At 60.6% G+C, this 57671-nt stretch carries 44 protein-coding genes, 1 tRNA gene, 1 pseudogene and 3 riboswitches (1 of these 49 running past the window's edge); of the genes and pseudogenes, 25 read left to right on the forward strand and 21 right to left on the reverse strand.

Features of this window, described 5'->3' with window-relative positions:
* The first annotated feature begins 164 nt into the window (after window positions 1-164).
* Window positions 165-1070, forward strand: coding sequence for a TIGR01777 family oxidoreductase (locus OKC40_RS10950; RefSeq protein WP_270795212.1), 906 nt, complete (start codon window positions 165-167; stop codon window positions 1068-1070).
* Between the two features lie 126 nt (window positions 1071-1196).
* Here the strand turns inward: OKC40_RS10950 and OKC40_RS10955 are convergent, their stop codons facing one another.
* Window positions 1197-3644, reverse strand: coding sequence for an ABC transporter permease (locus OKC40_RS10955; protein WP_270795254.1), 2448 nt, complete (start codon window positions 3642-3644; stop codon window positions 1197-1199).
* Window positions 3645-3680: 36 nt separating this feature from the next.
* A complete protein-coding gene (locus OKC40_RS10960) occupies window positions 3681-4376 on the reverse strand; it encodes an ABC transporter ATP-binding protein (protein WP_270795213.1) in 696 nt (231 codons plus the stop codon).
* Window positions 4377-4432: 56 nt separating this feature from the next.
* On the opposite strand from OKC40_RS10960, the gene OKC40_RS10965 reads away from it, so the two are divergent.
* On the forward strand, window positions 4433-5044 hold the full coding sequence (locus OKC40_RS10965; RefSeq protein WP_270795215.1) for an arylesterase: 612 nt from the start codon (window positions 4433-4435) through the stop codon (window positions 5042-5044).
* 89 nt (window positions 5045-5133) lie between these two features.
* Here the strand turns inward: OKC40_RS10965 and OKC40_RS10970 are convergent, their stop codons facing one another.
* Both OKC40_RS10970 and OKC40_RS10975 read right to left on the reverse strand, forming a co-directional pair.
* Window positions 5134-6078: a chemotaxis protein CheV gene (locus OKC40_RS10970; protein ID WP_042060964.1), complete on the reverse strand. Its 945-nt coding sequence runs from the start codon at window positions 6076-6078 to the stop codon at window positions 5134-5136.
* Window positions 6079-6217: 139 nt separating this feature from the next.
* A complete protein-coding gene (locus OKC40_RS10975; protein ID WP_442865895.1) occupies window positions 6218-9247 on the reverse strand; it encodes a glycosyl hydrolase family 18 protein in 3030 nt (1009 codons plus the stop codon).
* A 115-nt stretch (window positions 9248-9362) separates the two neighbouring features.
* Window positions 9363-9445, reverse strand: a riboswitch (cyclic di-GMP riboswitch).
* Window positions 9446-9739: 294 nt separating this feature from the next.
* Between OKC40_RS10975 and OKC40_RS10980 the strand changes: the two genes are divergently transcribed.
* On the forward strand, window positions 9740-11881 hold the full coding sequence (locus OKC40_RS10980; RefSeq protein ID WP_270795216.1) for an ExeM/NucH family extracellular endonuclease: 2142 nt from the start codon (window positions 9740-9742) through the stop codon (window positions 11879-11881).
* Between the two features lie 169 nt (window positions 11882-12050).
* Here the strand turns inward: OKC40_RS10980 and OKC40_RS10985 are convergent.
* The 3 genes from OKC40_RS10985 to OKC40_RS10995 form a co-directional block, all read right to left on the reverse strand.
* A tRNA-Ala gene (locus OKC40_RS10985) sits at window positions 12051-12126 on the reverse strand.
* Between the two features lie 742 nt (window positions 12127-12868).
* Window positions 12869-14794 carry a glycoside hydrolase family 19 protein gene (locus OKC40_RS10990; protein WP_182938111.1) on the reverse strand — a complete coding sequence of 642 codons (1926 nt, stop codon included), beginning with the start codon at window positions 14792-14794 and terminating at the stop codon, window positions 12869-12871.
* An 81-nt stretch (window positions 14795-14875) separates the two neighbouring features.
* Complete coding sequence (locus tag OKC40_RS10995) at window positions 14876-17488, reverse strand: glycosyl hydrolase family 18 protein (protein WP_182938112.1); 2613 nt, start codon at window positions 17486-17488, stop codon at window positions 14876-14878.
* 98 nt (window positions 17489-17586) lie between these two features.
* Window positions 17587-17674: riboswitch (cyclic di-GMP riboswitch) on the reverse strand.
* A gap of 314 nt (window positions 17675-17988) precedes the next feature.
* Between OKC40_RS10995 and OKC40_RS11000 the strand changes: the two genes are divergently transcribed.
* The gene (locus OKC40_RS11000; protein WP_270693263.1) at window positions 17989-19224 is read left to right on the forward strand and encodes a sensor domain-containing diguanylate cyclase; all 1236 of its coding nucleotides are present in this window, start codon (window positions 17989-17991) and stop codon (window positions 19222-19224) included.
* A 160-nt stretch (window positions 19225-19384) separates the two neighbouring features.
* Here the strand turns inward: OKC40_RS11000 and OKC40_RS11005 are convergent.
* Both OKC40_RS11005 and OKC40_RS11010 read right to left on the reverse strand, forming a co-directional pair.
* A pseudogene (locus OKC40_RS11005) lies at window positions 19385-21980 on the reverse strand (glycosyl hydrolase family 18 protein).
* Between the two features lie 103 nt (window positions 21981-22083).
* Window positions 22084-22172, reverse strand: a riboswitch (cyclic di-GMP riboswitch).
* Window positions 22173-22406: 234 nt separating this feature from the next.
* A complete protein-coding gene (locus tag OKC40_RS11010) occupies window positions 22407-25862 on the reverse strand; it encodes a hybrid sensor histidine kinase/response regulator (RefSeq protein ID WP_182938115.1) in 3456 nt (1151 codons plus the stop codon).
* A gap of 224 nt (window positions 25863-26086) precedes the next feature.
* On the opposite strand from OKC40_RS11010, the gene OKC40_RS11015 reads away from it, so the two are divergent.
* From OKC40_RS11015 to OKC40_RS11025, 3 genes are read left to right on the forward strand one after another with little or no spacing between them, the layout of a single operon-like run.
* Window positions 26087-26710 carry a DUF2975 domain-containing protein gene (locus OKC40_RS11015; protein WP_042656492.1) on the forward strand — a complete coding sequence of 208 codons (624 nt, stop codon included), beginning with the start codon at window positions 26087-26089 and terminating at the stop codon, window positions 26708-26710.
* Between the two features lie 7 nt (window positions 26711-26717).
* Window positions 26718-26927 (forward strand): helix-turn-helix domain-containing protein, encoded by a 210-nt coding sequence (locus OKC40_RS11020; RefSeq protein ID WP_042656491.1) that lies wholly within the window; start codon window positions 26718-26720, stop codon window positions 26925-26927.
* Between the two features lie 7 nt (window positions 26928-26934).
* A complete protein-coding gene (locus OKC40_RS11025) occupies window positions 26935-28152 on the forward strand; it encodes a hypothetical protein (RefSeq protein WP_270795217.1) in 1218 nt (405 codons plus the stop codon).
* A gap of 77 nt (window positions 28153-28229) precedes the next feature.
* Here the strand turns inward: OKC40_RS11025 and OKC40_RS11030 are convergent, their stop codons facing one another.
* Together OKC40_RS11030 and OKC40_RS11035 are read right to left on the reverse strand one after the other, a co-directional pair.
* The gene (locus tag OKC40_RS11030) at window positions 28230-29384 is read right to left on the reverse strand and encodes a 3-phenylpropionate MFS transporter (RefSeq protein ID WP_270795218.1); all 1155 of its coding nucleotides are present in this window, start codon (window positions 29382-29384) and stop codon (window positions 28230-28232) included.
* 290 nt (window positions 29385-29674) lie between these two features.
* A complete protein-coding gene (locus OKC40_RS11035; RefSeq protein ID WP_270795220.1) occupies window positions 29675-31780 on the reverse strand; it encodes a TonB-dependent hemoglobin/transferrin/lactoferrin family receptor in 2106 nt (701 codons plus the stop codon).
* A gap of 194 nt (window positions 31781-31974) precedes the next feature.
* On the opposite strand from OKC40_RS11035, the gene OKC40_RS11040 reads away from it, so the two are divergent.
* Genes OKC40_RS11040 through OKC40_RS11050 form a run of 3 tightly spaced genes read left to right on the forward strand, consistent with a single transcriptional unit; the run spans window position 31975 to window position 33948 of the window.
* Entirely contained in the window at window positions 31975-32946 is a 972-nt protein-coding gene (locus OKC40_RS11040; RefSeq protein ID WP_213392962.1) for a ChaN family lipoprotein, read from the forward strand.
* Between the two features lie 26 nt (window positions 32947-32972).
* Window positions 32973-33527, forward strand: coding sequence for a cysteine hydrolase family protein (locus tag OKC40_RS11045; RefSeq protein ID WP_213392963.1), 555 nt, complete (start codon window positions 32973-32975; stop codon window positions 33525-33527).
* A gap of 37 nt (window positions 33528-33564) precedes the next feature.
* Window positions 33565-33948: a hypothetical protein gene (locus OKC40_RS11050; RefSeq protein WP_139409553.1), complete on the forward strand. Its 384-nt coding sequence runs from the start codon at window positions 33565-33567 to the stop codon at window positions 33946-33948.
* Between the two features lie 87 nt (window positions 33949-34035).
* Here OKC40_RS11050 and hutZ read toward each other — a convergent pair whose 3' ends face one another.
* Together hutZ and hutX are read right to left on the reverse strand one after the other, a co-directional pair.
* The gene (gene hutZ, locus OKC40_RS11055; protein WP_270795224.1) at window positions 34036-34593 is read right to left on the reverse strand and encodes a heme utilization protein HutZ; all 558 of its coding nucleotides are present in this window, start codon (window positions 34591-34593) and stop codon (window positions 34036-34038) included.
* Window positions 34590-35102: a heme utilization cystosolic carrier protein HutX gene (gene hutX, locus OKC40_RS11060; protein ID WP_075114039.1), complete on the reverse strand. Its 513-nt coding sequence runs from the start codon at window positions 35100-35102 to the stop codon at window positions 34590-34592. The genes hutZ and hutX overlap by 4 nt, the downstream gene beginning before the upstream one ends.
* 170 nt (window positions 35103-35272) lie before the next feature.
* Between hutX and OKC40_RS11065 the strand changes: the two genes are divergently transcribed.
* From OKC40_RS11065 to pepE, 8 genes are all read left to right on the forward strand, one after another.
* Complete coding sequence (locus tag OKC40_RS11065) at window positions 35273-36124, forward strand: heme/hemin ABC transporter substrate-binding protein (RefSeq protein WP_270795226.1); 852 nt, start codon at window positions 35273-35275, stop codon at window positions 36122-36124.
* Window positions 36121-37152 carry a FecCD family ABC transporter permease gene (locus OKC40_RS11070; protein WP_005335261.1) on the forward strand — a complete coding sequence of 344 codons (1032 nt, stop codon included), beginning with the start codon at window positions 36121-36123 and terminating at the stop codon, window positions 37150-37152. The genes OKC40_RS11065 and OKC40_RS11070 overlap by 4 nt, the downstream gene beginning before the upstream one ends.
* An 11-nt stretch (window positions 37153-37163) precedes the next feature.
* Window positions 37164-37988 carry a heme ABC transporter ATP-binding protein gene (locus tag OKC40_RS11075; protein WP_270795227.1) on the forward strand — a complete coding sequence of 275 codons (825 nt, stop codon included), beginning with the start codon at window positions 37164-37166 and terminating at the stop codon, window positions 37986-37988.
* A 218-nt stretch (window positions 37989-38206) separates the two neighbouring features.
* A complete protein-coding gene (locus OKC40_RS11080) occupies window positions 38207-39568 on the forward strand; it encodes an endonuclease/exonuclease/phosphatase family protein (RefSeq protein ID WP_270795229.1) in 1362 nt (453 codons plus the stop codon).
* A gap of 246 nt (window positions 39569-39814) precedes the next feature.
* Window positions 39815-41509: a sensor histidine kinase gene (locus OKC40_RS11085; protein WP_270795230.1), complete on the forward strand. Its 1695-nt coding sequence runs from the start codon at window positions 39815-39817 to the stop codon at window positions 41507-41509.
* Window positions 41503-42240: a two-component system response regulator BtsR gene (gene btsR / locus OKC40_RS11090; protein ID WP_270795232.1), complete on the forward strand. Its 738-nt coding sequence runs from the start codon at window positions 41503-41505 to the stop codon at window positions 42238-42240. The genes OKC40_RS11085 and btsR overlap by 7 nt, the downstream gene beginning before the upstream one ends.
* Before the next feature lie 217 nt (window positions 42241-42457).
* The gene (locus OKC40_RS11095) at window positions 42458-44266 is read left to right on the forward strand and encodes a carbon starvation CstA family protein (protein ID WP_033114626.1); all 1809 of its coding nucleotides are present in this window, start codon (window positions 42458-42460) and stop codon (window positions 44264-44266) included.
* A 249-nt stretch (window positions 44267-44515) separates the two neighbouring features.
* The gene (gene pepE, locus OKC40_RS11100; RefSeq protein WP_270795234.1) at window positions 44516-45241 is read left to right on the forward strand and encodes a dipeptidase PepE; all 726 of its coding nucleotides are present in this window, start codon (window positions 44516-44518) and stop codon (window positions 45239-45241) included.
* A gap of 105 nt (window positions 45242-45346) precedes the next feature.
* Here the strand turns inward: pepE and OKC40_RS11105 are convergent, their stop codons facing one another.
* The 3 genes from OKC40_RS11105 to dnaB form a co-directional block, all read right to left on the reverse strand.
* Entirely contained in the window at window positions 45347-45766 is a 420-nt protein-coding gene (locus OKC40_RS11105; RefSeq protein WP_043820871.1) for a secondary thiamine-phosphate synthase enzyme YjbQ, read from the reverse strand.
* The gene (gene alr / locus OKC40_RS11110; protein WP_270795235.1) at window positions 45766-46839 is read right to left on the reverse strand and encodes an alanine racemase; all 1074 of its coding nucleotides are present in this window, start codon (window positions 46837-46839) and stop codon (window positions 45766-45768) included. The genes OKC40_RS11105 and alr overlap by 1 nt, the downstream gene beginning before the upstream one ends.
* Before the next feature lie 196 nt (window positions 46840-47035).
* The gene (gene dnaB / locus OKC40_RS11115; protein WP_033136212.1) at window positions 47036-48430 is read right to left on the reverse strand and encodes a replicative DNA helicase; all 1395 of its coding nucleotides are present in this window, start codon (window positions 48428-48430) and stop codon (window positions 47036-47038) included.
* Window positions 48431-48793: 363 nt separating this feature from the next.
* Between dnaB and OKC40_RS11120 the strand changes: the two genes are divergently transcribed.
* Window positions 48794-49654 carry a Tim44 domain-containing protein gene (locus tag OKC40_RS11120; RefSeq protein WP_270795237.1) on the forward strand — a complete coding sequence of 287 codons (861 nt, stop codon included), beginning with the start codon at window positions 48794-48796 and terminating at the stop codon, window positions 49652-49654.
* A 426-nt stretch (window positions 49655-50080) separates the two neighbouring features.
* Here the strand turns inward: OKC40_RS11120 and slyD are convergent, their stop codons facing one another.
* Together slyD and OKC40_RS11130 are read right to left on the reverse strand one after the other, a co-directional pair.
* On the reverse strand, window positions 50081-50764 hold the full coding sequence (gene slyD, locus OKC40_RS11125) for a peptidylprolyl isomerase (protein WP_270795239.1): 684 nt from the start codon (window positions 50762-50764) through the stop codon (window positions 50081-50083).
* 143 nt (window positions 50765-50907) lie between these two features.
* The gene (locus tag OKC40_RS11130; RefSeq protein ID WP_270795241.1) at window positions 50908-51111 is read right to left on the reverse strand and encodes a YheV family putative zinc ribbon protein; all 204 of its coding nucleotides are present in this window, start codon (window positions 51109-51111) and stop codon (window positions 50908-50910) included.
* Window positions 51112-51150: 39 nt separating this feature from the next.
* Between OKC40_RS11130 and OKC40_RS11135 the strand changes: the two genes are divergently transcribed.
* From OKC40_RS11135 to OKC40_RS11145, 3 genes are all read left to right on the forward strand, one after another.
* Window positions 51151-51810, forward strand: coding sequence for a hypothetical protein (locus OKC40_RS11135; RefSeq protein WP_270795242.1), 660 nt, complete (start codon window positions 51151-51153; stop codon window positions 51808-51810).
* A gap of 153 nt (window positions 51811-51963) precedes the next feature.
* Window positions 51964-52863: a chemotaxis protein gene (locus tag OKC40_RS11140; protein WP_270795245.1), complete on the forward strand. Its 900-nt coding sequence runs from the start codon at window positions 51964-51966 to the stop codon at window positions 52861-52863.
* Window positions 52864-52929: 66 nt separating this feature from the next.
* Window positions 52930-53934 (forward strand): hydrolase, encoded by a 1005-nt coding sequence (locus OKC40_RS11145; protein WP_270795246.1) that lies wholly within the window; start codon window positions 52930-52932, stop codon window positions 53932-53934.
* Here the strand turns inward: OKC40_RS11145 and OKC40_RS11150 are convergent.
* Window positions 53870-55045 carry a GGDEF domain-containing protein gene (locus tag OKC40_RS11150; RefSeq protein ID WP_270795247.1) on the reverse strand — a complete coding sequence of 392 codons (1176 nt, stop codon included), beginning with the start codon at window positions 55043-55045 and terminating at the stop codon, window positions 53870-53872. The genes OKC40_RS11145 and OKC40_RS11150 overlap by 65 nt on opposite strands.
* Window positions 55046-55134: 89 nt before the next feature.
* Here OKC40_RS11150 and OKC40_RS11155 point away from each other — a divergent pair, with 89 nt between their 5' ends.
* Genes OKC40_RS11155 through OKC40_RS11165 form a run of 3 tightly spaced genes read left to right on the forward strand, consistent with a single transcriptional unit; the run spans window position 55135 to window position 56831 of the window.
* Window positions 55135-55359, forward strand: coding sequence for a YheU family protein (locus OKC40_RS11155; protein WP_058052994.1), 225 nt, complete (start codon window positions 55135-55137; stop codon window positions 55357-55359).
* Between the two features lie 52 nt (window positions 55360-55411).
* A complete protein-coding gene (locus OKC40_RS11160; RefSeq protein WP_042658487.1) occupies window positions 55412-56281 on the forward strand; it encodes a phosphoribulokinase in 870 nt (289 codons plus the stop codon).
* 16 nt (window positions 56282-56297) lie between these two features.
* Window positions 56298-56831 carry a DUF4136 domain-containing protein gene (locus OKC40_RS11165; RefSeq protein ID WP_047437062.1) on the forward strand — a complete coding sequence of 178 codons (534 nt, stop codon included), beginning with the start codon at window positions 56298-56300 and terminating at the stop codon, window positions 56829-56831.
* A gap of 141 nt (window positions 56832-56972) precedes the next feature.
* Here OKC40_RS11165 and OKC40_RS11170 read toward each other — a convergent pair whose 3' ends face one another.
* Both OKC40_RS11170 and OKC40_RS11175 read right to left on the reverse strand, forming a co-directional pair.
* Window positions 56973-57269, reverse strand: coding sequence for an MliC family protein (locus tag OKC40_RS11170; RefSeq protein WP_042060888.1), 297 nt, complete (start codon window positions 57267-57269; stop codon window positions 56973-56975).
* A 97-nt stretch (window positions 57270-57366) separates the two neighbouring features.
* On the reverse strand, window positions 57367-57671 hold the 3' portion of the coding sequence (locus tag OKC40_RS11175) for an OsmC family protein (protein WP_058053021.1). It continues 100 nt past the right edge of the window; 305 of the gene's 405 nt are visible here — the last part of the coding sequence; the start codon falls outside the window, past its right edge; the stop codon is at window positions 57367-57369.

The raw sequence follows: 57671 nt of genomic DNA on the forward strand, positions 1-57671 counted from the left end.
ACTACCTGAAGCAACACCGCTTATATACCCGCACACTTGGAATTATTTGAGTCTCTAAAAATGAGGGGATCTCTGAGGGTGACAATATGTTCTCTCGGTATCTCCCTTGTTGAAGCGGGGCAGCGCCATTAGAGTAGAGCAAACGGCAGCAGGAGCGTGCAGCGATGAAGATTCTTATTACCGGAGGAACCGGCTTTATCGGCCGCAAGCTGGTTGCCCATCTCAAGGTCAATCACGAGGTCGTGGTATTGAGCAGGCAGGGGAGCCGGGCCTACACCCTGCTGGGTCACGATATCAAGGTATTGGATAACCTCGACCGGCTCGATGACCTCAATGACGTGGATGCGGTGATCAATCTGGCCGGTGAACCCATCGCCGCCGGACGCTGGAGCGAGTCGCGCAAACAGCTGCTCTGCGATAGCCGCTGGCTGCTGACCGAGCAACTGGTGGATCTCATCAAGCTATCCAGCACACCGCCCAAGGTGCTGATCAACGCCTCCGCCATCGGCTGGTATGGCAGACAGGGCACCGAAACACTCGACGAGCAGTGCCGCTCTCCCTACGACGAGTTCACCCACCAGCTCTGCCAGCAGTGGGAGACCCTGGCGCAGGAGGCCCAGAGCAGCCAGACCCGGGTCTGTATCGTGCGGATCGGGCTGGTGCTTGGCATGGATGGCGGCGCGCTACCCAAAATGCTCCCCCCCTATCGGCTCGGACTCGGCGGCCCCATGGGGTCGGGCAGCCAGATGATGAGCTGGATCCATGTGCAGGATTTGGTGCGCGCCATACTCTTCCTACTGGAGCACGAAGAGTGCCGCGGCATCTTCAACGGAACCGCCCCCCATCCGGTCAGCAACCGGGAGTTCAGCCAGACCCTGGCCGCGACGCTGCACCGCCCGCACCTCTTTTTCGTCCCCGCGCCGTTGCTGCAACTGGTGATGGGGGAAGCGGCAGATCTGCTGCTGACCGGACAAAAGGTGATACCAGCACGGCTGCAACAGGCCGGTTTTCACTTCAGCTATCCCGAGCTGCCGAGCACCCTCACCAATCTGCTGCACGAGCCCCGTTAACTGACGCCAGCTCGCTGCGTTCGCTCGCCAGCACCTCACATAGCAAGCAGCCCGGCCAATGGCCGGGCTGCTTGTTTATGGTGGATGCTCAATTGCACCTTGTGGCATCGACTCGTTCTGGCGAGATTACAACAGCCCCTGACCCAGCCCCCGCAGCCGATCGCTGAGGGTGCCAGCCAGCAGCTGGCGTTGCATCCCCTGCCCCGCCAGCGTCACCAGCAGTGCCCCCAGCGTCGGCAGGCCGAGCCAGATGGCCCAGTGGAACTGCCACAGCCCCTCGAACCACCACCACTGCAGGCCAAAAGAGCATAGCTCCACCACCATGGCGGCACAGAGCCCCGCCAGCGCACCACTGGCCACCAGCTCCCAGCGCAACATCTTTTTCAGCAGGTCGCTGCTGGCCCCCAGGGTGCGCATCAGCAGCAACTCGCGCCGACGCTGGGCCATGCTGGCCTGGGTCTGGGTCAGCAGCACCAGCAGCGCGGCCACCGTCACCAGCCCCAGCATCAGGGCAAGCGCCCGGCTCACCTGCTCCGATACCTGGGTGAGCCGCGCAATCAGATCATCCACATCGATCAGGCTCACCGTGGGATGACGGCGAATAAGCTCCACCTCGGCAGTGCGCCCCGCCTCGGGCAGCCGATAGCTGCCAAGCCAGGTGCTTGAGAAGGGGGCCAGCAGATCCCCGGAGAAGATCATGTAGAAGTTGGGCCGCATATTGTCCCACTTGATGCTGCGCAAACTGGTGACCCTGGCGCCGAAACTGCGCCCCTCGATGGTAAAGGCGAGCATGTCCCCCAGCTTGATATCTAGCCGCTTGGCCAGCTCGCTATCCACCGACACCTCGCCGGGGCCGGCGAGCCATTTCCCTGCCACCAGCTTGTTGTCGGTTGGCAGGGTAGCCGTGGTGGTGAAGTTGAGCTCCCGATCGACCCCTTCACGGCCACTGCTGGCCCCCTCACCGACCGCCTCACCGGCGATATGGGTCAGCCTGCCGCGCACCATGGGATAGAAATCGGAGGTCACGGCCCCCGCCGCCGCCAGCTCGCTCAGGATCCCCTCCCGCTCGTTTTCCGCCACGTTGACCAGAAACCGGTTGGGCGCATCGACGGGCAGACGAGCCGAAAACTCATCCAGCAGATCGACTCGAGCCGCCCAGAGCAAACCAAACAACATCAATGCCAGCGCAAAACCGGCCAGCTGGAACAGGCCGCTGCTGCGCTCGCGCGACAGGTGTGCCAGCGCCAGCCGCAAGGCATGAGGCCCGTTCACTTTTGCTCCCAGCCGCAACATCAGCGCCGCCAGCAGGGCCAACAGCCCCATCAGCAAGCCCATGCCACCGACCAGACCCAGTGCCAGCCGCACATCGGCGGTAAAGCCCCAGACCAGCGCAAACAGCCCGAGCAAACCGACCGGTAGCGCCAGCCAGGGGGGAATGCCCGCCTCCAGCTCGCGGCGCAATACTCGCAGCGGCGGCACTTTCAACAGCCGCAAGAAGGGGACAAAGGCGAGCAGCAGGGTGATAAAGAGCGCCACCGCAACACCAAGGGCAAAGGGGCGCCAGGAGGGGGGCGGCAGATCCGGCGGCAACAGGTCCCCCAGCAGTTGCAAGGTGATCCACTGCATGGCGGTGCCCGCCACCAACCCCAGTAGCGCGCCGATCAGCGTCAACGACAGCAGCAAGGTTCCCATCAGTTGCCAGAGCGAGCGACGGGATGCCCCCAACGTCTTGAGCAGCGCCACCATATTGGTCTGGCGCTCGGCAAAGTGGCGCACCGCGATGCCCATCGCCAGCGCCCCCAACAACACCCCGCTTAGCGAGGCGAGCCGGAAGAAACGTTCGGCATTGGCCAGCGAGCGGCCCACCCGGGATTCGCTGTCATCCGGTTTGATCCACTTCTGTCCGGCCTGCAACTGCGGCAGTAGCCACTGTTCGTAACGGGCCAGCGACTCTCGCGGCCCCTTGAACAGATAGCGCCACTGCTGGCGGCTGCCCGGCAACAGGGCGCCGGTCGCCTCGATATCTGCACTGTGGATCAGCGCCCGCGGCGCCAGCAGGAAGGGGCTGAAGCCCTGATCCGGCTCCTCGCCAAGCAGACCGGCCACCTTGAGCACTGTATTGCCTACCTCCAGCTCATCCCCCGTTTTGGCCTGCAGCAGCTGCATCACCCGGGCGGAGAGCCAGATCTCGCCGGGGGCCGGGGCGCGGGCCGGTTCCAGCTCCAGCTTGCCGTAGAAGGGGAAACCGTCGGGCACCGCCCGAATGGAGGCAAGCTGCAGCGCATCGCCATGAAACAGCATGCTGTTGAAGCTGACGGTGGTCTGCACCGCCAAGCCATCCTGTTTCGCCCGGGCCAGCCAGCCATCCGGCAGAGCAGCGGCAGTGCGCAGCACCCGATCCGCCCCGATAAAATCACGGCCCGACGCCTTGAGTCCGGCATCGAGCCGATCCGCCACCAGCGCCACACTCAAGACGCACGCCACGCTCAGTGCCAGCGCCAGCACAAACCAGCGCAGCTCGCCGCTGAAACCTTCCCGGCGAAGCAGCCGCCATCCCAATCGCCACTGCATCATCCCTTGCATCTCCCGCCTGATCCGCAGCTCACCCCGTTACACCACATCATGGGCCACCTCGCGATCCAGTCTGCCCGCCGTCATGACCAGTTGCCGCTGGCAACGCTCGGCCAGCTGATGATCATGGGTCACTACCACCAGGGTGGTGCCGTGCTTGCGATTGAGTTCAAACAGCAGCTCGATCACCTTCTCGCCGGTCTTGCTGTCGAGGTTGCCGGTCGGCTCGTCCGCCAATAGCAAGCTGGGACGGGTCATAAAGGCGCGGGCGATAGCCACCCGCTGCTGCTCACCGCCGGAGAGCCGTGGCGGCAGATGGTGCAACCGCTCGCCAAGCCCGACTGCGGCCAGCAGTTCGCGGGCTCTTGGCTCGCAATCGCGCTCGCCGCGCAACTCGGCGGGCAGCATCACGTTCTCGAGCGCCGTCATGGTCGGGAGCAACAGAAATGACTGGAAGACAAAGCCAATCTGCTCGGCGCGCAATCGGGCCCGCCCCTCCTCATCCAGCTCCCCCAGGGATTTGCCGAGGATCTCGATATCCCCCTGACTCGGCAGATCGAGCCCGGCCAGCAGCCCCAGCAGGGTGGACTTGCCGGAGCCGGAGGCGCCGACCAGTGCCACCGTCTCGCTGCTATTGACTTGCAGATCGATCCCTTCAAGGATGGTGAGGCTTTCCTGGCCGAGGCGAACCGATTTGCCGAGGCCCTTGACGACAATAATGGGGGTTGAACTCATGCTCTGTATCCTTTGTTCCAATCCCTTGATGGCAATCCATAGCGGGAGTTGAATTGATGGTGCGTATTCTGTTTACCTTGTTGGTTGGCCTTGGCGGCCTGCTCTCGTCGGTTCAGGCACAGACTCTGCTGGTGCTGGGAGACAGTCTGAGCGCCGGCTATCAGATGCAGGTTGAGCAGAGCTGGCCCGCCCTGCTCAACCAGAAATGGCAAGAGGAGGGGGGCAAACACACCCTGCTCAATGCCAGCATCAGCGGTGAAACGACACAAGGGGCGCTGGCCCGTCTGCCCGCTCTGCTGAAGGAGCACAAGCCGGACTGGCTGCTGATCGAACTGGGGGGCAACGATGGCCTGCGCGGCTTCGCACCGACCATTACCCGCCAGAATCTCGCCAGCATGATCGCGCTCGCCAAGGAGCAGCAGACCCGTGTGGTGTTGACCCAGATCCAGCTGCCCCGCAACTACGGTGCCCGCTATCTGCGCCAGTTCGAGCAGATCTTCCCGGAGCTGGCAAAGGCCAACGATCTGCCGCTGCTGCCCTTCTTCATGGATGATATTGCGCTGCGCCCTGAACTTATGATGAACGATGGCATTCATCCCACCCCGGCGGCCCAGCCCCAAATCCGCGATAAAGTGGCCCGCTTTATGGAACCGCTGCTAAGCCAATAGTTCGCCTCTCTGAGCCATATCCCATAAACAAACATCCCGCCGAAGCGGGATGATTTGTTATTGATTGAGAAAAACCGGTTGGCTGCCTCTCAGTTTTCCAGCACCTGGCGCAGCCGCTCCTGCGTGACGCCCACCAGCAGATCGGGCTGGAACTTGGAGATAAAGCGGTCACAACCTACTTTCTTGACCATGGCCTCGTTGAAATTGCCACTGAGTGAAGTATTGAGGGTAATAAAGAGATCGGACATGCGCGGATCACTGCGCACCTCGTGGGTCAGGCGGTAGCCGTCCATCTCCGGCATCTCGGCATCGGTGATCATCAGCAGGATCTCGTCGGTCACCTTCTTGCCGGCATCGCACCACCCCTTGAGCAGGGTCAGCGCCTGCAAACCATCCTGACACTCGATCACCTCAAGCCCAAGCTGGCCCAGGGTCTCGCGCACCAGATTGCGGGCAGTGCTGGAGTCATCGACGATCAGCACTTTGCGGCCATGCATCTCGGGCAAGATCTCCCGATCCAGCACCTCTTCGGAGATCCGGATGTCATAGGTGATGATCTCCGCCAGCACCTTCTCCACGTCGATGATCTCGACGATCTGATCGACCCCCTCTTCCGGGATGCGGGTGATGGCGGTGAGATAGTTGGCGCGCCCGGCCGAACGCGGTGGCGGCAGGATATCCTTCCAGGTCATGTTGACGATGTTGGCCACCTGCCCCACCAGAAAGCCCTGAATGGTGCGGTTGTACTCGGTGATGATGAGGTTGGATTCACTGTCGATGGGCATGGGACGCATGCCGATGGCGCTGCGCAGGTTGATCACCGGGATCGAGGTACCGCGGATATTGGCCACCCCGCTGATATTATGGTGGGAACCCGGCATCTTGCTGAGGTGGGGCAGCTTGACCACTTCCCGCACTTTGAAGACGTTGATGGCGAACATCTGACGGGTGCCGAGACGAAACATCAACAACTCAAGGCGGTTTTCACCCACCAGTTGAGTTCGTTGATCAACGGAATCCAATATACTCGCCATACGCTGATATCCATCTGATTATTAATCGACTCTATTATAGAGGCTGCCTGTCAGGAAAGGCAGACGCATTTTCAACCAGAGCGACCAACCAGACAAAAAAAGTGAGGCCGAAGCCTCACTTATCTCATTGATTTTAAAATCAATAGCTACATACGGATTTCCAGCTGCCATCGGTTGCCTTGGGCTCGCTGCTGGTCCACCAGTTCGCCTGCCACACCACCTTGTTATGGGTAATGCGATCGCCGCCATTGGCATGATCCCCTTGCGGCCAGCTCGGATAGGCCTTGTAGGCCGCCGGATTGACGTTCTGGCTGCTGCAGCTGGTGCCCGGATTCTCACCGCCACCCGAGCCCAGCACGGCCTCCGGCAGGGTCGGGAACTCAGCCTTGAGCCCGATGGTCTGGCTGCCGCTGATGATGCGCATCCCGCTAGGCACACCCGCCGCAGGCAGGTAGTAGGTCATCGCGACTTCAATCTCGGCCCCCGGCGCCAGGGTCTGCCAGCCCGGCAGGTTCATGGCGACCTTGTGGAAGTCCTTCTCGTTGGCTATGCCTTCCGAGTTGTCGTTGCCACCGCTCTCCACCACTTTCAGGCCCATGCCACTCTGATCCGTTATGGTGTCAGAGGTGGAGGTGGGCACCAGAAACTCGATGCGCGCGCCGCCCGGAATGGTCTGGGTCGACTTGTTGACCAGCTTGAGTTTCGGGTTGATCGGGTAGTTGGAGTCCCCTTCCTTGAAGCCGGAGAGGCTGACCTGGATGTCGAGCTGGGCGCTCGGCGCGGCCAGATCGTTTTGCTTGGTGTTGTACGGGGTTGCCTTGGCAAACTTCTCATAAGCCAGGGTGGTCAGGGTACTGCCCATGCCGTACTCGTTCTTGGCCGGATCGAAGGCGTAGTCACCCGCCATCTCCCAGAACATCACGCCACCCAGACCGCGCTTGATGATGTAGTCCAGCTTGTGGCCCATGGACTCTTCATCTTCGGTTGAGAGGAACACCTTCTTCTCTTCGTTCCACAGCCAGGGCGCGTGGGCCTTGTCATCGTAGTAACGCACATACTTGCCCTGTATCACGTGAGCCGGATTGTTGGGATCCAGACCCCAGGCAGTGCCATAACTCGGCAGCGTGGTGATGCCGAGGCTGGCCGCATTCTCCAGGTTCTTGGCATGCCACATGGGCACGGCGCCACCGCCGATCTCCTTGCCGTTCTTGTCGAGATCGTGCCAGATGTTGTCGATGCCGACCGCCCCGTTGCCGCACGGAATCGTGCTGCCACCGGTGCCCGGCTGACAATCACTCTGACTCGGCAAGGCCGCCTTGCCACCCAACCCGTGACTGCCACCGCTCACCCCCTGCCAACCGCGGGTGTAATAGGGCACCCCGACGTTGATCTTGCCGGCCGCCAGCGCACCGCGGAAGTAGTGGGCAGACCAGGCGGCGTTAAGGTAACCGATGCCGCCAAACTGGGCCTGGGTATAGACGCCCCAGTGGGAGAGCTCGGGGTCGGCATTGTTGTCAAACAGCGCCGCGTTGTGACCGACAAAGTGGTTCCAGGCACCGTGGAAGTCATAGGTCATCAGGTTGACGTAATCGAGGTACTGGGTGACCTGGAAGTTCTCCATCCCGCGCAGCAGATAGGCCGATGCCGGTGAGGCGATGGTCAGCATGTACTTGCGACCATCTTCATTACCGGCGTTGTCGAGCCGCGCCCGCAAGGTCTTCATCAGCACCTCGTAGTTGGCAAACAGCTTGGCCCGGCACTGGTTGGAGAGCGGGAAATCGTTGGGGTTGCCCGCATCCTTCATCGAGGTGGGGTATTCGTAGTCGATATCGACCCCGTCAAAGCCGTACTGGCGGATAAAGCTCACCGCCGAGTCAGCCAGGGTGTTGATACCGGCAGTATTGACCGAGCAATTGCCCTTGGTGGTGGCAGTATAGAAGCCGCGCGTATCGGCCCAGCCCCCGACCGAGATGAGGGTCTTCACGTCCGGATACTGCTTCTTGTACTTCGAAAGCAGGTTGAAGTGGCCCTTGTAGGCAAATTCAGGATCCATCTCGGCACCCGGCACACCATCCCAGGTCATCTTGGTGGCAGCGTCGTCCACCTTGACCTGATGGCTCTGCTCATCCACCGCCGCGAAGGCGTAGTTGATGTGGGTGATCTTGTTCCATGGAATATCACTCACCAGATAGGCGGGCAGGCCATTCTTGCCGGTGCGCCAGGAGGTGAAGTAGCCGATGACCCGGCGGGCGTGATCATCCCCCATGCACTCGTAGCCATCCGGACGGTAGATCTGGCGGATATCGCAGGAGAGGTTACCGCCATCTGGCGGCAGCGCGGCCTCCTCGACAGTAACGCTCACCGCCGCCGACTCGCCGCTCAGATTGGTCTTGTCGGTAGCAACCAGCTTGAGGGCAGCACTGCCTTTGGCATCCGGCGTCCAGTTGACCTGCCAGGGGGCAGTGGTATCTTCGCCCACCTTCTTGCCATCGACATAGAGCTCGACTTTGGCCACATCGTTGTTGGCATCGGTGACATTGCCACTCACCGCCACACTGCGACCCAGCGTGACTTTGGCGCCATTGGCCGGACTGCTGATGCTCGCCTTGGGCGCCTCTGGCGCGGCCACGGCGGCGACGCTGAAGCTGGAATCTGCCTCGCTCAGCAGCTTGCCATCTTTATCCAGCGCGCGCGCTTTCAGAGCGTGCGCCCCCACACCAGCGGCACTCCAGCTGGCATTCCAGGGCGAAGCGCTCGCCGTGGCGACCGGCTTGCCATCGACAAGGTATTCCACTTTGACCAGCGCAGTCACCGGGCCGCTCAGGGTCACCGCCAACGCCACGCTGGCGCCTTCATTGAAACTGGCACCGGTAGCCGGTGAGCTGACTGCCACGCCGAGCGCCGGAGGGGGCACTTCGCCGCCATAGAGCTTCCAGGCATCGGCCCAGACCACGCCGACACCCGGCTCATAGTGATAGGGGGATGCTCCGCACCAGCCTGAATAGGGAAATTCCTTGCACTCGTAGAGGGCGCCGACGTTGCTGACGATATCGCCAGCCTTGTAGGCAGTACCGGATTTATAAGCGGGATAAGCGGCCTGAGCCCAGGCGGGCGCAGCCGCAAGGGCGACCAGCATGGCAAGCCTGCTGGGTCTGAAGAGCTGTTGCATATTGTTATCTTCCTTGTTTTGTCTTGGCATGGTTCACCAAGGCAAAGAACAATCGCAACCTGCGTGATGGGCGCAGACAACTGGCAATGGACCTGCCACACAAACCACCCTCACCCAGGGAAACCCCGCTATCTGGATCCATGATCCAGACCGGAGGCATTGCGCCCCGGCATCACTGCCGGTTTGCCCTTTACCTGGGTTCCGTGAGGAACGAGCCCAGTATAGAAAGGCAACACTCCCCCCTCAATCTTTATTCTCAAAGAGAATTATCCCCTGCCACGAAAGCGTCATGAACACAGGGTTGGAATTGATTAATTTATCAAAAAAATCATACTGTTACAGGGATCATAAAAAACGCTTTTCCGCACCTTCCCAGATTCGCTTAATGTGCGTTGGCTCACTGGTACGACATGCCAGAAATGTGACAATGCGCGCCCTTGGTCAACGAGCCAAGGCTATGGAATCACTGGCAAAAATAAAAAAGGAACACCTATGAAAGGTACTCGTACCCTGCTGTCGCTGGCCGTGGGGCTGGCACTTGCATCTCCTTCTGTCTACGCCGCATTTACCTGCCCAGCTGACGGGGCCCTCACTCCCATACCGGTTATTCAAGGTATTGGTGACAAGAGTCCGCTCATTCCAGCCGATAAATTTGAAAGCCCGCAAAGCGTAAATGTCAAAGCTGTTGTCTCGGCACTTGGAGAAAGTCTCAATCAGGGTTTTTATCTGATTGATCCCACTGGAGATGGCAATCCACAAACCTCGGATGGCATTTTTGTCTTCCCGGAAGACAAAAACTTCCTCAATAACAACCCTGATATCAAGCCTGGCGCCCAAGTCTGTCTGGAAGCCAAAGTCGCCGAATATTATGGCCACACCCAGTTGAAGCTAGTCAAAGATGGTACAACGCCAAGGATGGAGGTACTTGCTCAAGGGGTGGCCCCCGCGGCAACCCCCTTCCGGGTACTGGACAATGAAAACTTGGCCCGTGCACTTGAAAGACATGAAGGGATGCGCATCAGGCTCGATGCAGATAGTGCGCTGAAGATCAGCCGTAACTTCAGCTATGACTACGCCGCCAAGCGCAACAACCTTGTCCTATCCCACATGGAACCACTCTTCAAGCCAACACAGCTGTATGCAGCCAACAGCAAAGAAGCCAAGGCATTGGCCAAAAACAATGCCCGCAACAGAGTGTTTCTTGAATCAGATGTCAAAGCCGCTAATGGCAAACTTCCCTGGCTACCTAACTGGGAACCTGAGCTGGGCTACCTGCGAATCGGCGATGCGCCGGTCAATCTGGAAGCTATGGTGAGCTACAGCTACAACGAATACCGGCTGATTGTGCCAAAAGATCAGATGATTACCGTAGGTGACTTATTGCGGACCAGCGACAACGATCGCCAAAATGCCCCTGCCCGAACCGCTGGATCAGATCTGCGGGTCGGCAGCTTCAACGTACTCAACTACTTCACCAGTAATCCTGCTATTGGTGGAGCACTAAATCCCCTGTGTGGCAGCAGCTACAGCGATGCATGTAACCGGGGCGCCAAAAATCTGGAGGACTTCCAGCAACAGCGAACCAAAATCGTCAACGCGATCACCGAGATGGATGCTGACGTGCTTGGCCTGATGGAACTGGAAAATAACGGTTTTGATGATCATTCCGCCATCAACGATCTGGTGCAAAGTCTCAATGCCAAGCAAAAAGATTCAGGCAAGCAGTACAACTTCGTAACTGTGCCAAAATCACTGCTCGATCAGGAGCGCTTCTTCGGTAGCGATGCCATTATGGTGGCGATGATTTATCGGCCAGCCAAGCTGACCCCACAGGGTGATGCCAACATCATCACACTACCGGTACAAAAATATCAGGATGCGAAAGGTGCCGAGAAGCAGGCTTCACAGCGCGACTCTCTGGTGCAGACCTTTACCGTCAAGGGCAGCAAGGAACCACTGACGTTGGTGGTCAACCACCTCAAGTCCAAGGGGTCAGGCTGTCTGGAAAATCTGGATGGCAAAGAGCCTGCCGACCTGCAAGGCAAATGCACAGAGTTTCGGGTTTCCGCCGCCAAGGTGCTGGGTGAAGCGGTCAGCAAACTGCCGGGCCAGGTAATGCTGGTAGGTGATTTCAACTCCTACGCCAAAGAAGACGCGATTAGAGTGTTGACCGACTATGTGCCAACCGATAGCCAGCGCAAGATCGTTTCGGCGGCCAAAACCTTCCTCGGCGACAAAGTCTATGAACAAACCGGCAGCGAAGTCACCAAAAGCTACGGTCTGATCGACCTGAATGTCAAATTCAACAAAGAGAAGGCCATCTCCTACAGCTATGAGGCTGAGCTCGGCACCCTAGACTACGCCCTCGCCAACCCGGCGCTGGCCACTAAGGTAGTGGCGGTCGCAGACTGGCATATCAACTCATACGAAAGCAACCTGTTCGAATACGTACGGGACTTCACCGGCGACATGATCAAGTCTGACAACCCCTTTAGCGCCTCCGACCATGATCCCATCATCGTCGACCTGCGACTGGAGAGCGATGCCACCAAACCGGACACCTCATCCGGTGGCGGTGCGCTGGGACTCGGCCTGCTGGCCCTGCTGCCGCTGGCCTGGCGCCGTCGCCGTTAACCACGGCGCATCTGAATAGTGCAACCAAAGCCCGCGAGACCCGCGGGCTTTTTCGTTGGAGCAATGGATTTACACATAAAAAGCGCAGAAGTATGGGGAAAAGGAATGCGGGAGCAAACAAAAAGGCCACCGCGATGCGGTGGCCTTTTTGCTTCTTGTAACAAGAATTTGGTGGAGCTACGCGGGATCGAACCGCGGACCTCTTGCATGCCATGCAAGCGCTCTCCCAGCTGAGCTATAACCCCAACTCACCTCGGCGCTGACGAAGTTATCTCCGGCAACGGAGGCGCATGATAGGCATCACCCGCTTTGCTGTCAACCCTAAAATAACCGCGATTGATTCGTTTAGTCAAAATTGCAGCAGTTCGCTGTTTTTACCAGCAAGGAGCACGCTATCTCTCTGTTTTATGTCATAAATCGGCTCAAACCCCGATAACGCGCAGGTCATCAGGCATGCTCCCTTCTCTATATAAGATTCTCGCTCACAGGCCTCTTTTGCTGGCTGGCAAGCAGGTTCTCCCCCGTCACCCCGGGAAAGCCTTTCCATAAAGAGCTTTGCATTTGAAAACCCTTTCCATGATTTTGGTAAATTTACAACACAAAAAGTTGATCCAGCTCACAAATGGCCATAGGATCAAACCGTGACACAGGTCACACACCATAACCATAAATGACAGAGCGATGAGGTAAACCATGTTTGAGAATCTGGCAGTCCTGTTCCGCCTCAAGGGCGCAACCACCAAGAGCGGCATTGTAGAGAAAGATGCCTATGCACCGTCCACCCGTGAATACTACTTCCGCTACGGCAAATGAGCCGTGAAAGTATTTCACCAATAATAGTAATAAAACTACATCACACATCCTGTCGCAGCGCCATCAGGTGCTGTCCTGTCCAGGCCAGAGCATTACCTCGGCCACACCTGAACTCCACCAAACAACAATGGGGCCCGCAGGCCCCATCTTTTATTGCATCGGCTTATTGCCGGATCACAGCTTGATCCAGGCATCGCTCCATGCGGTTCCCTTGCCGGGCTCATAGGCCCAGGCTGCACCGGAACACCAGCCGGTGTAGGGGTGCGGTTTGCACTCGTAGCTGGCGTCGCCATTACTGACGCGCTCGCCCGCTTTGTAGGGGGTGCCAGCCTTGTAGGCCGGGTAGTCACCATCCGGCGGCGTCACGCCCCCCTCTTCCCCTTTGACCAGCAGGGCATGGCTGGCGCTACGGCTCAGGCTCCCTTCATCGGTCACCGTCAGTTTGATATCCAGTTTGGTATCGCTGGCCGGCTTGGGCAGAGTCAGCTCCAGGGTCACCTGATCCAGCGCTGGGGCCGCGGCGCCGGCCGGAATGGTCCAGGCATAGCTCAGCGGCTTGCCTTCCGGATCGCTGGAGTGCTGGGCGGAGAGGATCACCTTGCTGCCACCTTCGGCCTGCGCCGGGCCGGTGATAGTGGCCACCGGTGGCAGGTTGGTGCCGCCACCATTGTCTTCAATCACCAGCTCGGGATAGAAGTGCTGGACGCAGCGGCTGTAGTCACCCTCCTTGAAGGCGCTGAAGCGGGTCTGGTAGCCCACCAGCTTGCACGCATAGCTTTTGCCGCCGTTGGGGTTCTCGGCCACATAGCTCCAGTCCTGCTCCCAGTAGATGGGCAGGGCACCGGAGCCCTGATTGTCAAAGTACTTCATGTTCTTGCAACCGAGCACTTCGTCAGCGGGCACTGCCACGGCCAGATAGTTGGCAAATTCGCGATAGTAGTTGATGCGGTTCTGGGACTGGGCGTGTTCGGCACTGCCACCACACTCCACTCCGCCGTTGATGATCTGGGTGGTCACCCCGAAACCGGGTACCAGACCGTTCTGCTTGTCGTGCTCGTTCGGCTGCCAGGTGCCGTCGATGACATGGAGCATGGAGGGCTTGGGCGGCTGCGGATAGGTGTAGAAGAACACCGCGCTGGCGAGGTTCAACCAGCTGTCGGCCACCAGCTCAGGCTGGTCGAGCAGGGTGCGCACCGTGCCGAACATCGCCTCGGAGAAGGGGCCATAGTTGTAGTTGTAAGAGAGCTGCTTGGCACCGCGACCGAAATAGCTCTTGAACTCGCCATTGTCGAAGGTGCCGCATGGCCACTGCTGACCCTGCCATACGCTGGGACTGCACTCGGCGTTGTAACCACCGCGCATCGCTTCGGTCCAACCCATTTCACGGACATAGACCAGCGCCTGACGCCACTCGGCCTCCGGACGCCAGCTCTCGTGGCCGCCGGTCTCCTGCGCGAAGTGGGCGAACATGGTCGCCAGGGTCTTGCGACAGATGGCCTCGGCATCGCGACCATCGCTGTAGTTGCTGCACAGGGCCGGGAACTTGGCGGCCGCCTGCAACAGGCCGCGATAGGTATACTCCGGAGCACGCAGCGGGAACAGGTAGCTGAACTGGCTTTCGCTCAGCAGGCTCTCTACCAGCTTGACGTTGTCCGGGTTGTCGGCTCGGCCCGGTTGCACCGCTTCCACCACCAGATTGTCACGGGTAGCAATGGAGGCCTTGACCGCTTCCATCGCCGGGAAATCGGTCAGCGCCTGCTCTTTGGCATCCAGCTCGGCCTGGCTCATGTAGACAGGGGTGGTGCTGCCATCCGGCGGGGTGGGAGTCGGCGGCGTGGGCTTGTCATCGCCATCGCCATTGTCCGGCGGAGTCACTTCCCCTTCGCCGATCAGTTTCCACGGGGTATCCCACTCGTTGGCCACCGCCATGCCGGGAGTCTGACCCGGATTGACCCACCACTTGGCCTCGAACACCTGGCCGTTGTAGTTGACCTGGCTGCCGCCCGGATAGGATTTGTTGATGTCATATGCCTCGGCCGCCCACAGGTGGCCGCTCAGCATCAAGCTGGCAAGCAGAAGGGTGATGCGATTTTTTTTCATTATTGTTGCTCTCTGGCTAAATTTTTCAGCAGGAAAAGACGGGGTCAGAACAGACCCCGTTACCATCATAACGATCTCGACTTAACGGCAGCTTGCCGCCCCGACATCCAGCCAGACATCGTGCTTGCCCGGCTCGTTGCCCTGAGTCCACCATTTGGCCTTCCACTGACGACCGTTGTGGTTGGTCAGGTCACCGCCGTTGTAGGCAACGGCCGCGTTCCAACCCAGATCAACCTGACTCAGCAGCGCCCACTGATCGGCGGAACGGCTCGGCTCATTGCCCTGAGTCCAGTACTTGGCACGCCATACCAGCTGGTTGTGGCTCACCTTGTCACCGCCGTTATAGACCTTGCTGACCTGCCATGCAGGGACGTTGGCTGCTTCCGGGTCGGTGGTGTTGCAGGAGCCACCCTCACCGCCTTCGTTGATCGGGGTAACGGTGAGGCGGGTTGCCGCGTTGGCGTCGAGCGCACCATCAGAGACAGTCACGGAGAGGTCATAACCGGTTTCGGCATCGACCGCCGGGCCGGTGACCACCAGAGTGGCGCTGCTCTGGCCGGTCGCCGTGATACCGGCAGGCACTTGCCATTGGTAGATCAGCTCGTCGCCATTGGGGTCGGATGCCTTGGCAGTGATGCTCACCTGTTTGCCCGCTTCCACCTTGACGCTGGCGGGCAGGGTGACCACCGGAGGCAGGTTGGGTTGCGGCGCCTTGTTGGTCACCACCACCTGATCCCTGGCGGTCAGTTGATGGTCATCGGCCACGGTCAGCTCGAACACCAGCGCGGCATCGGCGCTCACGGCATTCACATCGACCCGCACCTTGGCCTGAGTGGCATCACCCAGCACGGCTGGTGGGCCGGAGAGCTGCTTCCAGCTGTAGGTCAGGGCGCCTTTTTCCGGATCGTGAGAAGCGGAGCCATCCAGCGTCAGGGAGGCCGGACCGGTCACGGTCACATCGCTACCCGCGTTGGCAACCGGCGGCTTGTTGACTGGCGGGGTGATCCCCTCGCCATGGCCGAGCCCTTCGTGCATGGCGTTGAGGATGTCGCCGTTGTCGGCATCGATCTCCCAGGAGAAGAGACCACCCAGCTTGTGAGTCAGTACATACTGGCCTTTCGCCTTGACCGAGCGCTCATCGTCATAGGTGATCAGCTCACCGGTGGAGGGCTTGAACAGGGTGGCCGCTTCGGCGGTCTCGTCGTAGTTGTACTCCCAACCCGCGCCCATGTGGCCGTTGACGATGTGGCGATAGTCCAGCACACCATCTTCCCAGGTGCCCTTGATCTTGCCGGTGGCGGTGCCGGTGAAGGGATCGTTGCCCTGATAGCCGCTCACCCCTTTCCAGCCACGGCCATACATGGCGGCACCAATAACCAGCTTCTCGGAATCAACACCTTGAGCCAGCAGCAGATTAACCGCTTCATTGGTGTTGTAGCGCTTGTTGGCCGAGCCGTTGGTGGCCTGATAGAGGTTGGCCTGATGGCCCAGAGAGGTGTTGCTCCAGCCACCGTTGTAGTCGTAACTCATCACGAAGAGATGATCCATGTACTGCTGGGCAGCCTTGTAGTCCACATCCTCAATCTTGTCGTAACCGGCACCGATGGCAGAGGTGAGCTGATAGGTGCGACCGGTCTCTGCTTCCAGCTCGTCGAGCATGGCGCGCAGATCCTTCATGATCAGCACATAGGTTTCACCATCCTTGCTCTTGTCACCCAGGTTGGGGTTGGCACCGTCGCCACCCGGATACTCGAAATCGATGTCTACACCGTCGAAGAACTTCCAGGTCTGCAGGAACTCTTTGACCGAGGCGACGAACACGTCGCGCTTGGCCTTGTCATGCATAAAGAAGAAGGGATCGGAGAGGGTCCAGCCACCGACGGAGGGGAGGATCTTCAGGTCAGGATAGGCCTGTTTGAGGGCCATCAGGTTGCCGAAGTTGCCCTTGTAGGGCTCGTCCCAGGCGACCAGCGAACCCTGCCCTTTTTGCAGTGCCGCCCAGGGGTCGTGAATGGCGACCTGGAAATCCTTGCGACCGGCACAGGAGCGCTGCAGCGCCTGGAAGCTGCCGGAGATCTCCTTGAGGCTGTCGTTGAGGCCATCACCGCCGCAGATCGGGGTGAAGCCATAGAGGATATGGGTCAGGTTCTGGGCGGGCAGCTTGTCCACGCTGAAGTTGCGATCGTAGACGCCCCACTCCACATAGTAGGTACCGACCACCTTGCCGGACTTGTTGACATAGGGTTTGTTATTCTCCTGCAGGGCAGGCTTGAGCGGTACGAGGTGGCTGCCATCGGTATCGGCGACCACGATCTCCTTGGCATCGGACAGGGTGCAGCCATCGCCGTTGCACAGCGCGACCTGCATCTGATAACGGCCCCCCTTGTGCACCTTGAAGGTAGCGGTGCCCGCCGCCGAAGAGGGACCCGACCAGACTTCCTTGCCATCCAGCAGCACCTTGGCACTCTGACCGATATCGCCGCTCCAGATGTTCCAGGTGACGGTCACATCGGCGCCATCCTTGACCTTGACCAGCTCGTTATAGGCGGTTGCAGACTGATTGACTTCGACGATGGCAAACTTGGTGGGGCCCCAACCGATGGCGGGTTTGCCCGGTGCGGCAGCATGAGCGGCAGATGAAGCGAGCAGAGTACCGACCATCATGGCCAGCAATGCGGGTTTTGGACTTAGCATATTGCTTTCCTTTACGTTATGGAAAAACGAAAGGGCAACGCAACACGACAGGTAACACAAAAATAGCCACCCCTTGGCAAAGGCAGCCTGCATAACTCTGTGGTGGCCCCGCTATCCTAGGTCGATATGTCCCTTAGACCGGAAGCTTTGCGTCCCGACTTTTCAATCGGTTTGCCCTTGTCACAACTTTATTCTTGGCGATAAATAATCGCGGATTAACTTTAGGGTAATTCGGATAGCTAAGCAAATCCGACCATTGCCAGCCAAGCTGTTGCCAAGCTCACATTTCACTCACTTTTTTAGAATTAACGCTTAATAAACAGACTCATGCATGAAAGGAATGTCATCATCCCCAACCGAAGGCGGCGCGCCATTTATTGATCCAAATCACATCAACACGATAAAAATCAATCAGTAAGCGTATTTCACATCAAAAGACCCATCTGCATCGCAATGTATGAATATATAATCGCCGTTTTGCATGACCATCAGGTGCCTTCATGCCCAGCGATCTCCCCTCACGCACCCGGCTATCCAGATACGACAAATTTGTTCGCCTGACGGTCTACACACTGCCACTGGCGGGGATAATCCTGCTGCTCAACAGCCTCAACGGCTGGCAGAAGGCACCGCTTGCCTGCACCTTGCTGCTCCAGAGCTACCTTATCTGCACCATCTGGCTCTATCGCCACTACCGCTACCATCTGCAGCGCCAGTGGCAGCATCTCAGTGAGGCGCTCCGGATCAACGAAATCACCGCCGAGCTGGCCCGCAACTCGGCGCAATACCAGACCGAAGAGGCCTTTCTGGAGGATCTGCTCAGACGGGCCGTGATGTTGATCCCGGGGGCCGAGATGGGCTGCCTGATCAAGCTGCTGCCGGGCACAGGGATGTTGAGATATGAAGCGGCCATCGGCATGGATCTGGTGAAACTGCGGCGGATCAATTTACCGCTTGAGCACACCTTTCAGTACAAGCTGACTCAGGGGCGCTGCAACAAAACGCTGCTGATCAACGACCTGTCGAAGATCAATGCCACCATGCCCCTGTCCGAACAGGACAAGGAGCTGCTGGTCAACTGCAGCGACCTGCCCATCCGGGCCACCCTGGCGACCCCAATCCATATCGATGGTCAGCTCTACGGCATGATCAATATGGACAGCAGCAAACGTCATGCTTTTACCCGCTACGACAGCCACCTGATGGCAATTCTGGCGCGGGATATTCGCCACGCCATCACCATCTATCAGCAGTCCCGCCGCATCTATCAGCTGGCCAATACCGACCAGCTGACCGGCCTCGCCAATCGCCAGCAATTCGAACTCGCTCTGCAGGCACAGCCGGAAGGCACCCTGCTGCTGATCGACATGGACAATCTCAAGCAGCTCAATGACAGCTGCGGCCATCTGGCGGGTGATCAGGCCCTGCGCCTGATCGCGGATGGCATACGCCAGCACTTCGGTCAGGGGGTGATTGCCGCCCGTTTTGGCGGGGATGAATTTGTGCTGCTCACCACTCTGGCACCGCCCACGCTGCAACAGACAATGACTATGCTGGCGACCATGCTGGCCAGCGCCTCCCCCACTATCTCGTGCAGCATGGGGATGGCCCCCTATCGCGGCGACTTTGCAGCCGCATTTGCCAGGGCCGATGCAGCCATGTATCAACACAAGCGGCGCCGCAAGGAGCAGCAGGCGGCACAGATGCCAGCTATCGGGGAGAGCATCAATCACTAGCCCGCAAGGGCCGCAGTCGTCGAGCAAGAGACAAGAAGGGAAGGGAAGGGAAGGGAAGGGAAGGGAAGCGAAGCGAAGCAAGTTGGCAGGCCTGCCAGCATTTAATTGTGCGGGGAGAAAAAACGGGGCATGACTGGCATGCCCCGCCACTATTCCACGCTTATTTACAGCTGGCGGCCCCCACATCCTGCCAGACATCGTGTTTACCGGGCTCATTGCCCTTGGTCCAGTACTGCGCCTTCCACTGACGACCGTTATGGGTGGTGATCTCGCCACCGTTGTAGGCCACATTGGCATCCCAACCCAGTTGCACCTTGCTCACCAGCAGCCACTGATCCGCGGTGCGGCTCGGCTCGTTGCCCTGAGTCCAGTACTTGGCCTGCCACACCAGCTGGTTGTGGCTCACCTTGTCGCCGCTGTTATAGGTGCTTGCCGCTTTCCAGACTGGCCAATTGATCGCATCCGGATCAGTCGCCGTGCAACCACCGCCACTGCTGGCCGGTTTGACCGTCAGACGGGTTGCCGCACTGGCATCCAGCCCGCCGTCGGAGACGGTGACGCTCAGGTCATAGCCGGTGTCGCTGGTCACGCTCGGGCCGGTGACCACCAGAGTGGCGCTGTTCTGACCCGTTGCGGTGATGCCTGCCGGCACGCTCCACTGATAGGTCAGGGGATCGCCATTCGGATCGGAGGCGGTCGCCTTGAGGGTCACCTGCTTGCCCGCCTCCACAGAGGCCGTGGCAGGTACACTCACCACCGGCGCCAGGTTGACTTGCGGCGCCTTGTTGGTCACCACCACCTGATCACGGGCAGTAAGGTTGTGGTCATCGGTCACCGTCAGCTCGAACACCAGATTGATGTCGGCAGCCACCGCGTCCAGCACCACACGGGCCTTGGCCTGAGTGGCATCGAGCAAACCAGCCTGCGGCCCGGAGATCTGCTTCCAGCTATAGCCGAGTGCGCTGTTCTCTGGATCGTGGGAGGCCGAACCATCCAGCGTCACCTCGGTCGGGCCGGTCACCTTAAGGTCACTGCCCGCATTGGCCAGCGGCGGCTTGTTGGCCGGTGGCGTGACGCCACTGCCGTGACCCAGCCCCTCGTGCATGGCGTTAAGGATGTCGCCGTTGTCGGCATCGATCTCCCAGGAGAAGAGGCCACCGAGCTGATTGGATAGCACATACTGCCCCTTGGCCTTGACCGAACGCTCGTTGTCATAGGTGATGAGATCGCCGGTCGCCGCCTTGAACAGATAGGGCCCCTCGGCCACCTCGTCATAGCCCTGCTCCCAGCCCGCCCCCATCCGGTTGTTGACGATGTCGCGGTAATCCACCACCCCGTCCTCCCAGGTTCCCTTCACCTTGTCAGTTGCCGTACCGGTGAAGGGGTTGTTGCCCTGATAACCGCTCACCCCGGTCCAGCCACGACCATACATGGCGGCCCCGACCACCAGCTTGCCGGGCTCAACACCCTGCACCAGCAACTGCCTGACCGCCTTGTCGGTGGTGTACTTGGTATCGGGATCCCAGCTCGCCGCATAGAGGTTGGTCTGGTGACCCAGCTCGGTCTTGCTCCAGCCACCGTTGTAGTCGTAGGTCATCATGAAGATGTGATCCATGTAGGGCTGGGCCGCCTTGTAGTCCACATCCTGGATCTTGTCGCCCCCCGCCCCGATGGCCGAGGTGAGCTCATACTGGCGCCCGGTCTCGACCTCCAGCTCGTCGAGCATGGCGCGCAGCTCCTTCATCAGTACCACATAGGTGGCACCATCGCTCGGGCTGCCCAGTTTCGGGTTGGCACCCTGACCACCCGGATACTCCCAGTCGATATCCACGCCATCGAAGAACTTCCAGGTCTGCAGGAACTCTTTTACCGAGCCGACGAACACATCGCGCTTGGTTTTATCACCGAGGAAGTAGAAGGGGTCGGATAGGGTCCAGCCGCCGACCGAGGGGAGGATCTTGAGGTTCGGATAGGCCTGCTTGAGCGCCATCAGGGCGCCAAAGTTGCCCTTGTAGGGCTCGTCATGGGCGGTGAGGCTGCCTTGCGGCATCTGGATGGCGGCCCAGGGATCGTGCATCGCCACCTTGAAGTCGGCGCGACCGGCACACGCCCGCTGCAGCGCCGGGAAGCTCCCTTCGATCTCCTTGAGGCTGTCGTTGAGGCCATCCCCGCCGCAGATGGGGGTGAAACCATAGAGGATATGGGTCAGGTTCTGGGCAGGGATCTTGTCGACCGTAAACTTGCGGCCATAGACGCCCCACTCCACATAGTAAGTCCCCACCACCTTGCCGGACTTGTTGGCGTAAGGCTTGTTGTTCTCCTGCAGCGGCGCCTTGAGTGGCGCCAGATGGCTGCCGTCAGTATCGGCGACCACGATCTCCTTGGCGTCAGAGAGGGTGCAGCCATCGGCGTTGCACAGCGCCACCTGCATCTGATAGCGCCCCCCCCTTCTTCACCTTGAATGTGGCGCTGCCCGCCGCGGCGGAAGGGCCGGACCACACCTCCTGACCATTGAGCAGCACCTTGGCACTCTGGCCCAGATCGCCGCTCCAGAGGTTCCAGTTCACCTCCACATCGGCGCCATCCTTTACCTTGACCAGATTGTTGTAGGCAGTGGCCGCCTGATCGACTTCGACGATGGAAAACTTGGTGGGGCCCCATCCGATGGTCGGCTTGCCGGGCGCAGCAGCATAAGCAGACGAGGCACAGCAGAGACCGACCGCGAGGGCCAGCATGGTAGGCTTTGGACTTAGCATTTTTTATATTTCCCTATTTCGTTATGTTGGCAACGAAAAGGGCTACGCCCTGACAGGTAACGCAGACAGCAGTGCAACCTCTTGGCAAAGGTGCACAACAACCTGTGGTGGCCCCGCTATCTCAAGTACGGCTCATTCCCTGGACCGGAAGCTTTGCGTCCCGACCTTGCGATCGGTTTGCCCTTCGGTTACTTCATTCGCGATGAAAATAATCGCATCCCGACTATAGAGTGAGCCGATCCGGTCCGCTACTGTCGGCGTTTACCGACAATGACAAACCAATGCAGCAATGGATTGCCATCACGCAAGAATGTGAAGGCATCTTCGCCGATAAAACTCTGTTCTCGGCATTCATCCATGACCACGGCCCGCGCAACCATTGCGTGGTTTTGTGAGCCTGTTCACGGCTTGCCGTCCCGGATGCGGCTATCGCAGCAGCAGACTGTTCATCAGGGCCCGCAGTTTGAGCGGTTTGACCGGCTTGCTGATGTAGCCATACCCTCCTTCGCGGATCTGCGCCTGCAACTCGCTCTTGCGATCGGCGCTGATGATGATGCCGCCCAGCTCATCACCACACACCCGTTGTAGCGCGGCCAGCGCCTCCAGCCCGGTCTTGCCGTCGTCGAGGTGATAGTCAGAGAGCACCAGCCTCGGCACAAACCCGTCTGCTACCAGCGCCTCGGCTTCGGCCAGATCGACGGCGCAGCGCACCTCACAGCCCCAACGGCCGAGCAGGGTGCTCATGGCGGTCAGAATGTCCCGCTCGTTATCGATGCAGAGCACGGTCACCCCCTCCAGCTGGCTGTCGCGCACTACCGGCGCCGCCAGCTGATGAACCGTGACCGGCCGGGTCGCCAGATTGAGGGTCACCGCAAAGACCGACCCCTTGCCCGGCCAGCTCTGCAGGGTGAGCTGATGACCGAGCACCTGCGAGATGCCGCGGGCGATGGCGAGCCCCAGACCCAGCCCCTGCTCCTTGGCGGTGCGGGAGTGATCGAGGCGGGAGAACTCGTCGAAGATCGCCTCCTGTTTGTCCTGCGGAATGCCGGGGCCGTTGTCCCACACCTCGATGCGGATCTTCTCCCCAAACCGACGACAACCGAGCAGCACCCGACCGCCCGGGTTGTAGCGAAACGCATTGGTCAGGAAGTTCTGCAGCACCCGGCGCAGCAGCCGCACATCGCTGTGCACCGCATGCTTGCTCTCCACCACCGAGAAGTTGATCCCCCCCGCCTGCGCCAGCACGCCAAACTCCGCCTTGAGGTTGTCAAACAGGTCGCGCAGGGCGAAGTCGAGCTTCTTGGCCTTGAACTTGCCCGCTTCGAGTCGCGAAATATCGAGCAGATCGGTAATGAGATCCTCGGTCGCCCCCAACGCATCATCGATATGGCGGGCGATACGGGCCTGCTCGCCAGCAGCGGGCAGCATCTCCAGCAAGGAGGAGGTAAACAGCTTGGCGGCATTGAGGGGCTGGGTCAGATCGTGGCTGACCGCCGCCAGAAAACGGCTCTTGGAATGGTTGGCCCGCTCCACCTGCTGGTTCACCAGCAGCAGCTGGCGGTTGAGTTCGGAGAGCTCGTGGGTGCGTTCGGCCACTCGCGCCTCCAGATGTTCGTTCGCTTCGCGCAGCACCCGCTCCGCATCGCGAAACGGCGTAATGTCGGTAAAGGTCATGACGAAGCCGCCGGCGGGCATGGGGTTGCCCTGCATCTCGATCACCCGCCCGTCCGGGCGCTCCCGCGCCGAGATATGGGCGCTGCCGCGCTTCATAAAGGCGACCCGCCGCGCCACGTGATCCTCGATATCACCGGGGCCACAGAGCCCCTGCTGGGCGTTATAGCGGATGATCTCCTCGATGGAGCGCCCCGCCTGAATAAGACCCGGCGGATAGTGGAACAGCTCGATGTAACGGCGGTTCCAGGCTACCAGCCGAAGCTCCCTGTCCACCACCGAGATCCCCTGCCCAATATGTTCGATCGCCCCCTGCAGCAGGCCGCGGTTGAAGCGAAACACGTCGGAGGCCTCATCAACTATGGTGGCGATCTCCTCGAGCTGCATGTTGCGCCCCTGCAGGGCCGAGGCGAGCACCAGCCGCGCCGATGAGGTACCAAATACCCCTGCCAGCAGCCGCTCGGTGTGGGCAATCAGCTCGGCCGAAGCCTGCATTTGCGGAGCAAGCGTGCCGCCCCGCTCACCGGCGAAGCGGCCAAAGGCGCGCTTGACCCGGCTTGAGCCGACAAAGCGGGCCGCCAGCATCTCCAGCTCCTTGACCGAAACCCGCGCCTGATAGAGGGCGGCGGTATCGCGGCTCGGCTTGCCGACAAAGTTGGCGGCCTGCAGCCGCTCGCTCACCGCAGGGCGCGATAACAGGGAACCGGCCACATAGCCAAGCAGGTTGAAGAGCAGGCTCAGGAAGATGCACCAGGCCCCGAGGCTCAGCTCGCGAAACGCGGGCCAGTCCGGCGGCGCCAGCAGCTCGGCCAAGGGCGAGCCCGCCAGCAAGCCACTCTCTACCAGCAGGGTCACGAACCAGAGACTCACCCCGAGGCTCAACCCAAGATAGACCCCCTTGCGATTGCCGTGACGCCAGTAGAGACCGAGCAGCAGGGCCGGTGCAAACTGGGCCACCGCGCCAAAGGAGAGGTAACCGATGCGCGACAAGCTGGTGAGATCGCCGAGCCAGAGGTAGAGCCCCCAAGCCGCCAGCAAAATCAGCAGGATGGCGCCACGGCGCACCTGCAACAGCAGCCGCACCAGTCGCTCGTCGCGCCCCTGCCGCCAGAAGCGGCGCAGCAGCACCGGCAGCACCAGATCGTTGCTCACCATAATCGCCAGCGCGATGGTGCAGACGATCACCATGCCGGTGGCCGCCGAGGTGCCGCCGAGAAACGCCAGCATCGCCATGCCATCGAACCCGAGGGCCATCGGCAGACTGATCACATAGGTGTCGGAGGCCATATCAGCCCCCACCCACTGCTTGCCCGCCAGCGCCAGCGGCCAGATAAAGAGCCCCATCACGAACAGGTAGAGCGGGAAGATCCAGCGCGCCCAGTGCAGATCCTGCCCCTGATTGTTCTCCACCACAGTCACATGAAACTGGCGCGGCAGGCAGATAACGGCGCACATCGCCAGCACCGTGTAGATGGCAAGCTCCAGCAGGTTGCCTGGGCTCACCGCTACCACCTGTGCAAAGAAGTCGCGGGTCACCTGCTCGTGAGCCTCGCCGGGTTTGCTCAGGATCAACCAGAGGGCGAAGCCCCCCACCGCGATAAAGGCCAGCAATTTGACCACCGACTCGAAGGCGATGGCCACCACCATTCCCCTGTGATGTTCGGTGGCATCAAGATGGCGGGTGCCGAACAGGATGCTGAACAGCGCCAGCAGCAGGGTGACCCCGAGCGCCAACTCGCTGGTATTGCTGGTCGGGCTGATGCCACCGCTGTTGACCATCAGCAGATCCAGCCCGGTGACTATGGCTTTCAGTTGCAACACCAGATAGGGGAGGATCCCCATGATGGCGATAAGAGAGATCACCATGGCGAGCCGCTGGGACTTGCCGTAACGGGCGGCGATAAAGTCGGCGATGGAGGTGATGTGCTCACGCTTGGCCACCAGAATGAGGCGGGCCAGCAGCCGCCAGCCAAACAGGAAGACCAGCATGGGGCCAAGGTAGATGGGCACCGGTGACCAGGGGGATTCACTCGCCTGCCCGACGGTGCCGAAGAAGGTCCAGGAGGTGCAGTAGACCGCTAGCGACAGACTGTAGAGCAGCGGTTGCCCCTTGAGACGGTGCCGTTTGTGCTTGTCTGCCACGAAGGCGATCAGAAACAGCAGCCCTAGATAGGTGAGCGACAATCCGATCAGCAGCCATCCCTGGTGCATCGATAACTCCTTGTCCATGTTGAGTTTTTGTATACAACCTCGCCAGTCTAGAGAGGCGGCAGCCAAAAGTCATCCCCTTCGGACAGATTGAAATTATCGTTTTTCAATAAGTTTTGCCTTGACTGAATATCGTAAAACGATAAACATTCGCCCATCCGCATATTGATAAACAATAAACTTCAAGCCATTTCGCCAGCGGGATGGCACCCACCATGAGGTTCATGATGAGAACGACCAAACTCGAACGCCTGAGTGTTCTGATCGAGTGGCTGCTGCTGTTTGCCCTGCTCGCTACCCCCACCATTACCCTGATGGAGACCTGGTCCCACCTGTTTGGCGGCAATGACCTGCTGCAAGAGGAGCTCAACCAGGTCATTCACAGCAGCGGCTCGCACATTCTCAATGGCGTGCCGCTGGCCCATAGTGAAACGCCGTCTCTCGACCTCTTGCCAGAGCCCCCGCTTACCATGGCCGACTATCCGCTGCGCACCGCCAACCGGCTGCTCGGCACCCTGGTGCAGTTGCTGCCGGATCTGGTCTTCATGCTGATGCTGTGGCAACTGCGCCAGCTGTTTCGCGGCTACCGCCACGGCCTGCTGTTCACCTTCGAGCAGATCCGCCGCTACCGGCAGATCGGAGTGCTGCTCTGCGTCTCCTTCCTGGTCGAGCTGATCCAGACCCCCTTGCTCGATACCGTCCTCACCATGAGCGGCCCCGAGATACATGGCTCCGTCTCCATCAGCTCGTCCGATTTCCGGCTGCTGCTGGCGGGCCTCATCGTGCTGGCGCTGGCACTGGTGATGCGCGAGGCCAAACTGCTGGCCGACGAACAGCAACTGACGGTGTGAGGATCTTATGCCCATTATCATCCGGCTCGATGCCCTGCTGGCCGACCGCAAGATGACCGCTCGCGAGCTGGCGCAGCGCATCGACATCACCGAGGCCAACCTCTCGATCCTCAAGAATGGCCACGCCAAGGCGGTGCGCTTCTCCACCCTGGAGGCCATCTGCCGTGAACTCAAATGCCAGCCCGGCGATCTGCTGGGCTACGAGCAGGAGCGCTAACCCCCTTATGAGTCGTCATATCACCCTGTTTGCCCTGTGGCTGCTGCCACTGTGGGCCTGCGCCGCCGATGGCGCGAACGGCCCCCGCTACCTTATCGAGCAGGGCGCCAGCGCCAATGTGCTGCAAATACGCCTCACCATGCAGGGCGAGCCCCCCTTTACCCTGCTCCCCGCCCGCCAGTTGCCGGGCAGTGCCGCGCCGGTTTCCCCCGCGCTGGTCTGCCTTGCAGACAACCAGCCGGTTGCCCTCAACCAGCCCTTCTCCTGCAAAGAGGTTGGCTGGCAGATCACCCTCACACCGGCTCCGGCACTGGGAGCGGATGCCTCGGCCCAACAGTCGCTGCTGTTTGCCCCCGACCAGTGGCTATTGACCGAATGGGGCAATCTGGTGCGCCAGCTTGGGAGCCGCCAAGGGAAGGTGTGTCTGCCAGATGGCAGCTGCCAACCGCTGCCGGATGTCAACCAGCCGCCGCTGATCCTGCCGTTTGGTCTGGACACTGTGCCCGTCACCAAGCCGGATCCGCGGCTGGTGCTGAGCCATGACGAGACCGCCAATCAGCTCGATCTGCCGGCCTTGCAGCAGCAACTGAATGAGATCATCGACTATCTGGCCTTCCAGCTCGATGTGGATCCGCCCACTCCCCCATGGCAACTGGTGTGGCTGGGGCGGGATGTAGCGACCCGCTCCCTCGGCGGTGCCGCCGGGGATCAGGTATTTGTCGCCAACTACCCCACCGAGGCTGGCAAACCGACGCCACAGGCCCCCTTGCGCCTGCTGCGCACCTCGGCCCACGAGGCGGTACACATCCTCAGCTCTCGCCGCTCCGAGCCGCAACCCACCTGGGTCAACGAGAGCCTCGCCGAGTACCTCGCCATCAAGGCGCTGCGCCGCTTCCGGCTGCATCAGGTCACGGCGGTCAACGAGCTGGCCGAGCGGGGCAAACAGCTGCCCCATAACAAGAGCGGCCTCTATCGGGCGGCCAGCGAGGTGCTGGCGGGCGATCGCTCCTACTACCCGCTCTTTTACGTCAAGGGGAGCGCCTTCTGGGAAGCGCTGGAGCGGGAGCTGCAACACAATGACGTGACGCTTGCCCGACTGCTGCCCCAACTGGGCTGGCTGCCGGATGGCCGCTTTGATGCCGCCGCCAATGAGCTGCTTGCTGGCACCATCGGCTCGGATACCTGGCGCCGTCTCAGTCGCCGCTATCTTGGCGAGCAACAATAACGCCGCAAACCGCAGCAACGAAAAAGGGAGAGCCGTGGCTCTCCCTTTTTCCAGGTGATGATTCAGACAGAGCTGTATCAGGCCGGAGCACTCTCCTGCGCAGAGGGCGCAAAGGGGCGCAGCCGCAGGAAGAACACCGGCAACACCACCAACACCATCAGGAAGAAGATGCCGCCGCCGAGGGGCTCGAACAGCACGCCACAAATCGCCATCAGGGCCGCCACTGTCATACCGAGGCCAAGGGCCGCATAGAGCGCCTGGGTCGGGATCAACTGCTCGGCAGGCAGCTGGCGAGTCATGAACCGCACCGCCCCCAGATGGCTCATGCCGAACGTGACCGAGTGGAGCAGCTGCCCCAGTACCAGTACCCACAACTCGGTCGAGGCCCCCAGCAATACCCAGCGCACCACACAACCGATGGCACCGGCGATAAAGAGGCTCTGGGCGCCAAAGCGCTGCAAGAAGCGCTTGTCGGCGGCGAACATGCAGATCTCCGCCACCACCCCGAGCGCCCAGAGATAGCCGATGATGGTGCCGCTATACCCTTGCGCCTTCCAGTAGATGGCGCTGAAACCGTAATAGGCGGCGTGGCTCCCCTGAAGCAGGGCGGTCAGCAGCAGGAAACGGCGCACCGGCGCGCTGCGCAGGGTTGCCAGCAAGGACGCCTTGGCGCGCTCGCCTTTGCTATCTTGCGGCGCCGGATAGAGCGGCAGCCAGCTGAGCAGCAGCATCAGCACCAACCCAGCCACCATAGTGTGCAAAATCCACTCGCTACCGAAGTTGCCCACCAACGCCCCCACCAGCGTCGAGGCGACGATAAAGGCAAAGGAACCGCACAGCCGCACCTTGCCGTAATCGAGGTGGGCCTGCACCACCATGCGGGTCGCCAGCGCCTCCCCCACCGGCATCAGGGTCGGATAGATAAAGTTCGCCAGCAGGGTCAAGCCCACCAGCCACCAGAGGTTATGGCTGAGGTAAAAGCCGAGAAAGGCCAGCAGACTGAGCAGGGAGAGCAGTCGGGTAACCGGCAGCAGATGGCCCGCCCCCTTGATCTGCCCCATCACCATCAGGTTGCCGGCAAAGCGGATCGCCATCCCCGCTCCCAGCAGCAGACCAATCATCTCGGCGCTGACGCCCACCCCCTCCAGCCAGAGCGACCAGAACGGCAAGTAAGCGCCGTAGACAAAATAGAAGGCGCCGAAAAAGAGCGCTAACCAGGAAAACGCGGGCATAGATCCTCTGCAACCGGATGACGGGAGCAGAATGATAACCCATCCGCCCCCACAGATCCCGATGGAAACCCCACGAAGAAAACGAAAAAACTTCAATAAAATTGAACCATTACCGAAGAAGCGGGGTCTACCTGATAACACCTCCTCCTGGTTAGTGTTGCAATCCTTCCACCCGCCCATGGCGGGTTTCTTTTTTTAGGCAAACATCTGCTCTGCGCCATCGTCGCAACATAGCTGCCGCAAAAAAGGGGCCGAAGCCCCTTTGATCATCTGCGTCTGTTGTTTGCTCTTTAGAATACGTATTTGACCCGTGCGCTCAGGTTGCGGCCCGGTTCGGTCATCAGGCTGTTATCGGAGCCCTCGGCACGACCGGCGATGCGCTCGTAGCTGGTGTACTCCTTGTCAAACAGGTTGAAGACCCCGACGTTGAGCTGCAGGTCGGTCATCGGGTTGAACTGGGCGTACATATCCACCACACCCCAACCGGCGCTCTTCACGTAATCGTTGCCTTTGGCATCCTTGCGCACCTTGTCCATGTCGTCGGCAAAGCGCAGCGCGGTGTTGAAGTTCCACTGGGACTGTTCCAGACGCACACCGACCGAGCCGTTGAGCGGGCTCAGGCTGTTGATGTAGTTGCCATCCCCATCCTTGCCTTCAATGTAAGCCAGGTTGCCCCAGACATTGACGATGTCGTTGAGCCAGTAATCCGCCTTGGCCTCAACCCCTTTGGTAGTCGCCTTGCTCAGGTTCTGGTACTGGTAGACGGCGGTGCGCCCTTGTTGACCCACTTCCACCATCTCGATGAAATCATCGAACTTGTTGTAGAAGCTGGCCACTTCGTAGCTAAAGCCGTGGCTGTTGCCACGCACGCCGAGATCGATGCCGTCGCTGCTCTCAGGATTGAGGTTCGGGTTGGGCTCGATGCGATAGCCGTAAGCCTGATGGTTCAGGGTGGAGAAGGCGCTGTCATACATGGGGGCCTTGAAGCCGTGGCTGTACTGGGCGAACAGGTTGGCCGCCTCGTGCGCCTTGAACACCAGACCCAGCTTGGGTGACAACTCCCCTTCGGAGAACTTGTGCAGCTGATCGCCTGTGTAGGCGGGATCGTTGTCCGGGGTCATCCGGTAGTAGTCATAACGGGCACCCGGGGTCAACACCCAGCGCTCGCCAAACTTGATCTCGTCAAAGGCCCACAGGGCGCTGCGTTCGCTGGTGGTCGCCGGGAAGCTCAGCTCGTTGTAGCCGACAAAATCACCGGGAGTGGTCGGCCCCTTGTAACGGGTACGTTCGTTGTCGGTATGCTCGTATTCAGCGCCCCAGGCCAGACGGTGATTCGCGACCGCCTTGTGGAACTGCAACTGGGCGCCGATGTTCTTCTGATCGAACACATTGTGATCCAGCGAGTTTTTGGTCACATAGGGGTTGCCGGGGCTGACCGGATACTTGGACGAGGCGTACTGATCCAGCGTCTGCTTGGTGCGACCGAAGTAGACCTTGGTATCCATCCGATCGGCCCAGCCTTGATTCAGTGCGATACCGTGATCCAGCACCAGCGAGAGGTTGTCGGTCTGCTTGTCGGTGATGGGCTGATCAAAGACACGGGCAGTGCCGGTCCCCACCTTGTTGAGCTTGACCGCATCCGGCTCCTCGCCATCGGTCAGGTAGTCAACGGTCAGCTTAAGGAACTGCTCATCGGAGAGGTTCCACTTGCTCTTGAGCAGCAGGGCGTGGGTACCGATGTCGAAGTCGTTCTTGCTGGAGTCGTAATTCTGGGTCACCCCGCCATCACGCCAAGTGTAGCGCAGCAGGTTCTCCACCTCGCCGGTGCGCAGGGCGCCGGTAAAGCCCGCCATCTTCTGGTGGCTGCTGGAGGCGTAACCGCTGGTCACATCCAGATAGCTATCCTTGCCCTTGAGGAAGTCGCTGGCATCCTTGGTGGTGATGGCAATCACGCCACCCAGCGCATCGGAGCCGTAGGCCGCAGACGCAGGCCCCTTGGCCACTTCCACCTGCTTGATCATGTCGGTATCAAAGTAGCTCTGGCCGACACCACCCTTGCTGTAGGCATCGTTCTGGCGCACGCCGTCGCGCACCACCTTGACCCGGTTTTCACCCATGCCGCGGATGACGAAGGTCTGGGCATCACCCTGACCGCCGAGCACAGTCACACCGGGCTCGTAGCGGAACAGGTCGGCGACATTGGTGACGACCTGCTCTTCAATCTGCTTGGCGGTGATCACCGAGATGGGGCCGGAGACATCTTCCAGTTTTTGCTCCATCCGTGAGCCGCTGACGACCACGACTTCATCCGCCTTCTGGGGGGCAGCAAAGACCTGGGAAGAGAGACCGGCTGCCACGGCGAGGGCAACCAGAGAGAGTGCGTTATGATGGGTCACAGCGAATCCTTATTGAGAACTGTTATCAAACAGGCCGCATATTACCCAGCTCTCGACAAAGATCAACAAGAAACGAAATCATTCTCATTTTGCTTTGAACCAAATTGGTTTTACACTGTCGCCACGTGTTGCCCTTATTCTGTGTTAGCCCCCCGAGATGCACCGGCATCCGGGCATATCTGCCGTGAGATCCCATGATGAGACGACTTCCCCTGCTCGCTCTGCCGCTGCTGTTGGCAGCCTGTGCCACCCCCACCCAGCCGACCGTGTCATCACAGTTGCAGACGCTCTATGACTACCAGCTGAGCAGCGAAGGAGCCGCAGACCTGACGCTGGAGCAGGCGATCGCGCGCATTGCCGACGCTGACATCATTCTGGTGGGCGAGCTGCACAGCCATCCCGCCGTGCATCTGCTGCAATCGCGCCTGCTGAGCGGGCTCTACACCGCCGGTCAGCAGCACGGGCGGCCATTGGCCCTCTCCATGGAGCAGTTCAGCCGCGCCGACCAGAAGACGCTGGATGCCTATCTGGCGAACCAGATTGGTGAAGCGGCCTTGATCCGCGAAGGCAACGCCTGGCCCAACTATCCTAGCGACTACCGCCCGCTGGTAGAGTTTGCCAAGGCTCACCAGATGCCGGTGATCGCCGCCAACGCCCCCAAGCCGCTGGTGAGCTGTGTCGGTCAGGAGGGGGTTGAGTGGCTCGACAAGTTGCCCGCGTCGCGCCGCAGCCAGCTGGCTCGCCAGCTGACGCTGGGGGATGATCCCTATCGCCAGAAGTTTATGGCCTCCATGCACCACGGCGATGCCGACAGCAACGCCCGCCGCTTCGCCGCCCAGACCAGCTGGGACGACACCATGGCCGAGAGCATGGTGGATTATCTCGCCAAGCACCCGGGCCAGCAGATCATGCATATCGCCGGCAATTTTCACGTCGAGGGGGGGCTTGGGCTAGCCAGTCGCATCGCCAGCCGCAATCCGGCACTCAAGGTGGCGCTGGTCGTGCCCCGTACAGATGAGACCTCTGTTGCAGATCGCGCAGCCGATGTGCAGGTAACCATCATGCCGCTGCCTAAGCGCTGGCAAAACAGTGACGAGATGAAGCAAGATATGGGCGCGCTGCATCAATCCCGCAGTCGTGACTGCAGCCAGTGGCTGCAACCCTAATCTTCAAGGAAACGGCGGGTAAGAAAATGGATGTGTTACTGATCATCGATGTGCAGCAAGGCTTGTTCAACGAGCCCCGTTACCGCCAGGAACAAATGCTGGCCAATATCAACCGGGCGGCGGCCCATGTCAGGCAGCAACAGGGACGGGTCATCTATATCCAGCATGACTCGCCCCCCGGTACCGAACTGGAACCGGGCACCCCGGGTTGGCAGTTGCACAGTGCGCTGCAACCGGCCAAGGGAGAAAGCCGGGTACGCAAGACGGCCTGTGACAGCTTTCTCGACACCGAGCTCGCTTTCCTGCTGGCCGAGCAACCGGTCGATCGGCTCATTATCTGTGGCTGTGCCACCGATTTTTGCGTCGACACCACGGTGCGCAGTGCCGCTTCTCATGGCTTCGAGGTGCTGGTGCTGAGCGATGGCCACACCACCGCCGACCGCCCGCACCTGAACGCGCCCCAGATCATCGAGCACCATCACTGGATGTGGCGCCACCTCAGCCTGCCGGAGGGGCGCAGTGTCACCCTGCTCACCACCGACGAACTGCTGGCAGTAACACCCGCCCTGCAGCCGTGCTAATCTGCGAGCCTCGCCTCGTTTCTCACCGGAGTCTGTCGTGCGCCAGTTGTCTGCCACCCTGTTGTTGATTGTTCCCCTGCTGTCGGCCTGCTCCAGCTTGCCCGGCCAGAAGTATGACGGGCCGGAACCCCTGTTTCGGACCCACATCAACGAGGAGGGGAGCAAGCGGTTCACCTTTGAAGCCGCGCCCAACGACACCTTGCCGCGCGGCCTCTCGGCGGCCCAGAGCCAGCGGCTGCTGGAGCAGCGGGAGGCGTTGCAGGAGAATCTGCTGACCGAGACCCTGGCGACCAAGCAGTATTGCCGTCAGGGCTACATAGTGCTGAGCCAGACCTCCTGGAAGGTGCGGGGAGAGTGCAACGAAACGGCCACCGACGCCGATCGTCGCGCTTTTCCCAACAAGGCCTCCTGGCAGGATTGAACAGGCCGGATGAGATAACGCAATAAAAACGGGCAGCCCAGTGGCTGCCCGTTTTGTTATGACGGCTGTCGTAGCAGACAGGGAGCGTCAGACCGGCGCATCGGCCGGGCTGGTGAGCTCGGCACCGGTGTCGATGCGCTTGTGCCCTTCCACCAGATGGACGAAATCCACCAGCTCGTCACTGGAGACCGCGAACGCCTGGCCGAAACCCTTGACGAACAGCCCCTGCTCCGGCTTGAGGCGGAACAGTTTGAAATCCTTGAGGTTGGAGAGACCCTTGATGATCTCGCCAAAACGCCCCTCCAGCGCCGCGACCGCCTTGCTCCAGCGGGCGTCGTCACGGGCCACCACTTCGGCCACCGCATCGAAGGTCAAGCGCTTGCGGGCAAACAGCTCGCGGGCACCGCTCTCATCCTCGATCAGCATCAGGGATACCCGGGGCACCTGTTGCAGGTTACGGGCGTGGCGGGCGATCTCGGAGATCAGCACATAGTAGCCATCTTCCTGCAGCACGAACGGGGCATAGCTGGCATTGGGATTGCCTTCGCCATCGACGGTGGCGAGCTGCAGGGTGCGGCAGCTGTCGCGAAACTCGCGGATCTCCGGTTGCAGGCGGTTCTGCAGACGCTCCTGACGTTCACTCATGCTTTGACTTCCTCTTGAGAGTTGTGGCGCAGCGCCATGAAACGGGTGACCTGATCGGCCAGCAGCTGGCGTTTCTCGTCGCGACCCAGATAGACCTTGAACATGCAGCGGCCGGAGTGAGCGAAGAACTGGAAGGAGTGCCCCTCCTTGCCCATGAACAGCTTGCTGACCAGCGCAATCCCCGCCACGTTGTCGAGCTTGAGGTGACCATGCAGCTCACCATCGCGGCCCATCAGGTTGTAGTAGCCGCGTGCGTCCTTGCCTTTCGGGAAGGGGGCTTTTACCTCGAAGATGGAACCTTCTGATTCAACGATGGTGGTCACCGGGCCCCAGTCGGCCAAGTCCTCCAGCAAACCTTGCGCGCGGTCAGCGGGCAACAGGGTCACCAGCTCGGCGGGCAGATGGCGAACCACCTCCCATTCGCTGATGGCAAGCTGGGCCGCCAGGGTGGACGGATGAGCGCCGGGATCCTGCTCCAGCAGCGCGTGAATGCGTTGTGCAATGCTCATGTTTTCTCCCTCTGCGGGACCATGTTGTCCCGCTGTTTATCATGGCGGCTACTCTAATAAAGCACCGAAACCAATGCAATTGATAATTGCTATCATTATCAGTGCATTTTTTTCAAAGCCTTGATATTCTCGGCGGCACACCCGTTTCATTCACCCCTTCGGAGGTTAGCATGGGCCGTCGTCTTGCCCTCGCCATCACCCTGCTCTGCAGTTCACTGCCCCCCTTCTCTGCCGTTGCCGCCGACGGACAGCAAGAGCGTATCGTCAGTATCGGCCCCGCCACCACAGAGCTCATTCTGGCCCTTGGTGGTGAATCGAGCCTGATCGCCACCGATGTCAGCAGCCCCTTGCCAAAAGGGCTGCCCAAGGTGGGCTATCACCGGGCACTGGCCGCCGAAGGGATCCTGAGCCTCTCCCCCACCCGACTGGTGGGCAGCGACGAGATGGGCCCGGCCCCGACCCTGGATCAGCTGCGCCGCGCCGGGGTCAAGGTGGAGGTGCTGGCTACCGCACCGACCCTCGCCAACCTCAACCAGCGTATCGACACCCTCGCCAGCCTGCTGGGCGACAAAGCCGCTGGCGATCGCCTGAAGGCGGAGATCCAGGCCCAGACCGATCAGCTGGCGGCGCAAGCCAAACAGAACAAACCGCTCAAGGTCGCCTTCCTGCTGCTGCACAAGGGGCAACCCACCAGCATTGCCGGAGGTGACACCACCGCCAGCGCGCTGGTCTCGCTGGCAGGTGGTATCAATCCGGTCGCCGAATTGCGCAACTACAAGCCGGTATCCGCCGAATCCCTCATCGAGATGCAGCCCGACCTGGTGCTGGTTAGCGGTCGTGACTGGCAGCAATATGCCGATCCGGCCAAGGTGCTGGCCGAAGTGCCCGCACTGGCCGCCACCCCGGCTGGCAAGCGCAACGCCATTCACGCCATCGACGGTCACGCCCTGCAAGGGGGCCTGAGCCTCAACTCCCTGCAACAGGCGAACCAGATCGCCCAGTGGATCAAGCAGGGGTCATGATGCGGTTACCCCTCTCCTGGCTGCTGGCCTTTACCACGGCCGCACTGGCACTGTTGCTGCTCGGTTCGCTGGCAACCGGCCCCATGACCCTCACCTTGGGCGAGAGTCTGCGGGCGCTGTTTGCCGGACAGGAGAGCGGGATTGAGTCGCACAAGCTGCTGATCGTGCAGGAAATTCGCCTGCCGCGTACCCTGCTCTGTATCGCCGTGGGCGGGATCCTCGGGCTCTGTGGCGCCGTGATGCAGGGGCTGTTTCGCAACCCCCTGGCCGACCCCGGCATCATAGGTGTCTCCGGCGGTGCGGCGCTCGGCGCGGCACTCGCCATCGTGCTGCTGGCCCCCCTCGGCCAGCAGTTGCAAGCCACCATAGGGGTTGGTCTGCTGCCGCTGCTCGCCTTTCTCGGCGGCGCACTCACCACCACCCTGGTCTATCTGCTCGGCACCCGCGAGGGGGGCACCTCGGTCACCGTCATGCTGCTGGCCGGGGTCGCCATCACGGCGCTCTCCGGCGCGGTGATCGGCCTGCTCACCTATCTGGCGGACGATCAGATGCTGCGCAACCTGAGCCTGTGGCAGATGGGAACGCTGGCAGCAGGCAAACCGGCCGATGTGGCGCTTGCCCTGCTCACCCTGGCGGCCCTGCTGTGGCTCTTTATGCGCGATGCCAATCCCCTCAATGCCCTGCTGCTGGGTGAAGGGGAGGCCCGTCATCTGGGGGTCAATGTGCAATCCCTCAAACGCCGCCTGATTCTGCTCACCGCAGCGGGCGTCGGGGTGGCGGTGGCGGTATCGGGGATGATCGGCTTCGTCGGGCTGGTGGTGCCCCATCTGGTGCGCCTGCTGGCAGGCCCCAACCACGTCAGGTTGCTGCCACTCTCAGCCCTGCTTGGCGCCGCCCTGCTGCTGGCAGCCGATATGCTGGCTCGCACCCTGCTGGCCCCGGCCGAGCTGCCGGTGGGCATCATCACCGCCCTGCTCGGCGCCCCCTTCTTCATCTGGCTGCTGGTAAAAGGCCGCCGCGCCCTGTGATACGGACTGTTATGCAACCACTCTCATCCGCACTCTCATCCTCACTCTCCTCCCCCCTGTTGAGCTGCAGCCGGCTCAGCCTGCGCCGTGGCCAGCGCCAGATCCTGGATGGGCTCGATCTTAGTCTTGAGAGCGGCACCCTCACCGCCCTGCTCGGCCCCAACGGGGCGGGCAAGAGCTCGCTGCTCAAGTGCCTGACCGGCGAGCTGGAATATGAGGGTTCCATCACCCTGTTTGGAGCGGATCGCCAGCAGTGGGACAGCGGCCAGCTGGCCCACCGGCTCGGGGTATTGCCGCAAAGCTCCTCCCTCAACTTCCCCTTTCTCTGCGAAGAGGTGGTGGCCATGGGGCGCTTGCCCCACAGTGAACCGGCGGCGCGACGTAACGAGATTGTGGCGGCGGCCATGACCCATGCCGGAGTCGAGCATCTGGCCAAACGACTCTATCCTGGGCTCTCTGGTGGCGAGCGGCAGCGGGTGCAGTTTGCCCGGGTGCTGGCGCAGATCTGGCAGGCTCCCTCCCCGACCGAGCAGGCCGAGCAACCCCGCCTGCTGCTGCTCGACGAGCCCACCTCGGCGCTGGATCTGAAATACCAGCATCAGCTGCTCACCATGGCGCGCGCCCTGGCCAGCCGCAATACTGCGGTGCTGGTGGTGCTGCACGATCTCAATCTGGCGGCACGCTATGCCGATCGGCTGGTGATGCTGGAGCGGGGCAAGCTGATGGCCGATGGCACACCTGCCGAGGTACTCACCCCTGAGCTGATCGCCCGTCTCTATGACTATCCGGCGCAGGTGATCCACCACCCCGAGAGCGGCCTGCCGATGGTGGTGTGAAGGAGGGGCCGCCAGACGCGAAGACAAACGCTTTCATTTGCCTGCGTCTATTTGCCTGCGTCCCGCCCCGCAAACTGCATTAAAATTCATCATCGCCAGATATGTGGTGTGAATATCCTCACACTTTGCTCAGGCAAAATCCCCGCAGCATCGCCGTCTACTTATAATGGCGCCGCCTCACAGAAGGCATAACTCATTGATGCTACGGAACAATTACAATGAAAAATATCAACAAAACCCTACTGGCTGCCGCCATCTCCCTCGGGATGCTGGCTGGCTGCAACAGCGACAACGACTCAAAGGCAGCTGATCCCATGGTTCGTTTTGCCACCTTCAACCTCTCTTTTGACCGCACTGCCGCCGGTATGCTGACCGGTGAGCTGGCACTGACCCGCACCGAGCAGGATGCCCTGCTGACCCGCCTCGCCGAAGGGAGCCTGAGCGGCGCTACTGAAACCAAAGCCAAGAACGTGCAGCAGATCCGCAACGTGGCGGAGATCATCCAGCGCACCCGCCCGGATGTATTCCTGCTCAACGAGTTCGACAACGACGGCAAAGGCGAGAGCACCGCCGATCTGAAAGCCTTCAACGACAACTATCTGGCCCACGCCCAGCACGCGGAGGTGACGGCCATCAGCTATCCGGTGATGCAGAACTTCGCCACCAACACCGGCCTGATGAGCGGTTATGACCTCAATCTGGATGGCAATATCAACAACGGCCCCGACGATGCCTGGGGCTTTGGCAACTATCACGGCCAGTACGCCTTTGCGGTGATGTCCAAATATCCCATCGACACCAAGCAGATCCGTACCTTCCAGAACTTCAAGTGGAAGGATATGCCGGGCGAGAAGAACCCCATCATCGATGACTGCAACAATCCCAAGGTCAAGATCCCGGCCAGCCGCCAGTGTGGCGATGCCTGGTATTCAGATGCAGCCTGGCAGCAGTACCCGCTCTCCTCCAAGAATCACGCCGATGTGCCGGTACGGATCAAGACCGAGAAGGGGGAAGAGGTGATCCACTTCCTGATCTCCCACCCGACCCCGCCCATCTTTGCCAACGCGGCACGCCATACCGTCAAGCACAACCGTGCCGAGATCGCCTTCTGGAACGACTACGTCAAGGGTCTCAACTACATGACCGATGACCAGGGCACCAAGGGTGGGCTGGCCAAAAACGCCAAGTTCGTTATCGCCGGGGATCTCAACGCCGATCCGCAAACCGGCGACGGTGACCTGACCGCCATTCAGGCGCTGCTGGACAATGCCCTGATGAATCAAGCCATCACCAATGGCACCCTGATCCCTATCAGCGAAGGGGGCCCGGAGTGTGTCAGCAAGGGGGCCGACTGCAAGCGCAACCTTGATCGCCCCAACCCGGAGCGGATCACCAACAGCAGCGTGCTGCAGCTGGATCACGTCATCCCCTCCGCCAACCTCAATGCGGTCAAGAGCGGCGTCTTCTGGCCTGCCAGCTTCGAGGCCGGTTATCACCTGGTCTATGATGCGAAACTCGGCATCGCCAAGGGAGTCAGTTCGGATCACCGCATGGTCTGGGTCGATCTCAAACTCGATTGAGCCACCCACTGACCGTCAATTCGGGGGCCTCTTGGCCCCTTTTTTGTTGCCGCAATATCGCCACGTCTGTCGCAGGCTCAAGCACCATGCTGAGTAACCAAACAGTTACCGCCCGCCACGGTGGCAGACGATTCGGCAAATCGTGCGCTACGCCACTATTCCGATAACCCTGCCTTGCAAGGGGGTATGGGCTTTGCTAATACTCCGCGTCCATTAAATGACCAACCATTACCGGGGCAACGAGCCGTGGCGTTTGAACAATTCACTCTGGTGATCTCGCTGTTCCAGCAGCTCTGCGTCTATCTGGTGATCGCCTGGCTGCTCTCCAAGACGCCGCTGTTCATGCCGCTGACTCAGGTGACCCTGAGCTGGCCCCACAAGATCCTCTGCTACCTCATCTTCTCCGGCTTCTGCGTCATGGGTACCTACTTTGGCCTGAGGGTCGAGGACTCCATCGCCAATACCCGCGCCATCGGCGCCGTACTGGGGGGCATCGTCGGCGGCCCGGCCGTGGGACTGCTGGTGGGGCTGACCGGCGGCATCCATCGCTATTCGCTGGGGGGCTTTACCGCGCTCGCCTGCACCTTCTCCACCATCGCCGAAGGGCTGCTCGGCGGGCTGGTACACCGCCACTTCGTCGCCCGCCACCGGCTCGATCTGCTGTTCAGCCCCTGGGTGGTTGGGTCGGTGGCCCTGGTCGCCGAGCTGATGCAGATGGGGATCATATTGCTGGTGGCCCGCCCGTATGACGACGCCGTCCACCTTATCGAGAACATCATAGCCCCCATGCTGGTGGCCAATACGCTGGGGGCCGCCATGTTCATGCGGATGATCCTGGATCACCGCGCCATGCTGGAGAAGTACTCGGTTGCCTTCTCCGCCCGCGCCCTCAAGATCGCCGAGCGGGCGATGCGGGTGCTGGACAAGGGCTTCACCCAGGAGGCGTGCCAGCAGATGGCACGCATTCTCTACGAGGAGACAGGGGTGGGTGCGGTGGCCATCACCGATCGGGAGAAGCTGCTCGCCTTTATCGGCATCGGCGAGGATCACCACCTGCCGGGCACCGCCATCAACTCTCAGCACACCTTCAAGGCGATCCAGCACAACGAGGTGGTTTATGCCGACGGCAACCTCATCCCCTACAGCTGCACCCTTCACCCCGGCTGCAAGCTCGGCTCCTCGCTGGTCATTCCGCTGCGGGGGGAAGAGGGCTCGGTGGTGGGCACCATCAAGCTCTACGAGCCCAAGCGCAAGTTCTTCTCCTCCATCAACCGCACCCTGGGAGAGGGGATCGCCCGGTTGCTCTCCGGCCAGATCCTGGCGGGCAAATACAACGAGCAGAAGCGGCTGCTGGCCCAGTCGGAGATCAAGCTGTTGCAGGCGCATATCAACCCGCACTTTCTGTTCAACGCCCTCAACACTCTGTCGGCGGTGATCCGGCGCGATCCCGAGAGCGCCCGCACCCTGGTACATAACCTCTCCACCTTCTTTCGCAAGAACCTCAAGCGCCAAGGGGACGAGGTGACCCTGGCCGACGAGCTGGAGCATGTGAACGCCTATCTGCACATCGAGCAGGCCCGTTTCGCCGAGCACCTGAGCGTGCAGATCGACATTCCCGAGCCGCTGCTGGAGTACCGGCTGCCCACCTTCTCCCTGCAACCCATCGTCGAGAACGCGGTCAAGCACGGCATCTCCCAGATGTTCGAACCCGGCCTGCTGACCCTGACCGCCCGGGTTGAGGCCCAGCGGGTGGTGCTGGAGGTGTGCGACAACGCCGGGCTCTATCAGACGAAGCAGGAGGGGAGCGGCCTTGGCATGCACATAGTGGATCGGCGCATCAAGGCCCGTTACGGCGCCGAATACGGGGTCGCCATCGACTGCGTCCCCCATCAATCAACACGGGTGAGGATCACCCTTCCCCTGCAGGAGAGCCCATGCTGACCGCCCTGATCGTTGACGATGAACCCCTCGCCCGCGAGGAACTGCGCCTGCTGCTGGAGCAGGCGGGCAATATTCGCCTGCTGGGAGAGTGTGCCCACGCCATGGAGGCGCTGCCCGCCATCCATCGCCTCAAACCCGACCTGCTGTTTCTCGACATCCAGATGCCGCGCATCAATGGGCTGGAGCTGGTGAGCATGCTGGACCCGGACTTGCGCCCCCACATCGTCTTCATCACCGCCTATGACGAGTTTGCCCTGCGCGCGTTTGAGGAGAACGCCCTCGACTACCTGCTCAAACCGGTCACTGCAGAGCGGATGAACAAGGCGCTGGAGCGCATCCAGCGGCTACTGTCGCCAAAAGGTGAGCTGGCGGGCCAACCGCTGCCGGATCCGACCCGCATCGCCCACCCCTTGCGCAGCATCCCCTGCACCGGCCATAACCGCATTCTGTTGCTGCCCCTTGGCGAGGTGGAGTTCATCCACAGCGATCTCACCGGCAACCGGGTGATCAGCGGCCAGCAGCAGGGCACCACCGAGCTGACCCTGCGCACCCTGGAAGAGAAAACCGGCTTCGTGCGCTGTCACCGCCAGTACCTGCTCAACCCGGGGCAGATCCGCGAAATCCTGCTGCTGGAGGGCGGGTTGGCGGAGGTGGTGACCCAGGGCGGCCACAAGGTGCCGGTGAGCCGCCGCTACCTCAAACCTCTCAAGGAGCTGCTCGATATTCCCTGATGGTGCGGGCCACTCATCCCGCACCAGCTCTACCAGCGACCACTCACCCGCTGACCACGGCCGTCGGCCCCCCCCGCCAAACCACTCGGGGTCGCTTTTCTGCCACTCGCGGGCAGAACCCGGCCACTGACCTTTTCTTCGCTCCCCTTTCCCCACCGCATGAGTAGAGTGCAGCCTGAGCCCGGCCAGACTGGCCACAGGAAAAGGAAACTCCCCCATGCAACACGCAATCACTTTTGTCATTGCGGCCCTCTGCATCCTCGCCATTGCATATCGCCTCTACGGCGTGTTCTTTGTGCGCAAGGTGCTGCAGGCTGACGACAAACTGGTCACCCCCTCCCACCAGCTGGAAGATGGCAAAAACTATGTGCCGACCAACAAGTGGGTCAACTTCGGTCAACACTTTGCCGCCATCGCCGCCGCCGGCCCGCTGGTTGGCCCGGTTCTGGCGGCCCAGTACGGCTACCTGCCTAGCTTTCTCTGGCTGCTGATCGGCTGCGTCATCGGCGGCGCGGTGCACGACACAGTCGTGCTGTTCGCCTCCATGAAGCATCAGGGCAAGTCCCTCTCCGAGGTGGCCAAGGCCGAACTCGGTCCCATCGCCGGCTGGTGCACGGGCCTGGCGATGCTGTTCATCATCACCATCACCATGGCGGGTCTCTCCATGGTGGTGGTGCACGCGCTGGAGCGTAACGCCTGGGGCGTGTTCGCCGTCTTCATGACCATCCCCATCTCCATGGTGGTGGGAATTTGGCACAAGCTGACCGGCAACCTGCAAGCCGCCTCCTGGGTCGGGTTTGCCGCAGTGCTGGCCTGCGTCTTCTTCGGCCCCTACGTGCAGGAGAGCGCCTTCGGTGCCTGGCTGACCCTGCGTGCCGAGACCATAAGTCTGGCGCTGCCGATCTACGCCTTCTTCGCCACTGCGCTGCCGGTCTGGCTGCTGCTCACCCCGCGCGGCTACATCTCCAGCTTTATGAAGATCGGCGTGTTTGGCGCGCTGGTGATCGGCGTGATCTGCATCAACCCCGAGATCCAGTTCCCCGCCATGACCCAGTTTGTCCACGGCGGCGGCCCGGTACTGGGTGGTCCGGTCTGGCCCTTCATCTCCATCACTATCGCCTGTGGCGCCATCTCCGGCTTCCACGCCTTTATCGGCTCCGGCACCACCCCGAAACTGGTGGACAAGTGGAACGACATCCTGCCGGTCGCCTTCGGTGCCATGCTGGCCGAGTGCGTAGTGGGCGTGATGGCGCTGATCGCCGCCACAGCCCTGCACCCGGCGGACTACTTCGCCATCAACGCCACCCCGGAAGCTTTCGCCAAACTGGGGATGCAGGTGGTGGATCTGCCCTTCCTCTCCCAGGAGATCGGCATGGATCTGAACGGCCGCACCGGTGGCGCCGTCACCCTGGCGGTGGGCATGTCCTACATCTTCACCAAGGTGCCCTGGTTCAGTAACCTCGCCTCCTACTTCTTCCAGTTCGTGGTGATGTTTGAAGCGGTCTTTATCCTGACTGCCGTCGACTCCGGCACCCGGGTCTCCCGCTACCTCATTCAGGACTTCTTCGGCGAGTTCTACCCACCCCTCAAGCGCATCGACTGGATGCCGGGCGCCATCGGGGCCAGCGTGCTCGCCTGCGTCATGTGGGGCTATCTGCTGATGTCCGGCGATATCGGCTCGGTGTGGGCGCTGTTCGGGGTCTCGAACCAGCTGATGGCCTCGGTGGGCCTGATTATCGGTGCCACCATCATCTTGCGACTGGCCAGCAAGCGCCGCTACATGCTGACCTGCCTGATCCCGCTGGCCTACCTGTTCGTCACCGTCAACTACGCCGGTTACTGGATGATGAGCAACGTCTACTTCAACGCCGCGGCCAAGGGTTACAACCCGATGAACGGCATCATCTCCCTCATCATGCTGGTGCTGGGGATGCTGATCCTGCTCTCCGCACTGCGCAAGTGGAGCGAACTGTGGAAGCTGCGCCAGCAGCCCTCCTACAAGGTGGTGGAAGCGACCGCCTCCTGATGGGCTAGTTGCTTTACCCCTGATATGACCCCGCTGCGGCGGGGTCTTTTATTGGCGATGGGTGACGCGTTGGCCACGGCTCATTAATCCACCGTTTGGCATTGAGTTATCCATCCATAGCCGTTGAATGGACCCCCCGATCACAGAACCGCCGCGCCAATGGTGGTAGCATGCCTCCTCTTGCCATCCGGCCGCACGGCGGATCCGGTGGCCCTCCCTCCTCCGCTTTCACTTTTTGAGGACGTATTGATGGAACTGCTTCTGCTTAGCAATGGTAAAGCCAACGAATTTCCGGGGCTGCTCGGCTGGGCCCGCGACCGGGTGCAGAGCCTGCTGGCCCGCAAACCGGTCAAGCGCATTCTGCTCATCCCCTATGCGGTGATCCGCAGCGACTGGGATGCCCGCGCCAACGATCTCACCGAGAGCCTCGGGATCGAGACCATCAGCATTCACCACTTCGACGATCCGGTCGATGCCGTCAATCAGGCCGACGCCATCTTTATCAGCGGCGGCAACACCTGGCGCCTGAATCAGCTGCTGCACGAAAATGGCCTGATCGTGCCGATCCAGCGTGCCGTGCGCGAACGGGGCGTTCCCTATGTGGGCTGGAGCGCCGGTTGCAACGTGGCGACCCCGAGCATCCGCACCACCAACGACATGCCGGTCTGCAACGCCGCCGTGCTGCCAGCGCTGGGCCTGTTCCCGCTGCAGATCAACCCCCACTATCTGGACGCCAGCATCAGCGGCCACATGGGCGAGACCCGCGACGAGCGTCTGGCCGAGTTCTGCGCCATCAACCAGAGCGAATACGTGGTGGCCCTGCGTGAAGCGAGCCTGTTGCAGATCAGCGGCGACACCGTTGAGTACTGGAGCGCCCGCGGTCAGGACTTCAAGATCTTCAAACATGGCCAGGAGCCGCAAGCCTTTATGGACGCGAGCCCCTTGGCCGAGCTGACTCCATTCAAGGTGCGCTGAGCGCCACCGGCAAACGGGTCACTCACTACACCGTAGAAACGAAAGAGGGATGGCTCGGCGCCATCCCTCTTTTTTATCCTTTTCTTTCAGCTGGTTGCAGCCTGATTACTCACCCTGCAGGGTTACCAGCACCTTGCGGGCTCCGCCATCGACGCGATGTTCGCCAAGCCAGATCCCCTGCCAGGTACCGAGCGCCAGCTGACCATCGCGAACTGGTAGTAGCAGGCTCACCCCGAGCAGGGAGGATTTGATGTGAGCGGGCATGTCGTCCGGCCCCTCATAGGTATGGCGATAGTAGGGGGCATCCTCCGGCGCCAACCGGTGCAGATGGGCTTCCATATCGCTGCGCACGCTGGGGTCGCAATTCTCGTTGAGGGTGAGCGAGGCGGAGGTGTGTTGCAGCAGCAAGTGCGCCATGCCGACTCGGTAATCCGCCAGCATCGGCAGCTTGGCCACCAGCTCGTCCGTCACCAGATGAAAGCCCCGCGAACGGGGCTTCAAGGTCAGCAGGCACTGCTGCCACATCAGACGTATTCCATAAAGACGCGGGAGGTGAGCTTGGTGATGAGCTCGTAGGGGATGGTGCCAATCTCGTCGGCCACCCGCTCTACCGGCAGCCCCTCGCCCCACAGCACCGCCTCGTCGCCGGGCTTGTCGGTCGCGCCCGGGCCCAGATCGACCGTGCTCATATCCATGGAGACACGCCCCACCAGCGGCACGATGCGGCCGTTGATCAGCACGGAAGTGCCATTGGGCGCCATGCGCGGATAGCCGTCACCGTAACCGATGGCGATCACCCCGAGCCGGGTATCGCGATCAGACACCCAGTTGGCGCCGTAGCCCACCGGCTCGCCCGCCTTGTGATCCCGCACCGCAATCAGCTGGGTCTTCAAGGTCATCACCGGCTGCAGGTCGTAATCGGCCGCCACCGTGTTGGGGAAGGGCGAGACGCCATAGAGGATGACACCGGGGCGAACCCAGTCGCAGTGGGAGTCCGGCCAGGCCAGAATGCCCGCCGAGTTGGCCATGGCCCGCTCGCCTGCCAGCGGTGCCGTAAGACGGCTGAAGAGATCGATCTGCTCGCGGGTGGTGGGCTGCTCCAGCTCATCTGAGCGGCTGAAGTGGGTCATGATGTTGAACGGCTGCACCACGTTTTTGCACTTGCCGAGTCGATCGATAAAGGCGGGCATCTCGTCGGCACGTACCCCGAGGCGGTGCATGCCGGTGTCGAGCTTGAGCCAGGCCACCACAGGGGCAGGCAGTTCGACCTGCTCCAGCGCTTCGAGCTGCTCCCAGGTGTGAACCGCCGTCTGCAGGTTGTTGGCCGCCAGCACCGGCAGATCGTCGGCAGAGAAGAAGCCCTCCAGCAGCACGATGGGCTTGACCACGGCGCAGGAGCGCAGCATCAGCGCCTCTTCGATGCGGGCCACCGCATAGGCATCCGCATCCACCAGGGTGCGGGCGACCGGCAGCAGTCCGTGGCCATAGGCGTTGGCCTTGACCACAGCGATGATCTTGCAAGCGGGAGCGTGGCGCTTGACCACGGCGAGGTTGTGGCGCAAGGCCGCAGTGTTGATTTGGGCAGTAGCCGCTTTCATGGTTTTCCCTTACGAGGGCACAAATGGTCTCCCCCTCATCGGGCCGAAGACCGCCACTCACTTATCGTCGTCGAAGGCCGGACCGGCATAATTGTCGAACCGGGAAAACAGGCCCTGACGGTTGGCCGCTGTCTGCTTGGGCTATCGGTCAGGGCAGTTGTGGTGATGGCTAATCCCCCATCACCCTGGGTTTACATCAATAGTCGTCATCAAACGCCGGACCGGCATAGTTGTCGAACCGGGAGAACTGACCCTGGAAGGTGAGCCGCACTCTTCCTATCGGGCCATTACGCTGCTTGCCGATGATGATCTCGGCAATCCCCTTGTCCGGGCTGTCATCGTGATAAACCTCATCACGATAGATAAACATGATCAAGTCCGCGTCCTGCTCGATGGAACCCGATTCACGAAGATCCGAGTTGACCGGGCGCTTGTCGGCCCGCTGTTCCAGGCTTCGGTTCAACTGGGAGAGCGCCACCACCGGGCACTGCAACTCTTTCGCCAGCGCCTTGAGGGAGCGGGAAATTTCACCGATCTCCAGGGTACGGTTGTCGGAGAGCGCCGGCACCCGCATCAACTGCAGGTAGTCGATCATGATCATCGAGAGGCCACCGTGCTCACGGGCGATGCGGCGAGCGCGGGAGCGCACGTCGGTCGGGGTAAGGCCGGAGGCGTCATCGATATACATCTTGCCCTTCTCGAGCAGCAGACCCATGGTGGAAGAGAGACGGGCCCAATCCTCGTCGTCGAGCTGACCGGTACGCACCTTGGTCTGGTCGATACGACCGACCGAGGCGAGCATACGCATGATGATCTGCTCGGAGGGCATCTCCAGCGAGAAGATGAGCACCGGCTTGTCGGCGGTGAGGGCCGCGTGCTCGCAGAGGTTCATGGCAAAGGTGGTCTTGCCCATGGAGGGACGGGCCGCCACGATGATCAAGTCCGAACGCTGCAAACCGGCGGTCATCTTGTCGAGATCGCCATAACCGCTCGACACCCCGGTCACCCCGTTATGCGGGGTCTTGAACAGCTCTTCAATCTTGTCGACCGTCTGCTCGAGGATCAGCTTGAGGGGCTGGGGGCCCTCGTTGGCGCTGCTGCGCTGCTCGGCAATCTTGAATACCTTGCTCTCGGCCAGATCGAGCAGATCGCCGGAGGTACGGCCCTGCGGCTCGTAGCCCGCTTCGACTATCTCGTTGGCGACCGAGATCATCTCCCGCACCACCGCCCGCTCGCGCACGATTTCGGCGTAGGCGTTGATGTTGGCAGCACTCGGGGTGTTCTTGGCGATCTCCACCAGATAGGCGAAGCCACCGGACTCCTCCAACTGCTCGGAGCGTTCCAGCTCCTCCTGCAGGGTAATGAGGTCGATGGGGTTGCCCGCGTTGGAGAGGCGGGTCATGGCTTGGAAGATCAGCCGGTGTGGACGGCTGTAGAAATCCTGATCGATCACCCGCTCGGCAACCCGATCCCAGGCATCGTTATCCAGCATCAGGCCGCCCAGTACGGACTGTTCGGCCTCAAAAGAGTGGGGAGGAACTTTCAGCTGTTGTGTCTTGGCGTCTTTTTTCGCCGTCACTTGCTCTGCCATACACATAAAAACCGCAGCGGGAAGGGGACGGGAATTTTACAAAAGAAAGCCAACTACGGCGAGCCCTATCTGGCGGCTCATACCATCATAAAGGGCCAGACCAGGGTCGGCTCACTCTTGTTGCTTTTGATTTTGCTACGCATTTTGCGCTCCTTGCGACTCAATCGTCTGCTTTTCATGCTGTGTACTCCTGCTCTTGACGTCTGATGACCAGACAACTCGTTCATGAATAATTCATGCCAACAGTGATATTGATGAATACAAGCTGCGACACATTTAGGGACAGGCAGCCTGCCATGCGCCTTGCTGAGCTTGCCAAAGCGGAGCATGCCCCACCCACAGACGAGAGTGAAAAGAGTCAAAATGAAAAAGATGCTGACCCTGTTTGCCGTGATCCTGGCCATTGGCCTGGGGGCACCTCACGCCGAAGCCAAGAAGTTTGGCGGCGGCAAATCCTTTGGTAAAAGTTACAAAACTGCGCCGGCCCAGCCTGCGGCCAAACCGGTCGACACCAAGAACCCGGCACTGGGTGCCCAGACTGCGCCGAAAAAGAGCGGCATGATGGGTGGCCTGCTGGGCGGCCTGCTGGCCGGTGGCCTGTTTGCCTACCTGCTGGGCAGCGGTGCCTTTGAAGGCCTGCAAGGAATGGACTTCCTGCTGATCGCCCTGCTGGCGCTGGGTGCCGTCTTCCTGCTGCGTGCCATGCGCCGGGGCAAGGTCGCGACGCCACAGCCACAACAGGCGGCCTATGCGGGCTATCAGCCACCGCAATCCGCTGCCCCGCAGCAGTTCGAACAGAGCCACAGCGCACCGCAAGCCACCGGCTTTGCCGACAGCGACGTGCCGTTCCGCCTGCCGCCAGGCTTTGACATGAACAGCTTCCTGGCCGGTGCCCGCGATCACTATCGCACCCTGCAAGATGCGTGGAACAAGAACGATCTGGAAAAGGTGCGCGAGTACGTCAGCCCGGAACTGTTCGAACAGCTCAAAGCCGAGCGTGCCGAACTGACTGGCGACCAGCACACCGAAGTGATGTACGTCGATACCCAGCTGGTACGCGCCGACTACGGCAGCGACTGGGCTCAGGTGAGCGTACGCTTCAGCGGCCGCTATATGGACCGCCAGGAGCAGGTCGAAGAAGATATCAAAGAGGTGTGGCACCTCGAGCGCGATCTGGCCAAGAACAATGCCCCTTGGCATATCGTCGGTATCGAGCAACTGTAAGGCTTCACGCCAATCAGTGAATCACTAGGCAATAGCCAGTCAGTTAAGTCTGACTGGCTATTTTTTTATAGGGCACAACGAGACCAAATAGAGGCTGGCGCTGGCTCGTCATAACTGTTGGGGCGTGAAGTAACATTGTCATATTGTGCTGATGATGACACCGATTTGGTAACCCGTTTACAGATGACGTTTGCACATAGAGCCAAAAACACATCGCGGAACCGAGAGGGAATAATGTTGAGCATTAAGCAAAAATAAGCAGCCCTGTTAGCTTGGGAAAAGCCGCGAGCCTATTTGACAGACATAAAAAATCCGAAGCCAGAACAACCGGCTTCGGATTTTATCATCCAAGGAGGAGCAATTAATGAGCATTAATTGCTCGGTATGACTCCTATGGCAGATTTTTTATCATCGGCATGGCCGTGATCAGTGGTGATGGCCCTTGCCACCACAACCGCCGCCACCGCAGCAGCCGCCTTTACCCTGACCATCAGCATGGTCGTCAGCGTGGTCGTGGCCATGATCGTGACCGTGGCCAGCACCACCACAGCAACCGCCCTGGTCGTGATCGTCATCATGGTCGTGACCATGACCGCCACAGCAACCGCCGTGATCGTGGTCATGACCGTGGTCGTGACCGCAACCACCTGCACCGTGAACGTGGCCGTGAGCCAGCTCTTCGGCAGTGGCAGCGCGCACGTCCTTGATCTCGACCTTGAAGCCCAGGGTCACGCCAGCCAGCGGATGGTTGCCATCCACTTTGACGAACTCCTCGGACACTTCAACCACGGTCACCGGACGGTGGCCATCGTCGGTCTCAGCCACAAAAGTATCCCCTTCGGAGACTTCCATGCCGTCGAACAGCTCGCCCGGTACTTCTTGCACCAGCGTCTCGTCATATTCGCCGTAGGCCTGGCTCGGCGCCAGTGTCACTTCGAAGGCTTCACCTACCGCGCGACCTTCCAGCTCGGCTTCCAGGCCAGAGACCAGGTAACGGGTGCCGTGCAGATAGACCAGCGGCTCTTTGCCGACAGTGCTGTCGATGACTTCACCGTGCTCGTCGGTGACTGTGTATTCCAGCGTAACCACGCTCAGAGGAGCTACTTTCATGTCAGGATCCTGCGGATAGAAAAAAACGGGCTCAGAATACCCTAAAAAGCGGGCCGCGCATATGCCGTGCGGCGCCACCGGGTGACGAAAAAAACGGCAACAGCGTCAGCGAGGAGACCCGCATCGCACCAGCCATTGACTCATCAGGGACGAAACACCCCGATCACCTCTTCCGTCTCGCGAGTCTGCTTGTCGACCTCGGCAGGCGTTTGCACCTGGGTGTCGCCACAGGCGACGCAGGTCACCTTCTCGACTCCATGCTCCAGATACAGCATCATGTTGTCCAATTTGCCGCACGCTGGGCAGACAGCACCGGCAATGAAGCGTTTTTTACGTCTGGTTTCCATATTTGTTACCTCCAGGCAGCATCATATCAGGGTTTTTACATGCATCACGCCATCGAGTATCACCATTTTTCCTGCCAGGGCCTGCACGCCGGCAACCGCAAACGGACCCCGGTCGGGCAGCTGTTGCGGATCACCCGGGGCGCCGCGCTGCTGAGACTGGGCCAGCATGAGCTGTTATTGCCTGCAGGCAGCAGCTTCTGGCTCTGCGCCGATGCCCTCGCAGCCTTCAGCCCCCTCAGCGGTTGCGATTACGATCAGCTGAATGTCTCCCTGCGCCTTGATCAGCCGCAGCAGGCTGGCTGGCTAGAGGCCACGCCGCTGCTCGATGCCCTGCTCGATTCGCAGGCCCGGTGGCAGCGACCACAAGAGTGGCAAGGGGTTTACGGTCAGCGACTGCAGGTAATCCTGGATGAATTGCAAGAGTGCGCCATCAGCCAGCAGGGATACCGTGATCTGCAAACTCGCTGGCAAGCCCTGGCCAGTGGCCAGCCAGAGTCTCTGCAACAGTGGGCACAACAGGCCGAACCGCCTGTAGAAGGCCTTGCTCTGCAACAGCAGTGGCAACTGCTGCAGGCGCTCAGATTGCTGAAGGGCGGCAGCAAACCCGTACAGGTGGCCAGCAAGCTGGGCTATGCCAATGAGGCCGCGCTGCAAGCTGCATGTCAGCAGTGGGGCGTTAGCGGGGATGATGGCCTGTAGCCGATTGTCAGCGTGATAACGCCAAGAAAGTCGGTGAAACGAGTCCAGTTTTTTGCCAGATGGTCGCTAACAAGGGAGGGCCATTCCCCCCGTAATCCTTTATGCTAGAGGCCTGAAGTGACTGCCAACGTTTCGACCAACAGGACATCTGCCATGACGAGCAAAGCCAATCAATCCCAAGGCATGTTGCTGTTTCACCTTTCAGCCAAACAATCCTTTGCCATCGGCACCCTCAAGGTGAAGGAGATAGTGCCCTACACCCAGCTGACGGCAATGCCGCACTCGCACCCGACCGTGCTGGGAGCCGCCAATATGCGCGGTTCCACCATTCCGGTGATCGACATGGCGATGGCGGTGGGCTATCGCCCCATCAGCAAGGAGGAGATGCCCCACTGCTTCATCATCATCACCGACTGCCGCCGTACTCTGGTGGGTTTTCTGGTGCGGGGCATCGACAAGATCACCGAATGCAACTGGCGCGATATCGAGTCACCGCCCGCCGCCCTCGGCCAAAATGTTTTCGTCACCGGTGTGACCCGGGTCAATGACCAGTTGATCCAGCTGCTGGATGTGGAGCTGATCCTCTCCCGGGTCTATCCGGATGACCCGAGCCACCTCTATCCGGTACTGACCGATGTGCAGCGCGAACGGATCAAGCCGATGCGGATCCTGCTGGTCGATGACTCCTCGGTCGCCCGCCGTCAGCTGATGGCGGCGCTGGACTACATCAATATCCCCTATGAAGTCCGCTCCAACGGCAAGGATGCATTGGCCCTGATGCAGGAGCGGGCGAGCCAGAAGACCCCTATCGACATTCTGGTGAGCGATATCGAGATGCCGGGGCTCGATGGCTACGAGCTGGCCTTCGAGGTGCAGAGCGACAGCAAACTGGCGGGGGCCTACATCATCCTGCACACCTCGCTCTCCAGCGAGATCAGCGTGGAGCGGGCCCATCAGGTGGGTGCCCACGAGGCACTGACCAAGTTCGAGGCCAACGAGCTGATCCAGGCCATGCTGCGCGGTGCCGAACATCACGATCGCCTGCTGAAATAAGCCAATGACTGGCGGGAGGTGCACACCTCCCACCCTCCTTATCTTCGACCCAGACCGACTGACCCCATGCTGACCGAGAGCCACTTTCACGCCCCCTGGTGGGCCCGCAATCCTCATCTGCAGACCATATTGCCCAAATGGCTGCGCCGCACCCCTGCCCGCTTTGTGGCGGAGCGGTTTGAACTGCAGGATGGGGACTTTGTCGACCTCGCCTGGAGCGGTGAGGTCAGCGTTGACGAGCGGCCACTGGTGGTGGTGTTTCACGGGCTGGAGGGGAGCATTCACTCCCACTATGCCAAGGGATTGTTCGCCCATCTGCAGCAAGAGGGCAGAGAAGCGGTGCTGATGCACTTTCGCGGTTGCAGCGGCGAGCCCAATCGCCATCTGCAGGCCTATCACTCCGGCGCCATCGGTGATGCGCAAGAGGTGATTGCCGCGCTGAGCCTGCGCTTCCCGGGCAAACCGCTGATCGCCATCGGCTTCTCGCTCGGCGGCAATATGCTGGTCAACCTGCTGGCGCGGGCCTGCCCTGCGGCACTGAAGGCTGCGGTGGTGGTATCGGCTCCGCTGCAACTGGCGAGCTGCGCCGAGCGGGTCAATCAGGGTTTCTCGAAGGTCTATCAGAACTATCTGCTGCGCACCATGCGCCGTAACCTGCTCAGCAAGATCAGCCACCAGCAGCAAGCGAGCGAACGCTGGCAACCCAGACAAGTGGAGCAGATTGCCACCCTGCGTGATTTTGACGAACTGGTCACCGCGCCGCTGCACGGCTTTCACAGCGCCAGCCACTACTACCAGAGCTGCTCCGGCCTGCCGCTGCTGCGCCAGATCCCGATCCCGACCCTGGTCATCCACGCCGCCGACGATCCCTTTATGTCACACGCCGTCATTCCCCGGCCGGAGCAGCTCTCGCCCAAGGTGCGCTATGAGCTGAGCCAGCGCGGCGGCCATGTCGGCTTTCTGCACGGCACACCCTGGCGGCCAAAGTTCTGGCTGGACGAGCGGATCAGTCGCTGGCTGGATGAGTGTCTGCAGGGGCGATTCGATAGCAGTTGCGCCCCTCGGCCTTAGCCCGATAGAGCGCCTCATCTGCACGGGCGATGACCCGGTCGAGAGATTCACCGCTTTTCCACAAGGCGATCCCCTGACTCACGGTGACATGGGCAGCCACGCTGGACTCGGCGTGGGGCAACGCCTGACGCGCCAATGCCGCCGCCACACGCTGGGCCACCGTCTCGGCGATGGCCAGCGTGGCCTTGGGCAACAACAGCACAAACTCCTCACCGCCGTAACGGGCCACCAGATCTCCCTGATTACGCACCACCTCACGCAAGCATCCGGCAACGCTCACCAGCACCTCGTCGCCCCGTTGATGGCCATAGCAATCGTTAAGTTTCTTGAAAAAATCCACATCGAGCAGGATCACCGCGAAGGAGTGCTCCTGCAGCATCGCCTGTTTGATCGCCAGCTCCCCCACCTGATTGAAGTAGCGGCGATTGGCCAACCCGGTCAGCGGATCCTGCTTGGCCTGACCATCAAGCTGACGGGCCAGCGCCAGATTTTCGTACTCTCTGGCCACCGCCAGCACAAACCACTCATAGAGCATGCGCCGTCCCGTCTCCAGCAACAGCGCCAACCCGATCACCAGCAATAAATGCATGAGCATAAAGGGGACCTCTACCGTCAGCGGTTCGATCAGCAGATAAAACCAGGGTGGAGCCATGAAGCAGTAACAGAGACTCTTTTCGCAATAGAGGGCGATCAGGGAGGTCATCAGAAGCAGGCTGAGGGACATGAAGGCGAGACTGAATCCTCCCCTCACCTCGGTGACCGCGGTGGCATAGCCCACCAGTGCCCAGCTGGTTCCCCAAAACAACGCATAGATCTGCAATATACGCAGCCACTCTCGACCCGGCTTATGCAGCAACCACCAACGCAGCAGAGGATAAAAAAGGTTGCAGGCCATCATGGCCCATAGCTGCCACTCGTAGCGCCATGGCAACCGGTTATCCATGATCAGTTCGGCATGCTGGTACACATAAAAACGAACCAGCAGCAGTAAACCGCCAAGCAGATTGGCCACCCAGAACCAGCGGATCCCCTGACTCAGAGCCTGACGGCGAATGTTCCAGAGATGATCGTCAAAGTCGGCCGCTTGTGGGCGTAAACCGGCAAAAAACATCTCAGCCCCTACCCAAAATCATATAAACACCTTGCGCTTGCTGGTCACAGATAGACAATAACGGCATTCTGGCTATGACGGCTTTAATCATGATCATTCCCTGGCAAGAACTGGACGGCGACACCCTGACCAACCTGATCGAACACTTTGTGTTACAGGAAGGAACCGAGTACGGGGAGCAGGATGTGCCGCTCGGCGTCAAAGTAGACGCAGTGAAAACGCAATTACAGCAAGGCAAGGCAGTCATCGTCTATAGCGAGCTGCACGAATCGGTGAATATCGTCATGAAAGATCGCTTCGTCGAACCGTCTTGACCAAACCGAAATTCTGACCTTATAACGGAACTCCCAAGGAAGAGAGAATCCCATGTCGGCCAAGCACCCCATTATTGCCGTTACCGGTTCATCCGGTGCCGGCACCTCCACCTCGACCAACGCCTTTCGCTCCATGTTCCATCAACTGGGATATACCGCGGCGGTGGTGGAAGGTGACAGTTTTCACCGCTACACCCGACCGGAAATGGATGTAGCGATCCGCAAGGCGCGCGAACAGGGGCGCCACATCAGCTATTTTGGCCCGGAGGCCAATGACTTCGGCCTGCTGGAGAGCTTTTTCCAGGGCTATGGCCAGGATGGCAATGGCCAGTATCGCCGTTACCTGCACAGCTTTGACGAGGCGGTGCCCTTCAACCAGATGCCCGGCACCTTCACCCCCTGGCAGCATCTGCCCAGCAATACCGATCTGCTGTTTTATGAAGGGCTGCACGGCGGCGTGGTCACCGAGGATCACAATGTGGCGCGCCACGTGGATTTTCTGATAGGCGTAGTGCCCATAGTCAACCTGGAGTGGATCCAGAAGCTCATTCGCGATACCTCGGAGCGGGGCCATTCGCGCGAGGCGGTGACCGACTCCATCGTTCGCTCCATGGATGACTACATCAACTTCATCACCCCGCAGTTTTCCCGCACCCATATCAACTTCCAGCGGGTGCCAACGGTGGACACCTCCAACCCCTTCAGTGCCAAGGTGATCCCGAGTCTGGACGAGAGTATGCTGGTGATCCGGTTTCGCGGTATCAAGCAGGTGGATTTTCCCTACCTGCTGTCGATGATCGATGGCTCATTCATGTCGCGGATGAACACCATAGTAGTGCCGGGTGGCAAGATGGGTTTTGCGATGGAGCTGATCCTGCGCCCGCTCATCCAGCAATTGCTCGAAACCGGCAAAATAACCTGATTCAAAGGAGTTCACGATGCGGCTTGCTTATCTCTCTGTGGCTCTGCTCGCCCTGCTGGGCGGTTGCAGCAGCGGGCCGGCGGCCCCCACGCTGGAGTCCGGCACCATGCTGGTACGCCCGCTTGGCAACTGGATCTATGGCGCGACCCCGCGCTACGCCCTGGCCGAGCAGTATCAATTCGCCGGTGAGCTGGCGGAAGGGTGGCTGGAGCCGATGCAGCAGGCGGTGAGCCGGGAGCTCAATGGCAAGGGGTGGCAAAGCGCACCGCTCGACGAGGCTGATCTGTGGGTCGCCATCGGCGTCGCAGGCGGCAAGGATATCAGCGACGGCGAGATTTTCGCGCGCCTCGGCATGACGCCGGGGGTCTATGCCTCGGCCAACGAGCGCAAAGGTTCGCTGGCTATCGTACTGCTCGATCGCAAAACCCAGAAAGCGGTCTGGAGCAGCATCATCCAGCTGACCAGCGATGTGAGCATTGCCGACAGCCAGCGCCAGGCGCTCAGCCAACAGCTCGCGGCCGAACTGCTTCATAGCGTCCCGACCAACTAACGCTTGTTTAGCGATAATGGATAGATAGAAAAACAGCTTGCCTCCCGGCAAGCCGTTTTTTTGTGCTCTCAGGTCTTGACCCAATCTGACCCTGGCCAGATTGGGGGACACAGCCGCACACCTTCAGACCTGTGCAGCCACTTATTTGAGGGTGCAGGTCAGCAGGGTCACCCCTTTCTGGGTGAGCAGCCCTTGCTTGTCCTGATTCCAGAAGGTGGTCACACCGTCTGAATATTTGGCGCCGGACTCAGCCTCGACGCGGCCCAGCTTGTGGTAAACCCCGGCATAGGGGAACTGCACCATGTCAGCCTGGGCATCATAGGTAATGGCCAGCATCTCTTCGCCACACTGGTACTGGCTGTATTGATACTGGGTAGGCTGTGGACTGCTGCAAGCAGCCAGACCCAGCAGGGGAAGCAGAGCGATCAATTTTTTCATTGCACTTTCCTTATGTGGTGGCCTTATGTAATGACCTTGCGCCGTGGCCTGAGGTGATGGCCTTATGGCAGTGGTTCAACGAAACAATCGTCAGTTATCAAGCTTCAACAATTTGATAACTATGGGTAATTTGTACCGCTTTTTCCAACATCAGGGAAACAGAACAATATTTTTCCATCGACAGATCCACCGCTCTGGCTACCTGCTTCTCTGCCAATCCCTTGCCTGTCACCACGAAGTGCAGATTAATCTTCTCGAAAACCCGCGGCACGCTATCGACCCGCTCGCCACTGACATCGACATGACATGCAGTCACCGACTGGCGCGCTTTCTCGAGGATAGAGACCACATCGATAGAGCTGCAGCCGCCGACTGCCAGCAGGATCATCTCCATCGGGCTGG

Origin of the sequence: Aeromonas sp. QDB11 (genome assembly GCF_027705265.1) — a bacterium.
Lineage (GTDB): Bacteria > Pseudomonadota > Gammaproteobacteria > Enterobacterales > Aeromonadaceae > Aeromonas > Aeromonas allosaccharophila.

Coding starts and splice junctions, on each gene's coding strand:
- OKC40_RS10950 (WP_270795212.1), top strand. CDS start 165: ATGAAGATTCTTATTACCGGAGGAACCGGCTTTATCGGCCGCAAGCTG.
- OKC40_RS10955 (WP_270795254.1), bottom strand. CDS start 3,644: ATGATGCAGTGGCGATTGGGATGGCGGCTGCTTCGCCGGGAAGGTTTC.
- OKC40_RS10960 (WP_270795213.1), bottom strand. CDS start 4,376: ATGAGTTCAACCCCCATTATTGTCGTCAAGGGCCTCGGCAAATCGGTT.
- OKC40_RS10965 (WP_270795215.1), top strand. CDS start 4,433: ATGGTGCGTATTCTGTTTACCTTGTTGGTTGGCCTTGGCGGCCTGCTC.
- OKC40_RS10970 (WP_042060964.1), bottom strand. CDS start 6,078: ATGGCGAGTATATTGGATTCCGTTGATCAACGAACTCAACTGGTGGGT.
- OKC40_RS10975 (WP_442865895.1), bottom strand. CDS start 9,247: ATGCAACAGCTCTTCAGACCCAGCAGGCTTGCCATGCTGGTCGCCCTT.
- OKC40_RS10980 (WP_270795216.1), top strand. CDS start 9,740: ATGAAAGGTACTCGTACCCTGCTGTCGCTGGCCGTGGGGCTGGCACTT.
- OKC40_RS10990 (WP_182938111.1), bottom strand. CDS start 14,794: ATGAAAAAAAATCGCATCACCCTTCTGCTTGCCAGCTTGATGCTGAGC.
- OKC40_RS10995 (WP_182938112.1), bottom strand. CDS start 17,488: ATGCTAAGTCCAAAACCCGCATTGCTGGCCATGATGGTCGGTACTCTG.
- OKC40_RS11000 (WP_270693263.1), top strand. CDS start 17,989: ATGCCCAGCGATCTCCCCTCACGCACCCGGCTATCCAGATACGACAAA.
- OKC40_RS11010 (WP_182938115.1), bottom strand. CDS start 25,862: ATGCACCAGGGATGGCTGCTGATCGGATTGTCGCTCACCTATCTAGGG.
- OKC40_RS11015 (WP_042656492.1), top strand. CDS start 26,087: ATGAGAACGACCAAACTCGAACGCCTGAGTGTTCTGATCGAGTGGCTG.
- OKC40_RS11020 (WP_042656491.1), top strand. CDS start 26,718: ATGCCCATTATCATCCGGCTCGATGCCCTGCTGGCCGACCGCAAGATG.
- OKC40_RS11025 (WP_270795217.1), top strand. CDS start 26,935: ATGAGTCGTCATATCACCCTGTTTGCCCTGTGGCTGCTGCCACTGTGG.
- OKC40_RS11030 (WP_270795218.1), bottom strand. CDS start 29,384: ATGCCCGCGTTTTCCTGGTTAGCGCTCTTTTTCGGCGCCTTCTATTTT.
- OKC40_RS11040 (WP_213392962.1), top strand. CDS start 31,975: ATGATGAGACGACTTCCCCTGCTCGCTCTGCCGCTGCTGTTGGCAGCC.
- OKC40_RS11045 (WP_213392963.1), top strand. CDS start 32,973: ATGGATGTGTTACTGATCATCGATGTGCAGCAAGGCTTGTTCAACGAG.
- hutZ (WP_270795224.1), bottom strand. CDS start 34,593: ATGAGTGAACGTCAGGAGCGTCTGCAGAACCGCCTGCAACCGGAGATC.
- hutX (WP_075114039.1), bottom strand. CDS start 35,102: ATGAGCATTGCACAACGCATTCACGCGCTGCTGGAGCAGGATCCCGGC.
- OKC40_RS11065 (WP_270795226.1), top strand. CDS start 35,273: ATGGGCCGTCGTCTTGCCCTCGCCATCACCCTGCTCTGCAGTTCACTG.
- OKC40_RS11070 (WP_005335261.1), top strand. CDS start 36,121: ATGATGCGGTTACCCCTCTCCTGGCTGCTGGCCTTTACCACGGCCGCA.
- OKC40_RS11075 (WP_270795227.1), top strand. CDS start 37,164: ATGCAACCACTCTCATCCGCACTCTCATCCTCACTCTCCTCCCCCCTG.
- OKC40_RS11080 (WP_270795229.1), top strand. CDS start 38,207: ATGAAAAATATCAACAAAACCCTACTGGCTGCCGCCATCTCCCTCGGG.
- btsR (WP_270795232.1), top strand. CDS start 41,503: ATGCTGACCGCCCTGATCGTTGACGATGAACCCCTCGCCCGCGAGGAA.
- OKC40_RS11095 (WP_033114626.1), top strand. CDS start 42,458: ATGCAACACGCAATCACTTTTGTCATTGCGGCCCTCTGCATCCTCGCC.
- pepE (WP_270795234.1), top strand. CDS start 44,516: ATGGAACTGCTTCTGCTTAGCAATGGTAAAGCCAACGAATTTCCGGGG.
- OKC40_RS11105 (WP_043820871.1), bottom strand. CDS start 45,766: ATGTGGCAGCAGTGCCTGCTGACCTTGAAGCCCCGTTCGCGGGGCTTT.
- alr (WP_270795235.1), bottom strand. CDS start 46,839: ATGAAAGCGGCTACTGCCCAAATCAACACTGCGGCCTTGCGCCACAAC.
- dnaB (WP_033136212.1), bottom strand. CDS start 48,430: ATGGCAGAGCAAGTGACGGCGAAAAAAGACGCCAAGACACAACAGCTG.
- OKC40_RS11120 (WP_270795237.1), top strand. CDS start 48,794: ATGAAAAAGATGCTGACCCTGTTTGCCGTGATCCTGGCCATTGGCCTG.
- slyD (WP_270795239.1), bottom strand. CDS start 50,764: ATGAAAGTAGCTCCTCTGAGCGTGGTTACGCTGGAATACACAGTCACC.
- OKC40_RS11130 (WP_270795241.1), bottom strand. CDS start 51,111: ATGGAAACCAGACGTAAAAAACGCTTCATTGCCGGTGCTGTCTGCCCA.
- OKC40_RS11135 (WP_270795242.1), top strand. CDS start 51,151: ATGCATCACGCCATCGAGTATCACCATTTTTCCTGCCAGGGCCTGCAC.
- OKC40_RS11140 (WP_270795245.1), top strand. CDS start 51,964: ATGACGAGCAAAGCCAATCAATCCCAAGGCATGTTGCTGTTTCACCTT.
- OKC40_RS11145 (WP_270795246.1), top strand. CDS start 52,930: ATGCTGACCGAGAGCCACTTTCACGCCCCCTGGTGGGCCCGCAATCCT.
- OKC40_RS11150 (WP_270795247.1), bottom strand. CDS start 55,045: ATGTTTTTTGCCGGTTTACGCCCACAAGCGGCCGACTTTGACGATCAT.
- OKC40_RS11155 (WP_058052994.1), top strand. CDS start 55,135: ATGATCATTCCCTGGCAAGAACTGGACGGCGACACCCTGACCAACCTG.
- OKC40_RS11160 (WP_042658487.1), top strand. CDS start 55,412: ATGTCGGCCAAGCACCCCATTATTGCCGTTACCGGTTCATCCGGTGCC.
- OKC40_RS11165 (WP_047437062.1), top strand. CDS start 56,298: ATGCGGCTTGCTTATCTCTCTGTGGCTCTGCTCGCCCTGCTGGGCGGT.
- OKC40_RS11170 (WP_042060888.1), bottom strand. CDS start 57,269: ATGAAAAAATTGATCGCTCTGCTTCCCCTGCTGGGTCTGGCTGCTTGC.